53 protein-coding genes and 1 tRNA gene are annotated in these 43,823 nt (G+C 65.0%); 23 read left to right on the top strand and 31 right to left on the bottom strand.

What is annotated here, in order from left to right; genetic code table 11:
• Positions 1-26: 26 nt before the first annotated feature.
• The 3 genes from L338_RS11330 to L338_RS11340 all read right to left on the bottom strand — a co-directional run bounded on the left by L338_RS11330 (position 27) and on the right by L338_RS11340 (position 1,945).
• Entirely contained in the window at positions 27-974 is a 948-nt protein-coding gene (locus L338_RS11330; protein WP_022698503.1) for a sensor histidine kinase, read from the bottom strand.
• A complete protein-coding gene (locus L338_RS11335) occupies positions 971-1,531 on the bottom strand; it encodes a heme NO-binding domain-containing protein (RefSeq protein WP_022698504.1) in 561 nt (186 codons plus the stop codon). Before L338_RS11335 ends, L338_RS11330 begins: the two co-directional genes overlap by 4 nt.
• A gap of 96 nt (positions 1,532-1,627) precedes the next feature.
• A complete protein-coding gene (locus L338_RS11340) occupies positions 1,628-1,945 on the bottom strand; it encodes a TraR/DksA family transcriptional regulator (protein WP_033311217.1) in 318 nt (105 codons plus the stop codon).
• Between the two features lie 127 nt (positions 1,946-2,072).
• Between L338_RS11340 and L338_RS11345 the strand changes: the two genes are divergently transcribed.
• Positions 2,073-3,023, top strand: a complete 951-nt coding sequence (locus tag L338_RS11345) for an ABC transporter ATP-binding protein (RefSeq protein ID WP_022698506.1) — start codon at positions 2,073-2,075, stop codon at positions 3,021-3,023.
• Positions 3,020-4,465 carry an ABC transporter permease gene (locus tag L338_RS11350; RefSeq protein WP_022698507.1) on the top strand — a complete coding sequence of 482 codons (1,446 nt, stop codon included), beginning with the start codon at positions 3,020-3,022 and terminating at the stop codon, positions 4,463-4,465. Before L338_RS11345 ends, L338_RS11350 begins: the two co-directional genes overlap by 4 nt.
• 121 nt (positions 4,466-4,586) lie before the next feature.
• On the opposite strand, the gene rpsU is transcribed toward L338_RS11350, so the two are convergent.
• Entirely contained in the window at positions 4,587-4,808 is a 222-nt protein-coding gene (gene rpsU, locus L338_RS17415) for a 30S ribosomal protein S21 (RefSeq protein ID WP_027068482.1), read from the bottom strand.
• A gap of 174 nt (positions 4,809-4,982) precedes the next feature.
• Here rpsU and L338_RS11360 point away from each other — a divergent pair, with 174 nt between their 5' ends.
• Positions 4,983-5,651 carry a COQ9 family protein gene (locus tag L338_RS11360; RefSeq protein ID WP_022698509.1) on the top strand — a complete coding sequence of 223 codons (669 nt, stop codon included), beginning with the start codon at positions 4,983-4,985 and terminating at the stop codon, positions 5,649-5,651.
• 22 nt (positions 5,652-5,673) lie between these two features.
• Here L338_RS11360 and L338_RS11365 read toward each other — a convergent pair whose 3' ends face one another.
• On the bottom strand, positions 5,674-6,753 hold the full coding sequence (locus L338_RS11365; protein ID WP_022698510.1) for a 5-(carboxyamino)imidazole ribonucleotide synthase: 1,080 nt from the start codon (positions 6,751-6,753) through the stop codon (positions 5,674-5,676).
• On the bottom strand, positions 6,753-7,241 hold the full coding sequence (gene purE, locus L338_RS11370) for a 5-(carboxyamino)imidazole ribonucleotide mutase (RefSeq protein ID WP_022698511.1): 489 nt from the start codon (positions 7,239-7,241) through the stop codon (positions 6,753-6,755). The genes L338_RS11365 and purE overlap by 1 nt, the downstream gene beginning before the upstream one ends.
• 149 nt (positions 7,242-7,390) lie before the next feature.
• Here purE and L338_RS11375 point away from each other — a divergent pair, with 149 nt between their 5' ends.
• A complete protein-coding gene (locus tag L338_RS11375) occupies positions 7,391-8,071 on the top strand; it encodes a GGDEF domain-containing protein (protein ID WP_022698512.1) in 681 nt (226 codons plus the stop codon).
• A 22-nt stretch (positions 8,072-8,093) separates the two neighbouring features.
• On the opposite strand, the gene L338_RS11380 is transcribed toward L338_RS11375, so the two are convergent.
• Entirely contained in the window at positions 8,094-8,297 is a 204-nt protein-coding gene (locus L338_RS11380; RefSeq protein ID WP_022698513.1) for a YdcH family protein, read from the bottom strand.
• 166 nt (positions 8,298-8,463) lie between these two features.
• On the opposite strand from L338_RS11380, the gene L338_RS17090 reads away from it, so the two are divergent.
• Positions 8,464-8,637: a YdcH family protein gene (locus L338_RS17090; protein WP_022698514.1), complete on the top strand. Its 174-nt coding sequence runs from the start codon at positions 8,464-8,466 to the stop codon at positions 8,635-8,637.
• A 95-nt stretch (positions 8,638-8,732) separates the two neighbouring features.
• Positions 8,733-9,545 carry an SDR family NAD(P)-dependent oxidoreductase gene (locus L338_RS11385; protein ID WP_022698515.1) on the top strand — a complete coding sequence of 271 codons (813 nt, stop codon included), beginning with the start codon at positions 8,733-8,735 and terminating at the stop codon, positions 9,543-9,545.
• Here L338_RS11385 and L338_RS11390 read toward each other — a convergent pair.
• Complete coding sequence (locus L338_RS11390) at positions 9,512-9,979, bottom strand: MerR family transcriptional regulator (protein ID WP_022698516.1); 468 nt, start codon at positions 9,977-9,979, stop codon at positions 9,512-9,514. The two genes, L338_RS11385 and L338_RS11390, sit on opposite strands and share 34 nt — an antisense overlap.
• Before the next feature lie 83 nt (positions 9,980-10,062).
• Between L338_RS11390 and L338_RS16640 the strand changes: the two genes are divergently transcribed.
• The gene (locus tag L338_RS16640) at positions 10,063-10,632 is read left to right on the top strand and encodes a methyltransferase family protein (protein ID WP_022698517.1); all 570 of its coding nucleotides are present in this window, start codon (positions 10,063-10,065) and stop codon (positions 10,630-10,632) included.
• Positions 10,633-10,664: 32 nt separating this feature from the next.
• Here L338_RS16640 and L338_RS11400 read toward each other — a convergent pair whose 3' ends face one another.
• Both L338_RS11400 and L338_RS11405 read right to left on the bottom strand, forming a co-directional pair.
• Positions 10,665-11,351: a DUF1013 domain-containing protein gene (locus L338_RS11400; protein ID WP_022698518.1), complete on the bottom strand. Its 687-nt coding sequence runs from the start codon at positions 11,349-11,351 to the stop codon at positions 10,665-10,667.
• A 187-nt stretch (positions 11,352-11,538) separates the two neighbouring features.
• Positions 11,539-12,516, bottom strand: coding sequence for an NAD(P)H-quinone oxidoreductase (locus tag L338_RS11405; RefSeq protein WP_022698519.1), 978 nt, complete (start codon positions 12,514-12,516; stop codon positions 11,539-11,541).
• Between the two features lie 94 nt (positions 12,517-12,610).
• Here L338_RS11405 and L338_RS11410 point away from each other — a divergent pair, with 94 nt between their 5' ends.
• Both L338_RS11410 and rcdA read left to right on the top strand, forming a co-directional pair.
• Positions 12,611-12,796 (top strand): DUF1192 domain-containing protein, encoded by a 186-nt coding sequence (locus L338_RS11410; RefSeq protein WP_022698520.1) that lies wholly within the window; start codon positions 12,611-12,613, stop codon positions 12,794-12,796.
• A gap of 121 nt (positions 12,797-12,917) precedes the next feature.
• Positions 12,918-13,439, top strand: a complete 522-nt coding sequence (gene rcdA, locus L338_RS11415; protein WP_027068485.1) for a protease adaptor protein RcdA — start codon at positions 12,918-12,920, stop codon at positions 13,437-13,439.
• Positions 13,440-13,458: 19 nt separating this feature from the next.
• On the opposite strand, the gene rpmE is transcribed toward rcdA, so the two are convergent.
• Both rpmE and L338_RS11425 read right to left on the bottom strand, forming a co-directional pair.
• Positions 13,459-13,680, bottom strand: a complete 222-nt coding sequence (gene rpmE, locus L338_RS11420) for a 50S ribosomal protein L31 (RefSeq protein WP_022698522.1) — start codon at positions 13,678-13,680, stop codon at positions 13,459-13,461.
• A gap of 108 nt (positions 13,681-13,788) precedes the next feature.
• Positions 13,789-15,999: a PBP1A family penicillin-binding protein gene (locus L338_RS11425; RefSeq protein WP_022698523.1), complete on the bottom strand. Its 2,211-nt coding sequence runs from the start codon at positions 15,997-15,999 to the stop codon at positions 13,789-13,791.
• 15 nt (positions 16,000-16,014) lie between these two features.
• Here L338_RS11425 and L338_RS16645 point away from each other — a divergent pair, with 15 nt between their 5' ends.
• A complete protein-coding gene (locus tag L338_RS16645) occupies positions 16,015-16,395 on the top strand; it encodes a peptidoglycan-binding domain-containing protein (RefSeq protein ID WP_022698524.1) in 381 nt (126 codons plus the stop codon).
• Between the two features lie 109 nt (positions 16,396-16,504).
• A complete protein-coding gene (locus tag L338_RS11435) occupies positions 16,505-16,762 on the top strand; it encodes a hypothetical protein (RefSeq protein ID WP_152485883.1) in 258 nt (85 codons plus the stop codon).
• Between the two features lie 7 nt (positions 16,763-16,769).
• Here L338_RS11435 and L338_RS11440 read toward each other — a convergent pair whose 3' ends face one another.
• The 4 genes from L338_RS11440 to efp form a co-directional block, all read right to left on the bottom strand.
• Positions 16,770-17,759 (bottom strand): peptidoglycan -binding protein, encoded by a 990-nt coding sequence (locus L338_RS11440; protein WP_022698526.1) that lies wholly within the window; start codon positions 17,757-17,759, stop codon positions 16,770-16,772.
• Positions 17,756-18,832 (bottom strand): hypothetical protein, encoded by a 1,077-nt coding sequence (locus L338_RS11445; RefSeq protein ID WP_022698527.1) that lies wholly within the window; start codon positions 18,830-18,832, stop codon positions 17,756-17,758. The genes L338_RS11440 and L338_RS11445 overlap by 4 nt, the downstream gene beginning before the upstream one ends.
• Positions 18,833-18,926: 94 nt before the next feature.
• The gene (locus L338_RS11450; protein WP_022698528.1) at positions 18,927-19,721 is read right to left on the bottom strand and encodes an inositol monophosphatase family protein; all 795 of its coding nucleotides are present in this window, start codon (positions 19,719-19,721) and stop codon (positions 18,927-18,929) included.
• Positions 19,722-19,725: 4 nt separating this feature from the next.
• Positions 19,726-20,292 (bottom strand): elongation factor P, encoded by a 567-nt coding sequence (gene efp, locus L338_RS11455; protein ID WP_022698529.1) that lies wholly within the window; start codon positions 20,290-20,292, stop codon positions 19,726-19,728.
• Between the two features lie 131 nt (positions 20,293-20,423).
• Between efp and L338_RS11460 the strand changes: the two genes are divergently transcribed.
• Both L338_RS11460 and L338_RS11465 read left to right on the top strand, forming a co-directional pair.
• Positions 20,424-20,510 (top strand) — tRNA-Leu (locus L338_RS11460).
• A gap of 74 nt (positions 20,511-20,584) precedes the next feature.
• Positions 20,585-21,124 carry a GNAT family N-acetyltransferase gene (locus L338_RS11465; protein WP_027068486.1) on the top strand — a complete coding sequence of 180 codons (540 nt, stop codon included), beginning with the start codon at positions 20,585-20,587 and terminating at the stop codon, positions 21,122-21,124.
• On the opposite strand, the gene L338_RS11470 is transcribed toward L338_RS11465, so the two are convergent.
• From L338_RS11470 to L338_RS11500, 7 genes are all read right to left on the bottom strand, one after another.
• Positions 21,121-22,032, bottom strand: a complete 912-nt coding sequence (locus tag L338_RS11470; RefSeq protein ID WP_022698531.1) for a lysylphosphatidylglycerol synthase transmembrane domain-containing protein — start codon at positions 22,030-22,032, stop codon at positions 21,121-21,123. The genes L338_RS11465 and L338_RS11470 overlap by 4 nt on opposite strands.
• Entirely contained in the window at positions 22,029-22,856 is an 828-nt protein-coding gene (locus L338_RS16650) for a sulfotransferase family protein (protein WP_022698532.1), read from the bottom strand. The genes L338_RS11470 and L338_RS16650 overlap by 4 nt, the downstream gene beginning before the upstream one ends.
• Complete coding sequence (locus L338_RS11480) at positions 22,853-25,012, bottom strand: hypothetical protein (RefSeq protein ID WP_022698533.1); 2,160 nt, start codon at positions 25,010-25,012, stop codon at positions 22,853-22,855. The genes L338_RS16650 and L338_RS11480 overlap by 4 nt, the downstream gene beginning before the upstream one ends.
• A 54-nt stretch (positions 25,013-25,066) precedes the next feature.
• Positions 25,067-25,777, bottom strand: a complete 711-nt coding sequence (locus tag L338_RS11485; protein WP_022698534.1) for a class I SAM-dependent methyltransferase — start codon at positions 25,775-25,777, stop codon at positions 25,067-25,069.
• Positions 25,774-26,706: a glycosyltransferase family 2 protein gene (locus L338_RS11490; protein WP_022698535.1), complete on the bottom strand. Its 933-nt coding sequence runs from the start codon at positions 26,704-26,706 to the stop codon at positions 25,774-25,776. The genes L338_RS11485 and L338_RS11490 overlap by 4 nt, the downstream gene beginning before the upstream one ends.
• 103 nt (positions 26,707-26,809) lie before the next feature.
• Positions 26,810-27,469, bottom strand: a complete 660-nt coding sequence (locus tag L338_RS11495) for a tetratricopeptide repeat protein (protein ID WP_022698536.1) — start codon at positions 27,467-27,469, stop codon at positions 26,810-26,812.
• A gap of 46 nt (positions 27,470-27,515) precedes the next feature.
• Complete coding sequence (locus L338_RS11500) at positions 27,516-28,283, bottom strand: alpha/beta fold hydrolase (RefSeq protein WP_022698537.1); 768 nt, start codon at positions 28,281-28,283, stop codon at positions 27,516-27,518.
• A gap of 99 nt (positions 28,284-28,382) precedes the next feature.
• Here L338_RS11500 and L338_RS11505 point away from each other — a divergent pair, with 99 nt between their 5' ends.
• The 3 genes from L338_RS11505 to infC all read left to right on the top strand — a co-directional run bounded on the left by L338_RS11505 (position 28,383) and on the right by infC (position 31,137).
• On the top strand, positions 28,383-29,522 hold the full coding sequence (locus L338_RS11505) for a glycosyltransferase family 4 protein (protein ID WP_022698538.1): 1,140 nt from the start codon (positions 28,383-28,385) through the stop codon (positions 29,520-29,522).
• Positions 29,512-30,498: a glycosyltransferase family 9 protein gene (locus tag L338_RS11510; protein WP_022698539.1), complete on the top strand. Its 987-nt coding sequence runs from the start codon at positions 29,512-29,514 to the stop codon at positions 30,496-30,498. The genes L338_RS11505 and L338_RS11510 overlap by 11 nt, the downstream gene beginning before the upstream one ends.
• Before the next feature lie 99 nt (positions 30,499-30,597).
• Positions 30,598-31,137 (top strand): translation initiation factor IF-3, encoded by a 540-nt coding sequence (gene infC, locus L338_RS11515; RefSeq protein WP_027068488.1) that lies wholly within the window; start codon positions 30,598-30,600, stop codon positions 31,135-31,137.
• Positions 31,138-31,196: 59 nt separating this feature from the next.
• On the opposite strand, the gene L338_RS11520 is transcribed toward infC, so the two are convergent.
• The 8 genes from L338_RS11520 to L338_RS11555 form a co-directional block, all read right to left on the bottom strand.
• On the bottom strand, positions 31,197-31,676 hold the full coding sequence (locus L338_RS11520) for a DUF4396 domain-containing protein (protein ID WP_022698541.1): 480 nt from the start codon (positions 31,674-31,676) through the stop codon (positions 31,197-31,199).
• An 85-nt stretch (positions 31,677-31,761) separates the two neighbouring features.
• Positions 31,762-32,976: a permease gene (locus tag L338_RS11525; RefSeq protein ID WP_027068489.1), complete on the bottom strand. Its 1,215-nt coding sequence runs from the start codon at positions 32,974-32,976 to the stop codon at positions 31,762-31,764.
• Between the two features lie 8 nt (positions 32,977-32,984).
• A complete protein-coding gene (locus L338_RS11530) occupies positions 32,985-33,728 on the bottom strand; it encodes a PepSY domain-containing protein (protein WP_022698543.1) in 744 nt (247 codons plus the stop codon).
• Positions 33,685-34,185 (bottom strand): DUF411 domain-containing protein, encoded by a 501-nt coding sequence (locus L338_RS11535; RefSeq protein WP_022698544.1) that lies wholly within the window; start codon positions 34,183-34,185, stop codon positions 33,685-33,687. The genes L338_RS11530 and L338_RS11535 overlap by 44 nt, the downstream gene beginning before the upstream one ends.
• Positions 34,186-34,199: 14 nt before the next feature.
• Positions 34,200-34,943: a copper resistance protein B gene (locus L338_RS11540; RefSeq protein WP_022698545.1), complete on the bottom strand. Its 744-nt coding sequence runs from the start codon at positions 34,941-34,943 to the stop codon at positions 34,200-34,202.
• On the bottom strand, positions 34,943-36,823 hold the full coding sequence (locus L338_RS11545) for a copper resistance system multicopper oxidase (protein WP_022698546.1): 1,881 nt from the start codon (positions 36,821-36,823) through the stop codon (positions 34,943-34,945). The genes L338_RS11540 and L338_RS11545 overlap by 1 nt, the downstream gene beginning before the upstream one ends.
• An 81-nt stretch (positions 36,824-36,904) precedes the next feature.
• Complete coding sequence (locus L338_RS11550) at positions 36,905-37,276, bottom strand: hypothetical protein (RefSeq protein WP_022698547.1); 372 nt, start codon at positions 37,274-37,276, stop codon at positions 36,905-36,907.
• A complete protein-coding gene (locus tag L338_RS11555) occupies positions 37,276-37,557 on the bottom strand; it encodes a metal-sensitive transcriptional regulator (RefSeq protein WP_022698548.1) in 282 nt (93 codons plus the stop codon). Before L338_RS11555 ends, L338_RS11550 begins: the two co-directional genes overlap by 1 nt.
• 88 nt (positions 37,558-37,645) lie before the next feature.
• On the opposite strand from L338_RS11555, the gene L338_RS11560 reads away from it, so the two are divergent.
• The 7 genes from L338_RS11560 (at position 37,646) to pheT (ending at position 43,745) form a co-directional block, all read left to right on the top strand.
• Positions 37,646-38,722 carry an acyltransferase family protein gene (locus L338_RS11560; RefSeq protein WP_022698549.1) on the top strand — a complete coding sequence of 359 codons (1,077 nt, stop codon included), beginning with the start codon at positions 37,646-37,648 and terminating at the stop codon, positions 38,720-38,722.
• Positions 38,723-38,836: 114 nt separating this feature from the next.
• Complete coding sequence (rpmI, locus tag L338_RS11565; protein ID WP_022698550.1) at positions 38,837-39,037, top strand: 50S ribosomal protein L35; 201 nt, start codon at positions 38,837-38,839, stop codon at positions 39,035-39,037.
• 48 nt (positions 39,038-39,085) lie between these two features.
• Entirely contained in the window at positions 39,086-39,442 is a 357-nt protein-coding gene (rplT, locus tag L338_RS11570) for a 50S ribosomal protein L20 (protein ID WP_022698551.1), read from the top strand.
• A gap of 24 nt (positions 39,443-39,466) precedes the next feature.
• Positions 39,467-39,634, top strand: a complete 168-nt coding sequence (locus tag L338_RS18245; RefSeq protein ID WP_422110946.1) for a DUF1272 domain-containing protein — start codon at positions 39,467-39,469, stop codon at positions 39,632-39,634.
• 40 nt (positions 39,635-39,674) lie between these two features.
• On the top strand, positions 39,675-40,748 hold the full coding sequence (pheS, locus tag L338_RS11575) for a phenylalanine--tRNA ligase subunit alpha (RefSeq protein WP_027068490.1): 1,074 nt from the start codon (positions 39,675-39,677) through the stop codon (positions 40,746-40,748).
• A gap of 1 nt (position 40,749) precedes the next feature.
• The gene (locus L338_RS11580; protein WP_027068491.1) at positions 40,750-41,361 is read left to right on the top strand and encodes a hypothetical protein; all 612 of its coding nucleotides are present in this window, start codon (positions 40,750-40,752) and stop codon (positions 41,359-41,361) included.
• Positions 41,358-43,745, top strand: coding sequence for a phenylalanine--tRNA ligase subunit beta (gene pheT / locus L338_RS11585; protein WP_022698554.1), 2,388 nt, complete (start codon positions 41,358-41,360; stop codon positions 43,743-43,745). Before L338_RS11580 ends, pheT begins: the two co-directional genes overlap by 4 nt.
• Positions 43,746-43,823: the final 78 nt, after the last annotated feature.

Below are 43,823 nucleotides of genomic sequence, written 5' to 3' on the forward strand. Positions count from 1 at the left end.
CGGCGGCCGCGCGGCAAACCGGCCGGTCAGGCGACGGCGGCTGCCGCGTCTGCGGGCCGCGGGAAATGCAGGCGGACCGCCGTTCCCTCGCCAATACGGCTCTCGATCTCCAGCCGGCCGCCATGCAGCTCCGCGAAGCCGCGCGCCAGGGGCAGGCCCAGGCCCAGGCCATCATGGCTGCGTGTGGAGCTTTGCGAAGCGGTGGAAAAGGCGGTTGCGGCGCGCCGGGCCATTTCCTCATCCATGCCACAGCCGGAATCGATAATTTCCATGACCGCGCCGTCATCGCCGCTCCGGGCCGCCAATCGGATGGTTCCACCCTTGTCCGAGGCCAGAGCCGCGTTCTCGATCAGACCGGCCAGCGCCCGCGCCGCAATACGGTTATCCAGATCCAGAAGCAGCCCTTCTTCACACTGGATTTCCAGCGTCACCTCGCGCGTGGTCAGGGTGTCGGCGGCAAAGGCCGCCGCCTCCGACGCCAGAGGGCCGATATCGGTCGGGGCGGTGATGATTTCGGCCTGTCCCTGGGAGGCGACCTGTATGTAGAGGAACAGATCATCCACCATGTCCAGAAGCCGCCGTCCGCTCTGGTCGATGATGTCCGCCGCGGCCTTTGCCTCCGGGGACTTCACATTCCGCAGCAGGTGAACCCCGCCCAGCACGCCGTTCAGCGGCGTGCGGAATTCATGGCTGACGACGGACAGAAAACCGGTCTTGGCGCGGTCGGCGTCCTCGGCCCGTTCCTTGGCGGCCATCAATTCATGCTGTTGGGTTTCATAGGCGTCGATGGACCGGCGGACATTATCCAGCAGGAAATTGACCATAAGGGCCAGCTTCTGGACCGCCGGGGTGGGGTCCGTCACCGCAATGCGCACATTGAAGTCGCCGTCGACGGTCGAGCAGAGCTGGTCCGCGATCGTCTCGACCGATTGCAGCGGATCCGGCACGCCTTCATTTCCCGGCTTGCCGGTCACGCCGCCGCCTCGCCGGCGCCAGCCCAGCGTATGGCGACCCGGCAATCGGCGGAATCCGGATCGTCCAGGGCCTCAACCTCGGCGGTTTCCCCGTAATGATCCAAAAGCGCCCGCGCCAGCGACATATAGAGGCGGGCCAGCCGGTTTTCCGATTGATAATGCGTGATCAACCCGTCTTCGGTTTCCGTCACGCCAAACTTGTCGCCCAGACGGCTGTCGCCGCCCGTAACGCCGGAGCCCATGGAGTTGTGGATCGTGGGCTGACGTTTCAGGAAGTCGCGGGCCGTCGGCGCCATGGCGAAGAAGACCGGAAAGCGCGATTGCACGTCTTTCAGGAAATGAACCGCATAGGCGTCATAGGCCTGTTGCGGCGTCAGTTCCAGAACATCGCAGGCATGCCCGATAAGGGCTCTCGCCTCTTCATCGGGATAGTCCGTGTCGATGCGGAATTCGAAATCATCCGGCAAGCCGCCCCGGCGGCGGACCTCGGCCAGTTTGTCTTTTCCCCCGGCCTGCTCGACCAGGTCGAGAAGAACGAGCTGTATCAATCCAATCATGGCGGCGCTCACTATATCGCAATGTGCGAAATAACTAACACCGGGTTCGATAAAGAAAGCCTAAAATTCTAGCGCTTGTTTGCGTTAAAAATTTACCTAGGCGGCCCTTGCGCACTGTACGCAGACCGCCGTGGCCGGATCCAGGTCCAGCCGCTTTGGCGGAATTTCCTCGCCGCAAACGGTGCAAAATCCGTATTCGTCCGCCGCCATTCGCGCCAGCGCCGCATCGATCTTGCGGATTTCGGCGCGGCGCTTGACTTCGGTCGCCTGATCCATCGCCTGCGCCCGCATGGCGTCCATGCGCGACAGCCGCCCCTGCGTCTGCTGGTCCAGCTCCACGGGTTTGCGGCCCTCCGCGCTGCCGGCGGACAGGCCCTCCAGCTCCGCCTTCAGGGCCTCCAGGCGGCCTCGCATTTCTTTTATTCCGGCGCGTGTCGGGGCCATTAGCAGAAACTCGGCTCGTTACGGGCTGACGAGTATGAATCGAGCCTCTATCGTGACGCCAGATGCACAATCAGTTCAGCCGCGACGGGGACAATTCATGAATAACGGGCCGGACGCCCCGCCGCTTTCGCTTGAGGCGGTTTCCAAGAGCTTCAGCGGCAAGCCCGCCGTACGGGATCTCAGCTTCACGGTCCGTCAGGGCGAGATTTTCGGCTTTCTCGGTCCCAACGGGGCGGGCAAGACCACGTCCCTGCGCACGGCCCTTGGCATCATGACCCCCGATCAGGGCAACGTCATGCTGTTCGGCGCGCCGCCCAGCCAGAAAAACCTGCGCCGGGTCGGTTTCCTTCCCGAAGAACGCGGCCTCTACAAGAAAATGACGGCCGAGGCGGTGATCGTTTTCTTCGCCCGCCTGAAGGGCATGGGCCGCGGGGAGGCGCTGAAGAAGGCGCGCGCCTTGCTGGACCAGTACGGGCTTGGCGACGTGGCGCAGAAGAAGCTGAAAACCTTTTCCAAGGGCATGGCCCAGAAGGTCCAGATTCTGGCCGCCATCGCGCATGATCCAGAGCTGGTCATCCTGGACGAGCCGTTTTCCGGCCTCGACCCGGTGAACCAGCGCACGCTGGAATCGCTGGTCCGCGGCCTGGCCGACGGCGGCGCGACGGTGATCTTCTCCACTCATGTGATGGAGCACGCCGAACGGCTCTGTGACCGTATCCTGCTGCTCTCGAAGGGCCGCACGGTGTTTGAGGGCGCGGTCTCCGCCGCGCTGGACGCCGCGCCGCGCCGGGTCTTCGTGGAAACCGACGCGGACGTGGACGTGGCGGCGCTGACCGCCGCCATCCCCGGCGCCTCCGCGGCGCGCGAGGGCGAGGCGGAGACGGAAGGCGTGCGCTGGCGCGTCGATCTTCCCGAAGGCGCCTCCACACAGCCCGTGTTGCACGCTTTCGTGGACAAGGGCGCGCCCCTGCGGATGTTCGAACCGATGCGCACCCATCTCCATGACGCCTTTGTTGAACTGGTCGAGCGGGAGGACCGCCCCTCATGAATCGTCTCTTCCTGATCGCCCGCCGCGAATATCTCTCCTATGTCGCCACCTGGGGGTTCTGGATTTCGCTGGCCACCGTTCCGCTGTTCATGGCGGCCGGCTTCATCGTGCCCCAGCTGTTTGAACGCTCCACGCCGGAGCGCGCCTATGTCGTGATCGCCGATGATCCGGCGGTCGGGACGGCGATCGAGGATTATCTGGACGCCGAATACGCCGATGAGGTGGACGCCGTTCTGGGGGCCATGGTGTCCGCGCAGGGCGGCGATGCGGCAGGCGACGCCTATGACGCGGCGCGCGAAAACGGCGCCGCGCCTCTGGATGCGGCCATGGAGGCCGGCCTGGCGCCGGAAGCGGCGCAGGCCGCCGCCGACCAGACCCGCCGCAACTATGTGCGCGTAGAGGCCCCTGAGCGGACCGTGGAGGGCTTGCGGTCCTATCTGGCGGGCGCGCGCCAGCTGGACACGCCCGAAGGCCCGCGCGACCTCCACGCGGCCCTGTTCGTGGAAGGCGATGCGCAGGCCGGATATTCGCTGGATTACTGGAGCGCCAATCTGTCCAATCAGGACCTGATGGACGAGGCCCGCCGCGCGCTGGGCGCGGACATGGCGGACGCCTATCTGCGTGACGCCGGTGTGGACCCGGCGGTGGTGGCCGAAGCCGAGGACCGGCGCCCGGAAACCCGCGCGCTCAGCCCGGAAAAAACCGAAGGCGCGGAAGAGGTCACGTTCGAGGACCGACTGCCTTACCTGCTGGGCGTCGGAGCCGGATTCGTCCTGTGGTCGATCCTGTTCTCGGTCGCCAACATGCTGCTGACCTCCACCATCGAGGAAAAGGGCAACAAGATCCTCGACTCCCTGCTCGCCTCTGCCCGGCTGACGGAGATTCTGGCCGGCAAGCTTCTGGGCGTGGCGGGGGTCAGTTTCACCCTGCTGGCCGCATGGATCATCGCCGGCCTGGGCTTTGTCACGGTCGTGCAATTCGTGGTCGGCGGGGATGAGCCGCTGGCGCCGATCTTCGGCGCGGTTCTGGATCCGGGGCTCCTTCTGCCCTTCGCCTTCTATTTCGTGGTTGGCTATCTGATGTATGGCGCGGTGTTCATGGCCATCGGTTCGCTCTGCGAGACGATACAGGAGGCGCAGACCTTCATGAGCCCGCTGATCATCATTTTGATGATCCCGCTCGCCTTCCTGGTGTTCGCGGCGCAGAATCTGGATTCTTCGCTGCTGGCCATCGCCAGCTGGATCCCGCCCTTCACGCCCTTCCTGATGATCGCGCGCCTGCCCACCGATCCCCCGCTATGGGAGATCGTGGCGACCTCGGCGCTGATGCTAGGGACGATGCTGGCCATCCTGCTGGCGGCCTCCGCGGTCTTCCGCATGGGCGCGCTGGGCCAGGCCGGGATTGGCAATCTGCGGCGGCTGGTGCCGGGCATGAAAAGCTAGGGAAGCCGCAACTTCCGGCATTCCGGAAACACAAAGCGCCGCGCGGAGGTCAGCCTCCGCGCGGCGCTTTTTTATTCAGGTCGCTGTCGCGCGCTCCGGCAGGGCGCCGGAGCCGTCGCGCCTAGCGGCGCTTGGTGGTGAGACCTTCGCGCTGAGCCCGTTTACGCGCAAGCTTGCGCGCGCGGCGAACCGCTTCGGACTTCTGACGAGCGCGCTTTTCTGAAGGCTTTTCGTAGAAGGCGCGCCGCTTCATTTCGCGGAACGTCCCCTCGCGCTGCATTTTCTTCTTCAGCGCCTTCAGCGCTTGCTCGACATTGTTGTCGCGAACATAGATCTGAACGATGGCTCTCGCCCTCCTAAACGCATGTTTGTTGACGCGGCGGTCGATGCCGCTACCAGCGCCAAACACGAAACCCGTGGAAGGCGCGCGATATAGCGGAGCTAAAAGGGCCTGTCCAGATACAAGCCGCATCGCCGCATGGCTGTTTCTCACCAGATTAGATAGTGTCTTTTCGCGATGATTGAAGAGTTTCCCCATCTGGACGCCGCCCGCCGGGCCATTCTGGAGGCCGCGCTGCCCATCGCCGCCTTTGACGGCTGGACCCGCAAGACCCTGATCGAGGCGGCCCGCGACGCCGGCCTGCCTGACGGCGCGGACGAGCTTTACCTGCCCCGCGGCCCCGTCGATCTGATCGATTTCTGGGGCAGGGAGTGCGATCTGGCGATGGAAAACGCCTATGCGGCGGCCGATACGGCGGACATGAAGGTGCGCGACCGCGTCACCTTCGCCGTGATGGCGCGGCTGGAGCCGATGCGCGGCGACCGGGAAGCGGCGCGGCGCGCGGTGGCGCGGCTGTCCCTGCCGGACGCCGGCGGGACCGCGCCGCGCATTCTCTGGCGCGCGGCCGACAGCATCTGGCGGGCGATGGGCGACAAGTCCACGGACGGCAACTGGTATTCCAAACGCGCCACGCTTTCGGGCGTGATCGGCTCCACTTTCGCGGTGTTTCTGGAAGACCAGGACCCCGAAATGGCCGAAACGCGGGCGTTTCTGGATCGCCGGATCGGCAATGTGATGGAGTTCGAGAAGGCGAAAGCGAACTTCCGGCGCTTCAAATCAGCCCTGCCGGACCCGCTGAAGACGCTCTCCAAACTGCGCTATGGCGGCGTTAAACGTTACAATTAGGCCTCAAAACAGGCCCGTTTTCTTACGATTTCAGCGGCGAAACGCGCGTCACATGGCCCATTTTACGGCCCGGACGGATGTCGTTCTTGCCGTAAAGATGGATGTGCGCGCCTGATTCCCGCGCCAGATCCGGCCAGGTTTCCGCGTCTTCTCCGATCAGATTGACCATTTGCGCGCGGCCCAGCGGCGCCGGATCGCCCAGCGGCCAGCCCGCGACGGCGCGGATATGCTGTTCGAACTGGCTGGTTTGCGAGCCTTCGATGCTCCAGTGCCCGGAATTATGGACGCGCGGAGCGAATTCATTGACCAGCAGCGCGCCGTCTTCGCACTCGAAAAGCTCCACCCCGATCACGCCGACATAGTCCAGCGCCTCCAGAATGGCGCGCGCGATGCGGTTTGCCTCGTCATTGACGGCCGGTTTGGCCTCCGCCGGCGAGGTGCTGCGCCACAGAATGCCGTCGCGGTGTTCATTTTCCGCCAGCGGATAGGGCACGAAATCGCCGTCCAGAGACCGCGCGGCGATCACGGAGACCTCCCGCACGAAGCCGCACATCGCTTCCAGGATGCAGGGACGGCGGCCCAGCGAATCGAAAGCGCTTTCCAGTTCGGCCGCGGAGCCGACTTTCGCCTGCCCCTTGCCGTCATATCCGCCGTGGCGGGTCTTCAGGATGGCGGGAAAACCGACCGAATCCGCCGCGCCCGCAAAGTCATCGGGGGATGAAACAGCGGCAAACGCCACGGTCGCCGCGCCGGACTCATTGACGAAGGTCTTTTCCTTCAGGCGATCCTGCGCCACTTCCAGCGCCTGCGCGCCGGGCCGAAGCGGCACGCCGGCGCGCTCCACGGCGCGGGCGGTGTCGGCGGGGACGTTTTCAAACTCGTAAGTGACCACGTCGCAGCCGCGCGCGAACGCTTCCACCGCGTCCAGATCGTCATATCCGGCGACGGTAGCGCCAGCGGCGGTGCGTTCGGCGGGGGAATTGTCCTGCGGAACGAAGATTTTGACGTCAAAACCCAGCGGCGCGGCGGCCATGGCCAGCATGCGGCCCAGCTGACCGCCGCCCAGAATGCCGATCGTGGAGCCGGGAGGGAGCGCCGTCATCAGCCTTCGGGCGACTCCGGCACGGAATCACGTTGCCGGTCGCGCCACGCCTGCAGCTTCTCCGCGACAGCTTCATCCTGCAGGGCGATCACGGCGGCGGCCAGAAGCGCGGCGTTTTTGGCCCCGGCCTTGCCGATGGCCAGCGTGCCGACCGGAATCCCGGCGGGCATCTGGACGATGGAGAGGAGCGAATCCAGGCCCGAAAGCGCCTTGCTTTCAATGGGAACGCCGAAAACGGGCAGCGGCGTCATGGCGGCGGCCATGCCGGGCAGATGCGCCGCCCCGCCGGCGCCGGCGATCACGCACTGGAAGCCCTCGGCCTTCGCGCCCTTGGCGAAATCATACAGACGGTCAGGAGTCCGGTGGGCCGAAACCACGCGCGCATCATAGCTGACGCCGAGTTCGTCCAGAATCCCGGCGGCTTCGGAAAGGGTCGGCCAGTCCGAGGTCGATCCCATGATTATGGCGACCCGCGGCGCTTTGCTCATGTCGCTGCCCCAGTTGAAAGAAGCGCGGGAGAATAGGTGCGAAGTCTATCGCGTCAAGCGTGGCCGTCATTGACGCTTTCTTAACCGTGAAACGCGATTTTCTATTTTGATTAACCATGATCCGCTGCAAGAGGCCCGGACAAGCCGCAATGAAAATCGCGCCCGTTACCCGGAAAAGCCCCGAGCAATTCGAGCCGGATTCGACCCAGCGTCCGAATCTGACCATCGCCGCGGACAATGATCCAAAACCCGATGACCGGTTCAACCGCCTGCTTTCAGAAATCCGCCGCCTGCACGCCGAATCGGAACGGCTGCGCGGCCGGATACAGGAGCTGGAGGACCTGGCCGACACTGACGCTTTCCTGCCGATCTTCAACCGCCGCGCCTTCGAGCGCGAGCTGGAGCGGGAAATCGCGCTGGCCGACCGCCACCGCACGCCGCTGTCCGTGGTCTTTATCGATCTGAACGGGTTCAAGCAGATCAATGACCGCTTCAGCCACGCTGCGGGCGACGCGGTTCTGATGAATGTCGCCGATATCCTGCGCCACAGCGTCCGCGACACCGATGTCGTCGGCCGGCTGGGCGGGGATGAATTCGGGGTGATCCTGCACCGCTCTGCCTATGACGACGCCGCCGCCAAGGCGGAGCGTCTGGCGCATGCTATCGCGGGCCAGCCCATCGTGTTCGAGGGCAATCACTGTGAAGTGGGGGCCGCGGCCGGGGTCTGCGCCTGGCGCAAGGGGGAATCGGCCTCGGAAATCCTGGCCCGGGCGGACGCGGCGATGTACGCCAACAAGGCTGAAAGCAAGCGCGCCGAACCGGCGGCCTGAAATCGCGCTCTTCCGCCTGTGTCTAGGCGATGATGTCCGGCGTCAGCTGGTCTTCCAGAAAACCGATCCGGTCTTTCAGGGCCAGCTTGCGCTTCTTGAGGCGGGCAATCTTGAGCGGATCGGAATTGGCCGAACCCTGCATGGCCACCACCTCGTCATCCAGTGAGCGGTGCTCGCGCCGCAATTCGTCGAGAGCCTGAAGAATTTCCTCGTTTTCGCCCAGCACGGCCGCGCGCCTCCCGTGAGTTCCGCTGATCAGTGATTATACGTCATTCCCGCTGAGGGGGAAAATATCAAGCCCGCCATATGGGCGTGATTGTGATGTGACGACCGCCCCCGACTGTGTTCTTATGGAGTCATTGTCAATCATTCCACCGAGAGGAGATTGGGATATGGCGAGTGAAGTCCGTATGCAGGACCTTGATCAGAAACACCGTTCCGTCGACATGAAGCTTCAGGCGGAACTCAAACGACCAACCTGCGACGACCTTATGGTAGCTGAACTCAAGAAACAGAAACTCGCCCTAAAGGATCAGATGCGCGCCCTCAGACACGGCGGCCACTGAAACAAGCTCCCGCTGACATCAGCCTGGGAGCTTTTTTAATTCCGGAAAGAAAATAGGGTCCGCCGACAGGCAGCGGCGGATCACAGGGAGCCCTGATGGCTGAAGAACGCGTGGCAATCGTCACAGGCGCGGCGCGCGGCATCGGACTGGCGTGCGCGCGGCGCTTCGCCGCCGATGGCGCAAAGGTCGTGCTGGCGGATCGTGACGACAAGGCGGGCCGCGAGGCGGCCAAGGAACTGGGCGACGAGAAGACCGCCCTCTATGTGCATTGCGACGTCTCGTCACGGCTGGAGGTTCACAACCTCATCGCCGAGACGCTGTCGGCGTTCGGGCGGATTGACGTGCTGGTGAACAATGCCGGCATGATCTCGACCGGCACGATACTGGATCTGGAAGAGGACGCCTTCGACAAGGTGATGGGCGTCAATCTGAAAGGCGCGTTCCTGGTGGCTCAGGCGGTCGCCCGGCAGATGGTGAAACAGGTCGAGGATTCCGACGAGCGGGTGCGCGACCTTCGCCGCCGCCACGCCATCATCAACATGTCCTCGATCAACCAGACGGTCGCGATTCCCAACCAGCTGGCCTATTGCGTTTCCAAGGGCGGCATGGGGCAATTGACCAAGGCCATGGCGCTGGCGCTGGCGCCCTACAATATCCGGGTCAACGGCATCGGGCCGGGCAGCGTGCAGACCGACATGCTGGCCGCGGTGAACGAGGACAAGGCGGTGATGAAGAAGCTGCTGTCCCGCACGCCGATGTCGCGCATGGCGGACGCGGACGAGATTGCGGGCGTGGCGGCGTTCCTCGCCTCCCCGGATTCGTCCTACATCACCGGCCAGACCATCTATCCCGATGGCGGGCGGCTTGCGCTGAACTATACGGTCCCGGCGCCGGGGGAAGAGGAATAGCGTACGTTCCCGTGGTTCCGGACGCGGCAGTTTTCATGGTCCGAAAGTGATTCCATGACGGCGCAGGCGGCGATTTCTCCGCCCGCGCAAACCGCCGCCATGCGCTTCAATTCCTTCTCCAGCGCACGAAGTTGCCGCATCCGTTCACGCACGTCCGCAAGCTGGCGGCGCGCGATTTCGTCGACCGCCTCGCAGTCGTTTCCCGGCTGAGTCTGCAGATCGATCAATTCGCGGATCGCGGTGACGGGAAAGCCCAGTTCGCGGGCGTGGCGGATGAACGCAAGGCGCCGGACCGCCGCATCGTCATAGACGCGCTGACCGCTGACCGTCCGGTCTGGCGCGGGCATCAGGCCGATGGATTCGTAATAACGGATCGTCGTGATTTTTACGCCGGCGTCCTTCGACGCGCGCCCGATCGTTCGCGTGCGAGTCATCCCGGAATGCTCCTTGCCTCTACAGTGGCTGTAGACATTAGACGTCTTTGCGAAGTTTCAAAATTCGCAAGGAGACACCCGCCATGCTTCCCGAAACAGACTCGAAAACTGTCCTGGCCGCCGCGATGGCGGCGAACGCCTTCCTGACCGCGCTTCTGGCGTTGCTGATAAAGCGGGATTTCCGGCGTCTGGGCCGGGCCTCATGGGCGGCGGCCGTCTGGAGCGGGATCGCCATGCACGGCCACGCTTTGGCGACCTTCCTGATCGCGTGGCTGGACCGGGGCTCGCTCTATGCGCCCGCGGCGTGGAGCGCGGCGGCGGGCGGGGCGCTGGCCGGCACAGGGCTTTTCATTATCGTGCTGGGGCGCAGGGCCTATGCCTCGCGCGCCCGGGTCTACGGCCTGAGGGAGGACGAGTTGATAGAGCGGGGCGTCTATCGCAGGACGCGCAATCCGCAATATGCCGGTTATGGCGTCATGTTCGCGGGCGCCGCCATTGCGGCGGGCTCATCACTGGCGTTCGTCTTTGCAGGCGTGTTCGCTCTGCTGATCCATGTCTACATCACATGGGTGGAGGAGCCGCACCTCAAGCGCGCGTTCGGGGCCGAATATGACGCCTATTGCGCGCGCGTGGGGCGGTATTTCCGCCTCTAGCGCGGCTCCTCTGCAAGCTTTTGGCGAAGCCGTCAGTCCTTCTTGGGGGACTCGCCGAACAGTTCCTCGACCGTTTCGGGGGCCTTGCGGACCGGCTCGGGGTCGCGCATGGCGCCGCCGGTTTCGGTCGCGGGCTTCAGCGTATCGCCTTCGTCTTCCGGCTTGATGCCCTTGGCGGCGTCCTCGCGGCGCTTCTTCTCGGCCGCTTTCTGGACGATGGCGTCCAGTTCGGACTGCGCGCACAGGCCCAGCGCCACCGGGTCGACCGGCTTGATGTTCTGGGTGTTCCAGTGAGTGCGGTCGCGCACGGCGTTGATCGTGGTCTTGGTCGTGCCGATCAGCTTGGCGATCTGGGAATCGGGGATCTCCGGATGATTGCGGACCATCCAGGCGATGGCGTCCGGGCGGTCCTGACGGCGCGACAGCGGCGTATAGCGCGGCGCTTTCTTCTTGTTGTGGCTGAGCTTGTCGGCGTGTTCGTGCTCGACCGCGGTCAGCGCGTAATTCCCGTCATTCTCGGCGCGGCCGATTTCATCCCGCGTCAGCTGGCCGTTGGAAATCGGGTCCGCCCCGCGCACGCCGGCGGCGACGTCGCCATCGGCGATGCCCTTCACCTCAAGCGGGTGCAGGCCGCAGAAATCGGCAATCTGCTTGAAGCTGAGCGAGGTATTGTCGATCAGCCAGACAGCGGTGGCTTTCGGCATCAGGATTTCGGTCATCGAAGGGCTCCTTAAAGCAAGGCGTAAAAACAAAAACCCGGCGCTGCGGCGCCGGGCTTTGGAACTCAAAACGGTCGTCCGCCGCCCCGGCCGTGGAGCGAGCGCGTTGAAAACGGCTCAGCTGCAACGCGGACGGTGCGTCTTAACAGGCACCATATAGGCGAGCGCCGCGCGTTTGAAAACACCTTCACACTGTCAGCAGGATCTTTCCGGCGTGATCGGCGCTGTCGATGCGTTCATGGGCCTTTACGGCCTCTTCCAGCGGGAAGACGCTGTCGATTACCGGTTTAAGCTTGCCCCCCGCGATCAGCGGCCAGGCATGGTCGCGCACCTGCCCCGCGATGCGCGCCTTTTCCTCCGCCGGGCGGGCGCGCAGGGTGGAGCCGGTGAGGGTCAGCCGCTTGAGCATCAGACGCATCAGGTCGAGCTGGACTTGCGAGCCGTTCAGATAGGCGATCTGCACGCAGCGGCCGTCCATGTTCAGAAGGTCGAGATTTTTCTGAACATAGTCGCCGCCGACCATGTCCAGCACCACGTCCGCGCCGCCGGCCTCCTTGACGATCTCCGCGAAGTCTTCTTCGCGATAATTGATCCCGCGCTCGGCCCCCAGGGTTTCGCACAGCGCCGCCTTGTCCGGCGTGCCGGCGGTGGCGAACACGCGCGCCCCGCGCGCCGCGGCCATCTGGATGGCCGTCGTGCCGATCCCGCTCGCCCCGCCATGCACCAGCAGGGTTTCGCCCTCCTTCAGGGCGCCGCGCTCGAACACATTGGTCCAGACGGTGAAACAGGTTTCGGGAAGCCCCGCCGCCTCCTGCAGGGTCAGGCCGTCAGGGACGGGCAGGACGCTGCCGGCGTCGGCGAGGGCGTATTCGGCGTAGCCCCCGCCGCCCAGCAGGGCGACCACGGCGTCGTCCTCTGAGAAGCCCTCCACGCCTTCGCCGAGGGATGCGATACGGCCGGAGACTTCCAGGCCCAGAATATCGGTGGCGCCGGGCGGGGGCGGATAGAAGCCCATGCGCTGTATCACGTCGGGGCGGTTCACCCCGGCGGCGGCGACGCGGATCAGGACCTGTCCCGGTCCGGGGCGGGGGATTTCGCGGGATTCGAGAACCAGCGCCTCCGGCCCCCCGGGCTCCGGCGCTGTGACCGCGCGCATCGATTCCATAATCAAGACTCCGAAAAACCTGCCTGATCCGCTACAATGACGGTTTCGCGACGCGCCGGAAAGGCGCGCGGGTGAAGCTTGAGGAGGAGAGGCCATGTTCGACGATCTGGAGCCTGCGAAACCGGCTGGCGCGGTGCTGGGGGAAGACCTTTCCCGACTCTCCTGCGAGGAACTGGAAGAGCGGCTGGGCGCGCTGGACCAGGAAAAGGACCGCGTCAGCGCGGAGCTGAAGTCCAAGCGCGCGGGGCGCGACGCGGCGGATTCGATTTTCGCCCGATAGGGGTATGGCCCGGGCGTTGCTAGGGACGTTACAAGTTCGCCGCCTTCGGGGCGGAAATCTGTAACGCTCCGCATGAATGGGGGAGCGCGGCCTGATGAGGGCTGCGCGCAATCTTGTAAATATGACCGAACCGGCGATTGACCCGCTTGATGATTCCACGAATGCCCGCGCGCGCCGCGTGCGGGATTTTGCTTCCTCTGAAATGTTCTCCCGCGCCTTCGAGGAAGGCATGAACCTAGTCGAAGAGACCGCCGCCTATCTGGACGGGCCGGGCCGCGAGGAATCGCGCCAGCTGTCCCGCGCCGGGGCGGTGGCCTATGCCAGCGAGAGCATGCGCCTGACCACGCGCCTTATGCAGGTGGCCTCATGGCTGCTGGTGCAGCGGTCCGTGCGGGAAGGGGAGATGACGCCGGAAACCGCGGCGCAGGAGAAATTCCGCCTGGCGGAAGAGGCGAAAGGGCGGGCTGGCGCGGAGGATCATGAGATTCCGGCGCGGCTGAAAGATCTTCTGGCGCGGTCGCGCAAGATCTATGAGCGCTCACAGCGCATCGACCAGGGCCTCTACAAGACCCTGAAGTCAGCCAATCCGGTTGGAAAACAGGTCGACCGGCTGCGCGAGGCGTTTGAAGCGCGCCGGCCCTGACCAAAGCAAATGGCGTTGCTTAAACGCCGAAGCCCTTGAACTTGTCCTTGAAGCGGGAAACGCGGCCGCCGCGGTCCATCAGCTTCTGGTCGCCGCCGGTCCAGGCCGGGTGCGTCTTGGTGTCGATGTCCAGCTTCAGGACATCGCCCTCTTTGCCGTAGGTCGAGCGCGTCTGATAGGTCGATCCGTCCGTCATCTCGACGGTGATCATGTGGTAATCGGGATGAATATCCTTTTTCATCGCACGCGCTCTTTCAGCCAAGGTTGTGGAGCCCTTGCGGCCCCGTTCAATAGGAAGGCGGGCGATATATAGCCTATTCGTCCGGGCGTAAAGCCGCGGCGCTGCGCTTTACTCCCCCCAGACGCCGCGTCCGGCGCGCCTGGCCTTGCGTTCGGCGTCCTTCAAGAGGCCCGGCGCGTCGTCCGCCGCCTTGCCGCCGCCATTGAAGATCACCGCTTCGGAAAGGTCCACGCCGCCCGCCTCGCACCGCCAGGCTTCCAGCCGCGCGGGGCGGCAGACAACCTCGCCATTGCCGCGATTATCGATATAGGCGCCCATATTGGCGGCATAGGGATCGCCCAGACCGTCCACGCCTTCCAGCCGCACGATCTGGCCCTCCACGCGCAGCGTTCCGGTGTCCAGCACCTCCGCCGCGCCGGCCAGCGGCTGCGAGGAGCCGCGTTCGCGCACCACCGGCACGGCGCCGGAGCGGGCCCTGGTCATGAAGGCTTTCCAGGTGCGGGCTGGCAAGCCGCCGCCGGTCACTTTCGCCTCCATCGGCGAATTGTCGTCATTGCCCATCCAGACGCCGACCACCATGCCGTCGGCAAACCCGATGAACCACGCATCGCGGTAATCCGAAGTGGTGCCGGTTTTCCCATAGACGCGCGCGCCGGGAATCTGCGCGGCGCGCCCCGTGCCGCTGGCGACCACGGAGCCGAGCAGAGTCAGCGCTTGATTGCGCGGCCACGCCGCCTGATCGGCATCGCCCACGGGGGGCGAGAACACCGCGCCGCCGGGCGCGGCGGCCAGGCTGGCGGCGCCGGAGAAGCGCTGTTCCTGATTGGCGGCGATCACGGTGATCATGTGCGGCGAGACGCGCTCCCGGTCCGCGGCGACCGCGGCATAGGCCGATGTCAGCTCCAGCAGGGTCGCCTCGCGCGCGCCCAGCGCCAGGGAGGGTTCGGGCTGCAGCGGGCCCTGCAGGCCCAGACGGCGGGCGACGCGAATGACATTCTCCCGTCCCACCGCCTCCTGCACGCGCACGGCGGCTGCGTTGTAGGAATTGGCGAAGGCCTGACGGATCGTCACCCGGCCATGGAAGTCGCCGCCATAGTTTTGCGGTTCATAGCCTTCGATATTGATCGGGGCGTCGTCGATGGCCGATTCCGGCGTAAAGCCCTGTTGCAGGGCCGTCAGATAGACAAACAGCTTGAAGGTGGAGCCGGGCTGGCGTTCGGCCTGCGCCGCGCGGTTGAAGGCGCTGGCGGTGTAGTCGCGCCCGCCTGTCATGGCCAGGATCGCGCCGTCATAGCTCATCGCCACCAGCGCGGCCTGATCGGGGCCGCCTTCGCCGGCGTTTTCCAGCGCCTCGTCGATGGTCTGGTCGGCCAGGATTTGCAGGCGGGGGTCCAGCGTGGTCTCGACGCGGAAATCACCGCCCGTGCCGCCGATCAGCACCCGCGCCTCGGAGGCGGCATAGTCGGCGGCGTAGCCATAGACCGGCGCTTCGGCCGGCGGGCGGGCCAGATGCGCAGGCTCTCCGCGGGCGGCTTCCGCCTCTTCGGCGCTGATCGCGCCGGCATCGACCATGGCGCCCAGCGCGACGTCCGCGCGCTGCACGGCGGCGTCATAGGAATGCAGGGGCGAATTGCGGGACGGCGACTGTATCAGCCCGGCCAGCATGGCGGATTCGGACAGCGTCAGGTCGGCCGCGTTCTTGCCGAAATAGCGTTTGGACGCGGCCTGCACGCCATAGGCGCCGCCGCCCAGATAGACGTTGTTCAGATAGCGCTCCAGGATCTCGTCCTTGGACAGCCGGGCTTCCAGCCACAGCGTGATGACCGCTTCCTGCGACTTGCGGGCGAAAGTGCGGTCAGCGGAGAGATAGGAAATCTTGGCCAGTTGCTGGGTAATGGTGGAGCCGCCCTGTTCGACCCCGCCTTCCTGCACATTCACCCACAGCGCGCGCGTGATGCCGCGCGTATCGATGCCGCCATGGGCGTAGAAGCGGCGGTCCTCCATGGCCAGAACGGCGTCGAGGAGATGCTCGGGAAAAGCCTCCAGATCGATATAATCGCCGCGCGAGACGCCGCGCGTGGCGACGATCGCGCCATTATTGGCGGCGATGTCATAGGCGGCTTCGGAGGCCGGGCGGCCGTCGCCGGGCGGGGGCAGCGTCCACAGAACGGCCAGCGCGACAATGGCGAACGCCGCGATGGCGGTGAACGCCGCGCCCAGCGCAATCAGTCCGCGCCTTATTGCCGCCGTCCGCGAACGGTTCGATGATGGCGTCTGGTCATCGCGCCCGTTTGGGCGTTCAATCTGAGTGTCGTTCATCTGGAGGTTCGGTCCATGATCCGCGTTTCCCTAAGTCTGGCCCTGCCCGCCGCCCTGTTACTCGCCGCCTGCGAAACCTACGCCCCGCCCGCCCCCGGCGCCACGCCCTACGGGACGGTTTCCGGCGGCCAGCAGGGCGAAGGCCCCGCGGCTGAAAGCACGATCCTTGAAATTCAGCAACGCTTGAACAGCCAGGGCTATGACGCCGGCCCGGAAGACGGAATCATGGGGCCGCGCACGCGCACCGCCATTCAGGCCTACCAGGCCGATCACGCCCTTGTGCCGGACGGGGTCCCTGACGAAGACCTGATCCAGCGCCTGCGCGCCGGGGTTGGCGAACGCCGCTCGGGCGAGCCCGCGGCCGATGATGGCGGCTGGGTCGATCCCAGCGTCTGAAACAAAATGTGACGATCCGCCGCGCTTCCATTTTCCAGGCGCGCGCACCAAATACTCCGCACCCGCTGACGCCCGCAGAGGCGCGCAGGGGGAAATGGAGATTGCATCAATGAACGAGAAAGCCTCGCGCGCGCTTCTGGCCGCCCCGCTTCTGGGCGCGGTTATCGTCGCGCTTTTCATATATCCGGTGTCAGCGGCCCCCATGGAAATGATGGTCTGGGCCTTTGCCGGCATGCTGCACCTGCCCTTGCTGATTGAACGCACCGCAGAGGCGCTGGTTCTGGCCGTCGCGCTGATCCCCACCGCATGGCTGGCCATGCGGGCGTATCGCGCGGAAACCCGCATGGCGGCGGGCCTCGAACCGTAAAAGCGGCTCATCGGCTGGTCAGCTTCAGCTCTATCCGGCGATTGCGGGAATAGGCCGCTTCGCTGTCGCCGCGCGCGATGGGATGGTGTTCCCCGAACCCGGCCGCCACAAGGCGGTCGGCCGGAACGCCCTGATCGGTGAAATAATTCACCACGGAAATCGCCCGCGCCGCCGACAAGTGCCAGTTGGAGGGGAATTGCGCGGTATTGATCGCGCGTTCGTCCGTATGCCCGTCAACGCGGATGACCCAGTTGATGTCGTCGGGAATGTCGCCGGAGATTTCGTTGATGGCGTCGGCGATTTCCGCCAGTTGCTGCTGGCCTGCCGGTTTCAGTTCGTCAGAGGCTGAATCGAACAGCACGTCCGTCTCGAACACGAAGCGGTCGCCGACGACGCGGACATCGGTGCGGCCCTCCAGCGCCTGCATCAGCTTTTCAAAAAACTCGGAGCGATAGGCGGCCAGCCGGGCCACTTCAGAGGCCAGCGCCTGATTGAGGCGTTTGCCGAGATTGGCGATTTCCGCCTTCTGCTCGGCGTCGCGCTCCTCGGCGGCCTGTAGCGAGGCTTCCAGGCGGCGCAGCTGTTCATTCAGGGCTGCAATCTGCTGGTTCAGGATCGCCAGCTCGTTCGCCTGTTCCTCGGTCAGTTCCTCCGCATCCTCAAGATCGGCGGCCAGCCCCGCGCCGCGGGACAGGGCGGCGGTCAGCGCCTCTTCCTTCTCCTCCAGCGTCGCCTGCAATGTGGAAAGGCGCGCGGTCAGGTCCGCGTTTTCGTCTTCGGCCAGCGCCAGCTGGTCGGCCAGCTGGGCGATCTGGGAGGTCAGGCGGGAGACTTCCTCGTCCCGGTCGTTCAGGGCCTGGCTGAGCGCGAATTGCGCCAGCACGAACAGCGAAAGCAGGAAGATGATGACAAGCAGGAGCGTCGCCAGGGCGTCGACGAAGCCCGGCCAGTAATCGCCCGTATCCGCGCGGGCGCGGATGGAGCGGGGGCCGCTCACGCCTCGCGATCCTCGATGGCGTCGCGCGCGGCGCGTTTCACCGCCGCTTCGTCGCCGGATGCGGCGGCGGCCAGCACGCGGGCCACCATGCGCAATTCAGCCTTCAGTTCGCGCGTCGTCTGCTGGCGGCCGCGTTCGGCTTCGTCCGCGATGCGCTCAAGCGCGCGCTCCTGACGGCTCAGCCGGTCGTCCAGCGCCCGGATCAGGCCCGCGGTTTCGGTGGATCCGCCGCCTTGGGATTGCAGCGCGCGGCTCAGTTCCTCGACATTGTCGGACATGCGCTCGATCAACGCGCCCAGATAAGGGTTCGCGCCGCCATCGCCTTCGGATTCGATAGACGGGCCGCCGGAGCCCAGCCGCGTATAGGCGGCCAGCCATTCCTCGACCTCGTTATAGAAACGGTTCTGCGCCTGGCTGGCCTGCAGGTCCAGAAAGCCAAGGATCAGCGACCCGGCAAGGCCGAACAGGGAGGAGGCAAAGGCCGTGCCCATGCCTTGCACCGGTTCGCGCAAAGCCGCCATCATGGCGACGACATCGGCCTGTGACCCGGTCGTGGATTCCGAAAGCGCGGAGACGGCATCGCCCACGGCGCCGACCGTCTTAAGAAGGCCGTAGAACGTGCCGAGCAGGCCCAGAAAGATCAGCAGACGTCCGGCGTAACGGGTGATTTCGCCCGCTTCCGCTACGCGCGCCCCGACCGAATCCAGAATGGCGCGGGACGAGGCGGAAGACAGCGCCAGCCGTCCGCGCTGCTCCGACAGCAGGGCGTGCATGGGGGCGATCAGGGTGGGCGGACGGCCAATCCGCTCAGACCCGCCCTCCTTCTCGAACTTGCGAATCCAGTTGGCCGCCGGCTGCACCGAGAAGACCTGCTGGAAGACATAGACCACGCCGATCAGGAAGACCGCGACGATCAGGCCGTTAATGGCCGCATTGGCCATGAAGGCGTCGGCCAGGAAAGGGAAGAGCAGCGCCGCGCCGACCGCCACGATGCCCACGAACACGATCATGCGCGCGGCGTATCGGGCCGATCCGGTGAAATTGGGCGCGTAACGCCGGTCCATGGAAGCCATGCGCGTCTCCGTCTTGAAACATGCGGGGCGCGCATGGCGCGCGCCCTTCTAACGGGCTAGGCGCTCATTAAGACCATTTTTCGGCGCCCGGCGGCTAGCCCGCCGCTTGTAATCGCTTGGAAAGCAATTTCAGGACCGGCTCGTTCCCGACGATGATGTTGCCGGTATAAACCGGGTCCCCGCCCGTATCGAGATCGCGAACGAAACCGCCCGCTTCACGCACCAGCAACTGGCCCGCGGCGATGTCCCACGGTTTCAGCCCGCGCTCCCAGAACGCCTCGTAGCGGCCGGCGGCCACATAGGCCAGATCCAGCGCGGCGGAGCCAAAACGGCGCACGCCGGCGACATGCGGCGAGATCTCGAACAGCTCTTTCAGGAATTTCGCGTGGCCCGGCTTGCCGTGGAAGGGAATGCCGGTGGCGATGACGGATTCTTCCAGCGTCTTGCGGGAGGAAACCCGGATGCGGCGTTCGTTCAAAAACGCGCCCTTGCCCTTTTCGGCGGAGAAGAACTCGTCCTTGGCAACGTCATAGACCACGCCCGCCACGATCACGCCGTCGCGCTCCAGCGCGATGGAGACCGCGAAATGGGGCAGGGCGTGCATGAAGTTCAGCGTGCCGTCCAGCGGATCGACAATCCAGCGATGCGACTTGTCGCTGCCCGTCACCTCGCCGCGCTCTTCCATCAGGAAGCCATAGCCGGGACGCAGCTCGCTCAGCGCCTCGAAGATCTTCTCCTCGGCCTTGCGGTCGGCGGCGGTGACGAAATCGGCCGGTCCCTTTCTGGAAACCTGCAGGTTTTCCACCTCGCCGAAGTCGCGGGCCAGCCCGCGGCCCGCCTTGCGCGCCGCGTCGCCCATCATCTGGATCAGGTTTGAAACGCGCGCCATGGCTCTATTCGGCGCGCTTGACGTAGGACGCGTCTTCGGTCGCCACCACGATCTTTTCGCCAATGCCGACAAAAGGCGGCACCTGGGTGCGGATATCGTTCTCCAGCATGGCCGGTTTGAAGCTGTTGGCCGCCGTCTGGCCCTTCACCACCGGCTCGGTCTCCATGACTTCCATGGTGACGTGCTGGGGCAGGGCGAAGCCGATCGGCTTGTCCTCGTGAAACTCCACCATCACCTGCATGCCTTCCTGAAGGAAGCGGGCCTTGTCCTCGCCCACGAAATCCACTTGCAGCTCGATCTGCTCGTAGGATTCCAGGTTCATGAAGGTCAGCATCTCGCCGCTGGCGAACAGGAACTGGTGGTCGCGCTGTTCCAGACGCACGCGCTCGACCGACTCGGTGGCGCGGAAGCGCTCGTTCATCTTCGATCCGTTGAGAAGATTTTTCAGCTCGACCTGCGCGAACGCGCCGCCCTTTCCGGGCTTCACATGGTCGGTCTTCACCGCCACCCACAGCGAATCGGCGTGCTGGATGACGTTTCCGGGTTTGATTTCGTTGCCGTTGATCTTCATCGAAGTCGTGTTTCCTGCGTGAATTCTGTGCGCGGCCCTAGCCCAGACTGCGCATTCCTTCAATAGCGCCGCACCGCAGCGTTGACGCCGGGCTCAGCCTTCATTATGTCAGCCGCCTTCCGAGCACACCTGCCCAGGTGGCGGAATTGGTAGACGCGCTAGCTTCAGGTGCTAGTGACCGTATGGTCGTGGAGGTTCAAGTCCTCTCCTGGGCACCACTCTCATCGAAAACATATATTGCTCGCTCCCGTCAGGCTTTGCCAATCGGGGCGGAGACGATATGCGTCTGGGCATGACTGACCGCTCCATTCCCTTCGACATCCCCACAATCGAAACCGACCGCCTGATCCTGCGCGCGCATACGCTCGATGATTTCGAGGATTGCGCGGCGATGTGGGGGGACGAGACGGTGACGCGGCATATTGGCGGCCGGCCCTTTGCGCCCGGCGACGTGTGGGCGCGCCTGCTGCGCTATACCGGGCACTGGGCGCATCTGGGGTACGGCTTCTGGGCGATCGAGGACCGGGAGAGCGGCAAGTTCGCCGGGGAGTGCGGCTTTGCCGATTTCAAGCGCGATCTTGTTCCCTCGCTGGACGGGATGCCGGAGATCGGCTGGGCGCTGGCGGTGTGGGCGCAGGGCCGCGGCGTGGCGACCGAGGCGATCCGGGCCGCGGTGGAATGGGGCGATGCGCATTTCGATGCGGGCACGCGCACATCCTGCATGATCGACCCGGACAATCTGGCTTCGATCCGCGTGGCGGAGAAATGCGGCTATGAGGAATTTGCCCGCACCGAATATCGCGGGACGCCGACAATCCTCTATCGCCGCTAGGTTTCGGGTTCGCCGCCGCTTTTGTTCAGGCGGGTGAACAGGATCCACAGACCCCCGCAGGCGGCCATAAGCAGGCGCATCAGATAGATGCTGGCGGCGATGGCGAAGGCCTGGTCCACGGACGCGCCCGCGCCTTGGTAGAGCACCACGCCGGTCACCTCGGTCGGGGTTACGCCCAGCAGCGAAATCGGAATCATGGCGGTGACGGCGGAGGCGGCGAAGGCGAAGGCCACGCCCAGCGCGTCCGTTACGCCCTGAAGCTGTCCGGCCAGGATCGCGGTGATCACCAGGAAGCTGGACGAGGCGAAGGAAAAGCCCAGCATCCCCGCCACCTGTTTCGCCGTCAGTTCCGACAGCGCGCTCAGAAGCTGCGCCAGCCGGGCGCGCAGGGGGCGGGCGAAGATCAGCGCGAAGATCACGGTGATGACCGCCAGCGCGATGACAATGACCAGCCAGACCGGCACGGCGGGCAGATGCGGGCGGTCGGCGACGCCCAGAACCACCGCAATCGTGCCCACGCTGATCAGTCCGGCGAACCGGTCCAGGATGACGGAGGCGCTGACCCGGGCGACATTCAGTCCCGTCGCTGTGCGGATCGTGGCGGCGCGATAGACCTCCGCCCCGGCGCCCAGCGGCAGAAAGAAATAGAAAAACAGCGACTGGATATTGGCGCGCAGCGCGACGCCATAGCTGATATGGCCGCCCAGTCCCGCCAGCACATAGCGCCAGCGGGCCGCGCCCAGCGCCAGCGCGGTGAAAAAGGTCGGCGCCAGCAACAGGCTTTTCCAGTGCAGCACGTCGGACAGCAGGTCGCCGCGCGCCCAGGCCAGCAGGCCCAGCAGGCCGGCGGAGACGGCCAGGAAGATCAGCTCCGCCCAGAGCGGGATTTTTACGCCCTTTACGCTCACGGCTCGGCCCGCCAGCTTCGGGGCAGGGGGCGGCCGGTCAGCATCTCGATCGTGTCATATTCGCGGGAAAAGAATTCATGGGCGAAACGGCGGGCCTCCACGCTGCCCGGGTCGGATTCGGCCTTGCGGTAGATCAGGCGCGTGAAGGCGGGATGGGTGCTGACCCGGCCCACCAGTTCGGCCAGACCCGCCTGCCGCAGCGCCTGCCCGCCCGCGTAAAGTATGCGGGTGAGGGCGGGATTGCGGGCGGCGCGCGCGCCCCAGACTTCCTTGTCGATCACTTCTGGCGTGAAATGCGCCGCGCCGATGAAATCGCAGATCTTGTCCAGAAAGCCCTGCGGGTTCTGGCGCAGCTCCGCATGGAAGCTGACCTGGATTTGCTGGCGCGGGAAATGGTCGAAGATGCGCTTCAGCGCCGGGGCGTAGAGATGCGCCTCCAGCGTCGCCGCATCGGTCAGCCATTCATCGGCGGTGTCGACGTCCTCGCCCAGCGAAATGCGTTGCTGGCGCCATGACAGCAGACGTTTGACCGGCTCGCGCAGCGTGATGAGGATTTTTGTCGAGGGATCATAGGCCGCGATGCGGGCCGCGGCCTCCGGGTGGAAGAGATATTCCGGGCTGAGATCGCCCGTCACCGCGCCGTCGGGCGCGCCGGAAAACTGCTTCTCGTACCAGTCCTCGCCCAGCTTGTAGTGCTTGTCGAAGAATTGCAGCTCCTTGCCAGGGGGCAGGTAGATTCCGGGGTGTTCGGACAGCGCCGCGTGCAGCCAGGTGGACCCGGCCTTGGGCGCGCCGGCATGGATGAACGCGGGCGGCCGGTTCATCGCGCGCGGCCCGCGCGGTTTCGGCCATTCTCTTTCAGGCAGGCCTCGAAACCCTCCGTCAGGGGTTCGGCGTTGTTCTTGAGCCGGTAGATTGAGGTCATGCCGTAGGCCCGGTTGGGATAGCTTTCAATCAAGCGGTAGCGCGGATCGTTGCGAATGGCGAATTCGCGGTCCTCGCGCGCGTGCGCGATCACGAACAACACATCCTCGCCAAACACGACCTGGTCGTTGAAAGCGTGCATCAGGGTCGGGCGCAGGGACCGCCGGTAAAGTTCTGGCGTATTCTCGTAGACATGGTCGATGCAGAGGCGGGCGTCGACATATTTCCGGGTGACGATGACGTCATAGATGTCGCGGTCGAAATCCCAGTTGAACAGGACATTGGAATCGAGCGTGTTGTAGCCGCTCTTGTAAACCTTGCGGATGAAGGTCGGGTAGAAGAGCGGGTAGATGTGGCCGCGGGAGCCCAGCTCCAGCAGGCTTGCGCCCTGAAACTTGTTCAGATGATCCACCATGCCCGGCGTGATGCCGGGATTGATCCGCGCCGCCTGCGCCATGCGGTCCGGGAAATAGGGGATCAGGCGTTCCACGGTCTGCCATCCCCGGCTCTGGCCGCCCATGACGAACCAGCCGGTCATGCCGATGAACGCCACGGCCAGGCCCGTAAACAGCACCGCGCGTAGCCAGGCGCGGGCGGGCGTCAGAACCGCCGCCAGAGTGGCCAGCAGGGCCGGCCAGACCAGCTGGTAGCGCGCCAGCGAGGAAAAGTCCGGCGTTGCCTTGTTGAGAAGCTGCACGCCCCACTGGGAGGCCAGGACGTAATTCACGATCAGCGCCGCGCCGAACAGCGACGCCCAGAGACGCAGGCCCGGAACCCCGGCGCCGCTGCGGCGCCAGCGCCACGCGGCGGCGGCCAGCAGGACCAGGGCCACGGCCAGAAGGACCGGCGACATATAGCCCAGACCGGAGCTGTTCGCCCCGCCGATATCGGCCAGCGGCGGCAGAGCCAGCAACATGGCGGGAAGCAGCATAATGACGCGGAACAGCGCGGTCAGCGGAGACGCGCCGCCCTCGATGACCGCTTTTCTGTAGAAATCCTCAGGGGGCCGCTGACCGGCCTGCAGATCGATGGGGAAATCATACGGGTAGAGCGGGTTTCCGAACTCGAGGAAATTATACCCGTAGACCCACCCGCCAATCAGCAGCGCAATCAGGCCCGCCCCCACAGCGCGCGCGAAGACGGGCCAGAGCGGCGCGGCGTCCTTCCGCGCCCGCCACAGCGCAAGGCCGAACCAGAGCGCCAGCGCCAGCGGGGCGGAAACAATGCCGAAGGACTTTGCCCCCAGCGCCAGCCCGGCGGCGAGGCCGATGGCCAGCCAGACGCGGCCGAACCCCTCGCGTCCGGTGAAGGCCAGATAGAAGGTCAGCAGGCTGGCCGACCAGAACAGGACGTCCACGGCCTCGTTCATGCCCTGAATGAAGACCGGCGCGACGGCGGCCGAGCAAAGCGCCAGAACAATGCCCGCATCCCGCCGCGCCCCGCAGGCCGCGGCGATCAGATAGACCGTGGCGGGCCAGAGCAGGAAAACGGTCAGAACTGGAAACAGGCCGCTATAGAAATCGGTGCGGGTCAGAACCAGCGGCCAGCCCCAAAGAAGACTCATCACGTGAGGGAAGTGGTTCACCCGGTAGTCGGCGCCGGTGATCTGGGTGATGCGCCCTTCGGCGTGCCAGTGCGCGACCGCGGCCAGATGGTAGCGCAGCGCGTCCGGCACGTCCGGCGGGGCCAGGACATGGGCGGTAAATATCCAGACCGCCAGCGCGGCCCAGACCGCCAGAAACGCCCAGACGATCGGCTTTGTCGCCCAGGAATCGGACAGCGCCGGCGGAATGGGGCGCGAAAAGCAGCGGCGCGCGGCAAAACAGGCAGCCAGGCCCAGCGCAGCGGCGAGAAATGTTCCAAGGGTCAGGGATAGCGGCGTGTAGGCGACCCGCCCGGCAATCTCCGACATCACGACGATTACCGCAGCCGCGGACATCACGCCGCCCGCGATCCAGGCAGAGGCGCGTCGCGGCCGGGTCAGGGCGGTCAGACCGCCTGCCGCGATCAGCGCCAGAACGATATTCAGCGCCAGTAGCTGCGGGGAATGGCTCATAGGGCCGCTTCCGTCATCCTAAGCCCCTTTTTCCGCTTCGGGCCGTGTCATGGGTCAGGCCGGTTTCCGCGCCCGGACCCATACATTCTTGCCAAACCATCGCTTGGTCACGCGGTGCAAGGCGCGGCTGACCGGAAAGGCGAGCGTGTCGAACAAAGCCACGCTGCGGTCGGAGATTTCGCCGGAATCCGATCCGATGAATTTGTGAGCCAGCGCGGCGAAGAACCCGACCGGGTCGGCATAGCCGCTGTCCTGAATGGCGAACCCGGCCGCTTCAACGCGCTTGCTCAGCACGGAAAGCGTATAGCGGCGGTGATGGCCGACAAGCCGGTCCATGGAGCCATAGAGCATCTGATAGGCGGGCACATAGATGAACAGGGTGCCGCCCGGGGCGACGCGCTCGAACAGATCGCGCAGCGCGGCCACGTCATCCTCGATATGTTCCAGCACGTTCAGCGTATAGATATACGGGCGGGAGGCCGGGCCGATTCCGGAAAGGTCCGGGGCGGTCTCGAACCCCTCGCGTTTCAGACGCTCCCGCAGGGCGGTGTCAGGCTCCACGCAGGTCACTGTCAGTCCGTGCGAGGCCGTGCGGCGGGCAAACTCGCCGCCGCCGGCGCCGAAATCCAGCGCGGTTTCCGCACCGCCGGATGCGTTGATCACCATGTTTTCGAGGAAGGCGTTATAGCGTTTGGCGACCGCCATCACTTCCAGATTGGACGCGCCGACATAGCCTTCGTCATCGCTCGGGCTGGGTTCGCTCATTGGTCGTCTCCGGGGGCGGCGTGGCGCAGATAGGCCAGGCGCTTCATCTCCCGCCGGCCTTGCGTGACTGTGGAAAGGATCAGGCCGGTCGCCAGCGAAATCACCCCGACCATAACCAGCCCGGTGGCCAGCACCGCGGTGCCGACAAACGGGAACAGGCCGGTATTGAGAAATTCGATCAGGCGCGGCGTGGCGATGACCAGCGCCAGCAGGACCAGCCCCAGCGCCACCAGCGAAAAGAAGGGCAGCGGGCGCTCGTCCTTCACAAGGGTCAGGATCTTCGCGCCGATGCGGGCCCCGTCACGGAAGGTGGAAAGCTTGGATTCGGTGCCTTCGGCGCGCTCGCTATAGGCCGTGTCATGGTCGGCCATGGGCAGTTGAAGCTCCAGCGCGTGCACGGTCAGCTCGGTCTCGATCTCAAAGCCGCGGGACAGCGCCGGGAAGGATTTGACGAAGCGGCGCGACATGACGCGATAGCCCGAAAGCATGTCCTTGGCGCGGTCGCCGAAAATCATCCGCACCATGCCGGTCAGCATCCGGTTCCCGAAGCGGTGACCGGGGCGGTAGGCCTCTTTCTGGTCGGAAATCCGCACGCCGGTAATCAGGTCCAGATTCTCGTTCTGCAGGCGGGCGGCCATGGCCGGGGCGGCAGCGGCCTCATAGGTGTCATCGGCGTCGCAAAGAATGAAAATATCGGCGTCGATATCGGCGAACATGCGCCGCACGACATGGCCCTTGCCCTGTTGCGGCTCTGTCCGGACGATGGCGCCGGCGGCGCGCGCCGCCTCTATCGTGCCGTCCCTGGAATTATTGTCATAGACATAGATGGCCGCGTCCGGCAGCGCCGCGCGGAAATCGCCGACCACCTTGGCGATTGCGCCTTCTTCATCATAGGCCGGCAGCAAGACCGCCACGCGTTCGCGCCCCATCGCGTTCCATCCCCTTGAAAGCTAGCGACCGTAATCGAAAAATTGCTCGCGGTGTCTTAGCGGCCCTGCGCGCGGCGCGAAAGCCGCCGCCGCACGGCGCGACCTACCAGTCCGGAATTTCGCCCGTGCGCCGCGTCTCGCGAATATTGCCCAGCACAAGACGCGCATCGATGTTTTCCGGGTCGGCGTCTATGGCGGCCATCGCGTCCGCTTCCGCGGCGTTGATCTCGCCCTGATAAAGCCGGGCCTCGGCCCGCAGCGTCAGGGCCAGCGCGTCGCCGTCGCGCGCATCCAGCGCCGCGCTTAGATCGCTTTCAGCCTCGGCATATTCATCCAGCATGGCCAGCGCGCGGGCGCGGTCGATCAGCAGGTCCGGATTGCCCGGCTGGAACTTCAGCGCGCCATCCAGCGCGCGGCGCGCCTCCGACGGGGCTTCGGCCAGCAGATAAGCGTTGCCCGCCTGGCTGAGCATTTCCGCCTTGGCGACTTCCGGCGCGGGGGTCGAGGAATGGCCGATGGCCTCCAGCCGCTCCGCCGCCTCGCGCGTTTCGCCCAGCGCCAGCAGCGATACGGCCACGCAATGGCGGGCCGGCAGGCCGCCGCCCTCCATGCGCCAGGCCAGCGCGTCCTCATAGGCGTTGTCTGGATCGTCCTGCGCCTTTTTCAGGCAGGATTCGTAGCGCGTCTGGCGCGCCTCGTCGCCGGCGCTCTGGGCAAAGGCCGCGCCTGACAAAAGGCAAAGTGGAAGTAGAAACCGGATCATTGCTTGTCCCCTGCCGCGCCTGACGCGCCCGTTGCCAGAAGCCATATCATTCCGCGCGTTCAGCGGCGAGAGCGCGCACTGTCTGTTTTAAACGGTGCAGATCGGCCTCGCGGGACAGGCGGTGGTCGCCGTCCTTGATCAGCGAAAACACCACGTCGCCGCTTTCCAGCTCCTCGACCAGCCGGAAGGCGTGACGCCAGGGGACGTCCGGGTCCTGCATGCCCTGCAGGATGCGGACAGGCGCGGTGACGCCGATGCCGCCCTTGCCCAGCAGGCAGTGCTGCGCGCCGTCCTCCAGAAGGGTTTTCGTGATCGGGCTGGGATCGTAGCCATAATCTGAAGGCTGCATCCAGACGCCTTTTTCCGCGATCTCCGCCAGCGCCTCCTCCGGCAATTCCGGCTTCATCAACGCCTCCGTGAAATCGGGCGCGGGCGCGATGAGAACCAGACCCGCGACGCGGTCCGGGCGCGCCAGCGCGGTCAGCAGGGCGGTCCAGCCGCCCATGGACGATCCGACAAGGATCTGCGGACCTTGGGTGAGATGATCGAGAACGGCGATGGAATCGGCGGCCCAGTCGCCGATCTTCCCGTCCGCGAATTCTCCGGATGATGCGCCATGTCCGGAATAATCAAACCGGATGAAGGCGCGGCGGTCCTCAATCGCCATGTCGTGCAGCGTGGTCGCCTTGCCGCCCTCCATGTCGGAGCGGAACCCGCCCAGCCAGACAAGACCGGGACCTGAACCCGGGCTGCGGCGAAAGGCCAGGCGCGGTCCGTGCGGCGCGTCGAAATATTCGGGTCGGGTTTCAGTCATCGTCAGCAGCTTAAATCAGGGTGAAACAGCGTCCCCGCCGTGATAGGCGTCTGGCCGCGCGCTTGTCGAGGCGCGGCGAGAAGGATCACCCGGCGAACCATGCGCGTATTGCAGGTCATACCAGAGCTTGAGGCCGGCGGCGCGGAACGCACGACCATCGAGATTGCAGAGGCGCTGACCGCCGCCGGCGGCGCCGCGCCGGTGGCCAGCCGCGGCGGGCGCATGGTGGCGGAGCTGGAGGCGGCCGGGGGGAGCTGGATCGAGATGCCGGTCCATTCCAAGAACCCGTTTGTCGCCTACGCCAATGTGAAGCGGCTGACAGACGCGATGGCAGCGCACGAGGCGCAGATCATCCATGCGCGCTCCCGCGCCCCGGCCTGGAGCGCCCTGCTGGCGGCGCGGCGGGCAAAAAAGCTTTTCATCACGACCTATCACGGGACCTACAAGGCGCGTTCCGCGCTGAAGCGTTTCTATAATTCGGTGATGGCGCGCGGCGATATCGTCATCGCCAATTCCGGTTTCATCCGCGATTACATTCTCAGCCAGCATGAGGTTGCGCCGGAGCGCGTGCGCGTCGTGCCGCGCGGCGTCGATATAAGCCGGTATGACGCCGCGAATGTGGAGCCGGGACGGATCAGCGCGTTCCGCGAAGCCTGCGGGCTACCGCCCTATGACCGCCGGCCGCTGATTCTGCTGCCCGCGCGTCTGACCCGCTGGAAGGGACAGGTGGAAGCGATCCGCGCGCTGGCCGCGCTGGACAGTCAGGCGGTGCTGGCGCTGGCCGGCGACGCGCAGGGGCGGGAGGCCTATGTAGGCGAGCTGAAGACGCTGGCGGCGGAGACGGGCGTGGCCGGGCGCGTTGTATTTGCCGGACATGTCCATGACATGCCTGCCGCCTATGGCGCGGCCGATCTGGTCATCACCCCGTCCGTTGAACCTGAAGCCTTTGGCCGAACCGCGGCGGAGGCGCAGGCGATGGGGCGGCGTGTGATTGCGGCCGACCATGGCGGCGCGCGCGAGGTGGTGATTCCGGGCGAGACGGGGTGGCTGTCGCCGCCGGGCGATATAGATGCGCTTGCAAAGACAATGGAAGCCGCGCTTTCCCTGCCTGAATCGCGCGCCTTCGCTATGGGCGAGGCCGCGTCGGCGCGCATCCGCGCGGAATATTCGACACAGGCGCTGCAACGCGCGACATTGAACCTCTATCAGGAACTCTTAAAGTCCGACCATGACCGCTAAGCCCGCCCCGGAGAAAATACTGATCTGCCTTCCCGGCAGTCTCGACGCGCTGGTCAGCGCGATGGCGCCGGCGGCGGCCATCCGCCGCCATCATCCGCGCGCGCGGATCGAGGCGTTTGCCCCCGAAGCGCATGTGAAGCTTCTTGAACCGTCTTCGGATTTCGACACGGTGGAGGCGGAGCCGGAAATCGACGGGCTGAAACAGATTCCCGCCTACGTGCAGCGCATCCGGCGCGGCAATTACAATATCGTCTATGACCTGCGCACCTCGCCCAAGGCGGCGCGCTATGTCAGCGCCGCGCGCGCCTTCGCCGGGCGCTGGGTCGGCCCGATCGGGCTGGAGAAATCCTCTGCCCCGGACGGGCATCTGGTCACCCATTACGGCATGGCGCTGCGCGAGGCGGGCCTGAACGTGAACCCGTCCGCCTTGGTGCCGGACATGCGCTGGATCCTGAAACTGCGCCGCACGACGCGCACGCTTGAGCCGGCCTATTTCGGGCTGGGCGAGAATTACGTGCTGATGATTCCGGGGCTGCGGCCGGGCGCGGCCAATCCCTGGGAGGTCTCCAACTGGTCCGCGCTGGCGCGGGAGCTTCTGGCCAATGGCGTGGGCGTCACGGTCGCCGGCTCCAAGGCGGATGCGGCGCTGGCCAACGAGATTTGCCGCAACGCCGATGGCGCGCGCAGCCTGGCCGGGCGGACCGACCTGCTGCGTATCGCGGCGCTGGCCGCGCAGTCCCGCGCGGTGTTCACGCCCCTGAATGCGCTATCCTATCTGGCGGCGGGCGCCGGCGGGCCGACTGTCGTGCTGTTCGGCCGCAAGGACCCGCCCAGCAAGGCCGCCGCGCCGCGCGGTCCGGGCGGGGTTATTTCCCTCAATCCGACCACCACCAGCTTGGTGACTCTGGAGGATGCGCTGCAGGCGGCGCGCGTTCTCGACGCCTTTGGCGGCGCCAAGACCCGTGAGTCCGCTTGATTGCAAGGCTTTCCATCGCCATAACACTGTGCTGCGCGCGGAACGCGTTTCGCGCGGCGATGTTTTTATGACTGACAGAAATCATTACGGAGAAGACGCATAGCCCGCCGACCCGCACCCCAGACCCCTCCCAAGAAGGATGGGCCCCGCATCAATGACGATATTCGCGCCGCACGCGTCCTGCTGATTGACGCCGAAGGCGAAAAGCAGGGCGAAATGCCCGTAGACGCGGCCTTGGACGCCGCCCGGGAGGCCGGGCTGGACCTGGTCGAGGTTTCGCCGAACGCCGAAGTTCCGGTCGTGAAAATCCTCGATTACGGCAAGCTGAAATACCAGGAACAGAAAAAAAAGGCCGAGGCGCGCAAGAAGCAGAAGACGCAGGACGTCAAGGAAATCAAGATGCGCCCCAACATCGACACCCATGATTATGAGGTGAAGACGCGGGCGATGACGCGCTTCTTCGAGGAAGGCGACAAGGTGAAGGTCACCGTGCGCTTCCGCGGCCGTGAAATGGCGCACCAGGATCGCGGCATGGTTCTGATGAAACGGGTTCAGGACCAGTTCAACGAGGTCGCGAAGGTGGAATTCCACCCGAAACTGGAAGGCCGCCAGATGATCATGATCATGGCGCCGCGCTAGGGCGCGTTTGCCTGATAAGAATGAGAAAAGCCGGGGCGGTCCGCCCCGGCTTTTTCATGTCAGTGGCATTTCTTCAGGCCGCGATTGAGCAGCCAGTAATTGATCGGCCAGGCCGCCAGGAAACCGGCGGGAACGGCCACGGCGACGCCCAGCCAGAACTGCCAGTGGAAAACCGATCCGGCCTGCATGCCGCCCACCGCATAATCCGCGGCGTTCATCGCGATTTCCATCACGCCGATGGATATGACCTCCCCCACCCAGATCAGCTGCAGGGCGCGCCAGAACGTGACGCCCTCCCGGCGCATGACGGGGACAAGGCCCAGCGTAAACCCGGAAAGATAGGCCAGCGCGGTCGCCAGCCCGATCGTCGCCCAGACGCCAAGCCCGATGCTGACCCCGATCATCAGGCCGGCGACTTCCCCAATCACGCACCCTGTCAGGCAGTGCAGCGTCGCTTGCGCGGCCGTGACAATTTTCGAGCCGCCATGCGGGCCATGTCCGCCCGTGGTCTCGCATCCGGAATGATCTGCCGCCGTCATCGGGAAAGTCCTTTGCCCTGTCTCAATCTATATACCCCATTGGGGTATATATGAGGAGCCCTCCAGGCCGGTTCAAGCGGCCCGGTCAGCCGATCAGCGGCGGAACCAGCAGGCCCAGCCCCAGCCAGCCAAAAGCGGCGAGGGCGAGGACGAACAGGATCCGCTCCGACCACTGGCCGCCGGTCAGCGCGCCAAACCCGGCCGTGCGCCATTTCCAGAGCAGGAAGACCGCGCTCACCGCCGCGAAGGCGATATTGAGGAACATCGTGTAATCGACGGAAAAGAAGTCCCTGTCCGTCACGCTCTGCGCAGAGGCGGAGTCCGGCAACAGCCCGAGCGCGGCAAAGCCGTAATGCAGGACCAGCGCGGTCGCGATGAGGATAGCCAGGAATACGCCCAGTATGTAGAGCGCCATTCTCCATCCGTAATATTTCGCCTGTATCCGCAGCACCGGGAAAACCACCAGGTCACTGAAAATGAACGCCATGATCCCGGCGAAGCTCACTCCATTGCCAAACAGGACCGCGGCCAGCGGAATATTCCCCATCGACCCGATGAAGGTGAAAAACGCGGCGACAGGGCCGATCAGCGTATGGACAAGAATCTGCCAGAAGGCGGGATCCTGTCCCTGCCCGGAGCCGACGAACAGCGCCTGGAAGAAGCTTTTGGGCACGAAGGCTGCGATGATTCCGGCGACGGTGAAGCCCACCGTCACGTCCTTCCACACCATGCCCCATTCCATGACATAGCGGTTGGCGACCTTGCGCCAGCCCTCGGCGCTCCGGATCAGCGTCTTCCAGTCGGGAATATCGGAGTCGTCTTCGCCGCTTTCCTGTTCGCGGGCGGTTTCCCGCGCCTTTTCGACCAGTTTTTTCGGGAAGGTCAGACGGACCAGAAGCCACATCAGCAGGATCAGCAGCACGCCGCCGGCATATTCGCCCACCACGAATTGCCAGCCAAGAAACACCGCGATGACGATGCCCAGCTCCACCACCAGATTGGTGGAGGCCAGCAGGAAGGCGAGCGAGGGGATCAGCCCGGCGCCCTTCGTGAACAGAGCCCGCGTGGTGGAGAGCGCCGCGAAAGAACAGGAGCTGGAGATGAAGCCGAAAAACGCGCCCAGCCCGACGCTCTTCGCCCCGGTCTCGCCCATGCTCTGTTTCATTCGCTCCCGGGTCACGAAGACCTGGATCATGGACGAGATCAGATAGCCCAGCCCGAACGCCCAGAACGCCATCCAGAACAGGCCCGCCGTGGTGACGGCGGACTGATGCCAGGTTTCGAGGAATCCATTGGTCATAAAGCCTCTCAGCCCTGGCTGGCGGCGGACATCGCCCGCCGTCTCCGGCGGCGGACCCATTCGGGCTTCAGGATGCGGTAAAAGATCAGGACAAGCCCGCTGATCGAAACGGCCAGCCCAAGGCCGGAGGCCAGCTTGACCAGCCAGTTATTGAAATTGTCCCGCCCCTGATAATCCATGATGTGGAGCATCCAGGCGACGTCATAGATGCGCCAGAGCCGGGTGCGCACGGTCTCCACATCCCCCGTAACCGGGTTCATGTAGAGCCGGGTGGCGGCGCTGTCGTCGAACTCCACCTGCCAGACGGGGGTATAGTTTCGCCACTCGATGGGCGCTTCGGTCAGAAGGCGCGCGGACGCCACCGCCGCGTCCCCGCGATAAGCCCCGCGCGCAAGGTCACGGATCGCGGCCTCGTCCAGCGGCGCCGCTTCAGCCCCGGTGCGGGCGTCGATCAGCCTCGCGCTCGTGGCGCCTTCGACGCGGTAGAGCATCCGGCCGGCGGACGGGCGCAGGGTTATCGATCTGGCTTCCCCCTGATAGGCGGCAAGGATCTCGCCGGGCGGGATGATTCCTTGCGTGCTGATAGCGCCAGAATAGCCCCGCTCGGCGCGGTCCTCGCCCCGCACGGTCTCGATATCATAGAGCACCATCACCAGGCCGCTGGCGACCCAGAGCGTGACCTGTATGCCGATCGCCAGTCCGATCCATTTATGGATCCAGGTGAAGAATTTCTGACGCTTGATGGCGCTCATGCGTTTCCCCTCTTTCGTACCGGCCCGGTTTCTCGATTTCGGCGAACACGCCGCCATCGCCGCCGATTGTCATGATCTTGAACGGGGCGGCCTTGATCCCGCCCATGCCGGGGGAGCCCAGCGGCATGCCCGGCAGGGAGACGCCGATGATGTCGGGTTCTTCGGCCAGCAATTTCTCGATGGCCTCGACCGGAACGTGACCCTCGACCACATAGCCTTTCACCAGAAGCGTGTGGCAGCCCTGAAGGGCGGGCGGAATCTGATGCTTCTCCTTGATCGCGGCCAGTTTCTCCGGCGGCGTTTCGACGACGGTCACGTCAAAGCCGTTCTCTCGCAGATATTCCGCGTGGCCCGTGCAGCAGCCGCAGAACGGATCCTTGTACATGGTCGCCGACTGCGCGACGGCGGTCAGGGGAAGCAGCAACGCCGCGGCAAGCAGAATAATGAAGCGTTTCATTGTCATATCCTTGTCTAGTACCAGAGCCGCACGCCGATAACGGCGGAAACGGCGTCTTCCTTCTCGCCCAGCCCCCGCGCAATGGAGGCCGTCTCGCCCAGCGTCCGCGACCACGAAACGCCGATATAAGGCGCGATTTCGCGCTTGATCTCATAACGCAGGCGAACCCCGGTCTCGAGTTCCGTGAAGCCCGCGCCCAGATCGCGGTCCGCGACATCCTGAAAGGCGAAGCCCGTCTCTATCCGGGGTTGCAGGATCAGGCGCTGGGTCAGAAGAAGGTCGTATTCCCCCTCGAAGGATGCGGTGAAATCGCCTTCCTCGCTGAGATAGCCTTCCAGATCGACCTCGAACCAGTAGGGCGCGAGGCCCTGAAGCCCGATCTGCGCATAGGTGCGGGAATCAGGCTCGATGTCCTGCCGTATGCCGGCCTGAACATCGAAATAGGGGCTGATGGCGCGGCCATAGAGAAGCTCGATCTCCGCGGCCTCCGTCTCTCCGTCGATCAGGGTCTCGCCCTCCGTTTCGACCCAGACGCGATTATAATCGCCGCCATACCAGGCCGATCCGTCCCAGACGAAAACCTCATCGCCATTGCCGGACTGCCATTCCAGCCGGTCGGCCAGGATCATGTATTGCGGCTCTCCGCCCATTTCGTGCCGGACATCGCCGCGGCTTTCGCTGTGACCGCCGCCGCTCTGGGCGAACGCCGTCAGGGGCGCGAGGGCGCAGGCGAGCGCCAGTTGCATGGTCCGCGTCATTACAGAACCTCCCCGTGATCGCCATGTTTCGAATGAGAACCGGGATGGCCGGGCGCCACATCTTCAGCCACCCGGACCACGCGCATCATGCCCGCCTCCATGTGGTAGAGAAGATGGCAGTGGAAGGCCCAGTCGCCGGGCTCGTCGGCGGTGATCAACATGGATCGTTTCGTACCCGGTTCGACGTTTACGACATGCTTCAGCGGCCGCCGGGCCGCCCCGGTCTCCAGCTCCACGAACATGCCGTGCAAATGGATCGGGTGCGCCATCATGGTGTCGTTCACCAGCGTCAGGCGAAGCCGCTCGCCATAGCGGAACAGGATGGGGCCATCGACTTCGTTGAACTTCACGCCGTCGAACGACCACATATAGCGTTCCATATTGCTGGTCAGGTGCAGCTCAACCTCCCGCGCCGGCGGGCGGGGATCCTTGTTGGGGCCAAGATTTTCAAGCTGTGAATAGGTCAGCACCCGCCAGCCGTCATTGCCCAGCCCGTTGCCCGGATCGTCCAGCCGCTCCTGCGGGTTCATCGCCTCCATGGCGACGGCGGGACCCCCGGGGTGGTTATGGGCGGCGTCCATCATGTCCATGCCGCTCATATCGTCCATGGCCATGCCGCCTCCGGCGCCGGCTGCGCCCTCCTGCATCTTCATGCCGCCCATATCGTGGCCGGAATGATCCATGCCGGACATGTCATGACCGGAATGGTCCATGCCGGATTTCATCTTTTCGCCGGGTTTCGCGGCGGCCATGCCGCCCATCGCGCCGTGGCTCATGCCGCCCATACCCATGTCCTGCATGGTCAGCAGGAAGGGCTCGCGCAGGGCCGGAACTTCCGCGCGCATACCGGCGCGCGGGGCCAGCGTGCCGCGGGCATAGCCTGAGCGATCCATGGATTCGGCGAAGATCGTATAGGCCCGGTCCTCGCGCGGCTCGACCATCACGTCATAGGTTTCGGCGACCGAGATACGGAATTCATCGGTCTCGACAGGGCTGACATTCTGGCCGTCCGTGCCCACGACCGTCATGGGAAGGCCGGGGATGCGCACGTCGAAATAGCTCATGGCCGAGCCGTTGATGAAGCGCAGCCGCACCCGCTCTCCAGGATTGAACAGTCCGGTCCAGTTCGCATCCGGCCCCGTCCCGTTCATCAGATAAGTGTAGGTGGCGCCGGTCACGTCTGCGATGTCGGTGCGCATCATGCGCATCTCCGCCCACATCTTGCGGTCGGAAATCGCCTGCCCCAGCCCCTTGTCGCGCACGTCGTTCAGAAAGTCGCCGACCGTGCGCTTGTTGTAATTGTAGTAGTCGGAGTGCTTCTTCAGCTTTGCGAAGATCCGCTCCGGATCCTCGAAGCTCCAGTCCGACAGCATGACGATATATTCCCGGTCATAGGCGACCGGGTCCGGCTCCGCCGGGTCGATGATGATCGGCCCGTAAACGCCGGTCTGTTCCTGAAACCGGGAATGGGAGTGGTACCAGTAGGTGCCGCTCTGACGCACCGGATAGCGGTAGGTGAAGGTCTCGCCCGGCGCGATCCCGTCAAACGTCACGCCGGGCACGCCGTCCTGGTCATTGGGCAGCAGCAGGCCATGCCAGTGGAGGGACGAAGTATCGGCAAGCCGGTTGGTGACGCGCAGCGTCACGTCCTTGCCCTCCTGAAACCGCAATAACGGGCCAGGAATGCCGCCATTGATGGTGGTGGCGACGGCGCGCCGCCCGCCCAGCTCGAACGGCGTCTCGGCGATGGTAAGGTCGAAGGCCTGTTGCGCGCCCGATTGAAGGGATGCGGCGCGCGCCCAGGCCGGGACCAGTTGCGATGCGCCAAGGGCGGCCGCGCCGCCTGCGGCGCTTTGCAGGAATTGTCGTCTGGAAAACATGTCTGATCACTCCTTCACGGGCGAAAACGCCCGAAACGATCCGGTCAACGCCGCGCGCAGGACGTACGCGGCTGCGAAAAGTCAGGAGTGATGTTTGGGCGGCGAGTCCGGCGGACCGCCGGGGCGTAGAGGCACGGTGTCGGCCGCCATGCGGCGTAAATGCCGGGCGGCGGGGGAGGTTATAGGCGGAGAGGCGAGCACAAGACCCGATAGCGCGCTGAAACAGGCGGCGCAGACGCATCCGTCGCAATCCTCGCCGCAGCAATCCTGCATATCCGTATCCACGGGCGTCTCCGCATCATGGCAGGCTTCCGCGTCCGGCGCGGACATCATGGCGGAGGCCATCTCCATCGGCGCGTCGTGCGCGGCCATCGCCGGCGCGGCGGGCAGCGCCAGACTGGCCGCCAGAACCAGCATCGCGGCAAGCCGGGCCAGAGCGCGGCCTCCGGTCATCAGGCCGCGCCTTTCGTGCGCGGCAGGATGCGGATCAACTCGTCCACCTTGGCGCGGCGCTCCTCCAGATCGTCGGAGGCCAGCGCCGTCTGGACACAGGTTTCCACGTGATCGGCCAGCACCAGCGACTCGACCTTGTCCAGCGCCGCGCGCGCGGCCTGGATCTGGGTAACGATATCGATGCAATAGCGCCCTTCCTCGACCATGGAGGACACGCCCCGGACCTGCCCCTCGATACGGGACAGGCGCTTGCGGATCGCGGCGGTATTATCGGCGCTCATGCACATACCCTAGCGGGGTATGGGCGCGGCGGTCAATTGCGTCCTAGCACGCCGCTTGCAGCGCGGCTTGCGAAAGGACTCTTTCGTTATGAACGCCAGAACCGACAACCCTTTGAATGGACGGGATAATTATCTCACTCCGATCCGCCTGACGCTGGCGGCGGTTGTCGCGGTCTGGCACGCTTTTGCGGTCACTGGCGCCGAAAGGTTCCACGAACCGGCCATTGCGGGCCTGTCGCCCAGCTATATGGCTGTGAACGGGTTTTTCATCCTTTCGGGCTTCCTGATCGCTTCCAGCCTTGAGCGGCGGCGCGCGCTGATCCCGTTCGGGGTTTCGCGCCTGCTGCGCCTTTATCCGGCCCTGATCGCGCTGGTTGTCACGGGCGCGATTCTGACGCTGTTCATTGGCGGGGACGGGGCGACCGGCAGCTGGCTCTATCCGCTGAAATCCCTGGTCTTCATGGATTCCTCGGGCAGCTATCCGGGGCTTTTCTCCGATCATCCGCGCATCGCCTGGTCCATCCCGCTCTGGACGCTGCGATATGAAGTGATCGCCTATCTGATCGCGCCGGCGCTCTTCTTCCTCGGCTTGCGGGGCATTCGCGGCGCGGCGCTGATCTTCGCCTTCTTCACGGTCGGGTTCATCGTGGTGCAGCTGTGCAATTGCAGTCCGCACGCGGCAATCGTGCAGATGTTCCGCCTTGTCGCGGCCTTCTCTCTGGGCGGGCTGATCTTCGCTTTGCGAGACCATATCGGGTTCTCGTTCACCCGGCTGGCGGGGGCGCTGGTGCTCTGCGCGCTGGCCTGGAACACGCCCGCCTTTGAGGCCGCGGCCAATCTGGTGCTGGCCTGGCTGCTGTTCCGGCTGGGCTATGCGCAGGGCGGGCCGCAGGCGCTCAAGAAAATTCCGGACTGGTCCTATGGCCTCTATATCTGGCACTGGCCGGTCTTCCAGCTGGTCTGGATGGCGCAGCCCGGAATCGCGCCGCTGGCCATTCTGGCGCTCGGCATGCCGGTGTCGCTGGTCATTTCGGCGCTGAGCTGGCGTTATATAGAGCGCCCGGCGCTGAATCATAAAAAGACCGTCTCCGACTGGCTCACGGCCCGCGTCTCGCCTGTGTTTAACGGCGCCCGCGCCTTGATATTCGCCCGTTCAGGCGTATAAGTCCGGTCCTTTCGAGAAGACCAGTCGTCCGTCCGGGCCAATTAACGGCATTGCCCGGCGACGCGAAACTCTAGCGGGACAGCGTATCGGAGGTCCCCGAACAAGGAGACAAAAATGCCGAAGATGAAGACGAAGTCGGGCGCCAAAAAGCGCTTCAAATTCACCGCGAATGGCAAGGTCAAGGCCGCGCAGGCGGGCAAACGCCACGGCATGATCAAGCGCACGCCCAAGCAGATCCGCGACAAGCGGGGCACGGACGTGCTGGCTCCGGCCGACGCCAAGATCGTCAAGAAGTTCATGCCCTACCAGCGCTAGGCGCTTTCGGTAGACGGCAGATCATTTCGAATTTGAAGGAGCAATAGAATGGCTCGAGTGAGTTCCGGCCCGGCGTCGCACGCCCGCCACAAGAAAGTTATCGCCAAGGCGAAAGGCTATTACGGCCGCCGCAAGAACACCTTCCGCGTCGCCAAGCAGGCCGTGGAAAAGGCCGCCCAGTACAGCTATCGCGACCGGCGCGTCCGCAAGCGTCAGTTCCGCCGCCTCTGGATCACCCGCATCAACGCCGCCGCGCGTCTGAGCGGCATCACGTACGGCCAGTTTATGCACGGCCTCAAAGAGGCCGGCATCGAGCTGGACCGCAAGGTCCTGGCCGATATCGCGGTGCGGGAGCCGGAGGCTTTCGCGGCGCTGGCTGACCAGGCGAAAGCGGCCCTCAAGTAGGGCCGCCCCGCCATGCCGCTTGAGATGAAACCCGCCTGTCAGACATGCCAGGCGGGTCTCGAGCGGAACGGACCAGCCTTTATCTGCAGCTATGAGTGCACGTTCTGCGCCGATTGCGCGGAACAGAAGCACGGCAAGGTTTGCCCCAATTGCGGCGGCGAACTGGTCCCGCGGCCACGGCGCAAGCCTTGAAGACTCGCTTCGTCCGCGGAAAAACACGGGGATGCGGGTCATGGACGATCTGGACAAGCTTGAAAGCGATCTGCGCGGCGAGATAGACGCCGCGCAGGATCTTCGCGCGCTCGACGATGCGCGGATTGCCGCGCTCGGCAAGAAGGGCCGCGTTTCCCTGATGATGCGCGAACTGGGCCAGATGGACCCGGAACAGCGCAAACAGGCCGGGCAGGCGCTGAACGCGCTGCGCCAGAGGCTGGAAGACGCCGTCACGGCCCGCCGTCAGGCGCTTGAGGAAGCGCATCTGAACGAGCGTCTGGCGACCGAGCGCGCGGATGTCTCCCTGCCGGTCCGCCCCCGTGCGCAAGGCGGCGTTCACCCGGTCAGCCAGGTGATGGAGGAGATCGCGGTGATCTTCTCCGAAATGGGTTTCGTCGTCCGTGAAGGCCCGGATATCGAGGACGATTTCCACAATTTCACGGCGCTGAATTTCCCGCCCGATCATCCGGCGCGCGAAACGCACGATACCTTCTTCCTGGAAGAGACGGACAAGGACGGCAATCCGCTGGTCCTGCGCACCCACACGTCCCCCGTGCAGGTCCGCACGATGCTGAACCAGAAGCCGCCTATCCGCATTATCGCGCAGGGCCGGACCTATCGCTGCGACTCCGATCAGACGCACACGCCGATGTTCCACCAGACCGAAGGGCTGGTGATCGACAAGGCCACCAATATGGGCCACCTCAAGGGGTGCCTGATGGAGTTCATCAGCGCCTATTTCGAACGCGACGTGGAGGTGCGCTTCCGCCCCCACCACTTCCCCTTCACTGAGCCCAGCGCGGAGATGGACGTTCGCTATGAGCGCGCGGGCGATGAAATCCGCATCGGTCAGGGCGAGGACTGGATGGAGATTGTCGGCTGCGGGATGGTGCACCCGAACGTGATCGCCAATTGCGGCCTCGACCCGAAGGAATATCAGGGCTTCGCTTTCGGTTTCGGCGTGGACCGCCTCGCCATGCTGAAATACGGCATGCCCGATTTGCGCGATTTCTTCGCCGCCGATTCCCGCTGGCTGAAACACTATAATTTCCCGGCCCTGATCCAGCCGAACCTCGCCACGGGGCTGAGCTGAGATGAGCCCGCGCGGTTCGTCCCGCCACTGGCGCATGCGGTTCGAGACGGTGGGGTCGATCAGCGCCATCGTCGTGGGTCTGGCCGCGCTGGTGATTGCGTGGGACCAGGGCCGCGTGATGCGCGCCCAGCAGCACGGCGAGGTTTATCCCGCCCTGCAGGTGGACGCCTTCACCTCCACCCAGACCGATACGTTCAGTCTCGGGCTGCGTGTCTCGAATAATGGCGTCGGCCCGGCCTTCATCGAGAATTCGAGCATTCTCCTTGATGGCGAACCGCAGGCGCTCGACGCTCTGATCAGCATATTGCCGGAAAATCTCGAGGACCGTTCATGGATGGCCATGGAGGGCCGGAGCGTCGCGCCGGGCCAGACCGTCGAGGCTTTCTCGGTGAGCTGGAACCGGGACGCGGTGGACGACGCCGTTCTCGCCAAACTGCTGTCCCAGTGGGACCGCTGGGACGTTGAAATCTGTTACTGCTCGGTCTTTGACCGCTGCTGGACCGCCACCGCCAATGATATGCGGCGCGATCCCGTCGACGCATGCCCCGTGATCGAGGGCGATGTGTTCGAGGAATTTGGCCGCGCCGCCTACCAAATGGAAAACCTGCAATGAAATTCACCCTGAGCTGGCTGAAAGAGCATCTGGAAACCGAGGCCACGCTCGACGAAATCGTCGAAGCGATGACCATGGCCGGTCTGGAGGTCGAGGATGTCGAGGATCCCGCCGCGCGCCTCGCCGCCTTCTCCACGGCCAAGGTGATCTCCGCCGAAAAGCATCCGGACGCCGACAAGCTGAAAATCTGCACGGTCGAGACCGTGGACGGGATGAAGCAGATCGTCTGCGGCGCGCCGAACGCCCGCGCCGGCATGATCGGCATCTATGCGCCGCTGGGGGCGTATATTCCGGGTCTGGATTTCTCGCTGGACAAGAAGCCGCGCAAGATCCGCGGGATCGAAAGCTACGGCATGCTCTGCTCCACCAAGGAGCTGGAAGCGGGTGAAGACCATGACGGCATTGCGGACCTGAAGGACGAATGGCCCGTCGGCACGCCCGCCGCAGAGGCGCTGGGCATGGCCGACCCGGTGATCGATTTCGAAGTGACGCCCAACCGCCCGGACTGGCTGGGGATTGAGGGCATCGCCCGCGATCTGGCCGCCGCCGGGCTGGGCAAGCTGAAGGACCGCGCGCCGCGCACGGTCAGCGGCGCCTTCCCGTGCCCGGTCAAGGTCGCGATCCGCGACACTGATTTCTGCCCGGCTTTCGGCCTGCGGCTGGTGCGCGGCGTGAAGAACGGTCCGTCGCCGGACTGGCTGCAGGCGCGCCTGAAGGCGATTGGCCTGCGTCCGATCAATGCGCTGGTCGATATCACCAATTTCATCACCTATGACCGTGGACGCCCGCTGCATGTTTTCGATGCGGCCAAGGTGAAAGGCGATCTGGTCATCCGCCGCGCGCTGGAGGGAGAGACCCTCAAGGCGCTGGACGAGCGGGAATACGCGCTGGACGAGGAAGTCGGGGTGATTGCCGACGATGCGGGCGTGGAATCGCTGGCCGGCGTCATGGGCGGCGAGGAAACCGGTTGCACGGACGAGACCACGGACGTTCTGATCGAATCCGCGCTGTGGGACCCCATCGCCATAGCGAAGATCGGCCGCAAGCTGGGCATCATGTCGGACGCGCAATACCGCTTCGCGCGCGGCGTCGACACGCATTTCATGAAGGCCGGACTGGAACTGGCCACTGAAATGGTCATGGAGCTGTGCGGCGGCGAACCGTCCGAGGTCGAAATCGCGGGCGAGATTCCCGCCCCGCCGGAAGCGATCCGCTTCAATTTGTCGGAGCCGGGCCGCCTTACCGGTCTGACGCTGGGCGAAAAGCGCGAAATGGAGATCCTGACCGATCTCGGCTGCACGATTGACGGCATGGGCGAAGAGACGATCGTCCAGCCGCCGACCTGGCGCCGCGACCTGACGCAGGACGCCGACCTGGTCGAGGAAATCGCCCGCATTCACGGCTATGACAAGCTGGACGCCACGCCGCTGCCGCGGCTGGAAGGCAATCGTGAGCCGGTGCTGAGCGAAGGCGCGGAGCGCGCCCGCCGCGCCCGCCGCGCGCTGGCCGCCGATGGCTGGTCGGAGGCGGTTACGTGGTCCTTCTGCCGCGCCGATCAGGCCGCGCTGTTCGATGGCGAAGACGCCCCGCGCGTCGCCAACCCGATCTCCTCCGAACTGGACACGATGCGGCCGACACCGCTGGTGCACCTGATCCTTGGCCTGCAGAAGAACGCGGACCGGGGGCAGGGCGGCGTCTGGCTGGCCGAAATCGGCCCGGCCTGGAAAGGCGCCAAACCGGAAGACCAGATGAGCATCGCCGCCGGCGCTCTGCGCGCGGACGCGGCGCGCCACTGGGAAGGCGCGCAGACGCCGGACATCTTCACAGTGAAGGCTGCGGCCCTGACCGCGCTACAGGCCGCCGGCGCGCCGGTGGACAACCTGCAGACCGACCGGGATGTCGCCGGCTGGTGGCATCCGGGCCGTTCGGGCGCGATGAAGCTGGGCAACCGCACGCTGGCCGTATTCGGGGAAATTCACCCGCATGTCCTCAATACGCTGGATATCGAGGGCCGGGTGCTGGCCTTCGAATGCTATCTGGATCAGCTGCCGCCGGTGAAGAAGAAGGACTCCAAGTCCAAGGGCGCGCTGAACAAATCGGACCTCAATCCGCTGACGCGCGATTTCGCCTTCCTGGTCGACGCCGAAACGCCGGCCGAGCAGGTGGCGCGGGCGGCCAAGGGCGCGGACAAGAAGCTGATTTCCGATGCGCGAATCTTTGACCTCTATGAAGGCAAGGGCGTGCCGGAGGGGCAGAAATCACTGGCCATCGAAGTGACGATCCAGCCGCGCGACGCGACCTTGTCCGACAAGGAGATCGACAAGGTTTCGGACGCCGTCGTCGCCGCGGTCAAAAAGGCCACGGGCGCGGAACTCCGCGGCTGATCAGTATAAATCCCTCGCCCCCTTAGAGGGGGAGAGGGTTTTGAGCGCCCAATCTCTGATTGGCTTTGCGCGAAAGGG

It is taken from the genome of Euryhalocaulis caribicus, from assembly GCF_000412185.1.
GTDB classification, from domain to species: domain Bacteria; phylum Pseudomonadota; class Alphaproteobacteria; order Caulobacterales; family Maricaulaceae; genus Euryhalocaulis; species Euryhalocaulis caribicus.

What these genes read in the sequence shown, in the direction of transcription:
- L338_RS11335 (WP_022698504.1), bottom strand. Translation starts at nt 1,531, where the DNA reads ATGATTGGATTGATACAGCTCGTTCTTCTCGACCTGGTCGAGCAGGCC.
- L338_RS11340 (WP_033311217.1), bottom strand. Translation starts at nt 1,945, where the DNA reads ATGCGAGGCCGCCTGGAGGCCCTGAAGGCGGAGCTGGAGGGCCTGTCC.
- L338_RS11345 (WP_022698506.1), top strand. Translation starts at nt 2,073, where the DNA reads ATGAATAACGGGCCGGACGCCCCGCCGCTTTCGCTTGAGGCGGTTTCC.
- L338_RS11350 (WP_022698507.1), top strand. Translation starts at nt 3,020, where the DNA reads ATGAATCGTCTCTTCCTGATCGCCCGCCGCGAATATCTCTCCTATGTC.
- L338_RS11360 (WP_022698509.1), top strand. Translation starts at nt 4,983, where the DNA reads ATGATTGAAGAGTTTCCCCATCTGGACGCCGCCCGCCGGGCCATTCTG.
- L338_RS11365 (WP_022698510.1), bottom strand. Translation starts at nt 6,753, where the DNA reads ATGACGGCGCTCCCTCCCGGCTCCACGATCGGCATTCTGGGCGGCGGT.
- purE (WP_022698511.1), bottom strand. Translation starts at nt 7,241, where the DNA reads ATGAGCAAAGCGCCGCGGGTCGCCATAATCATGGGATCGACCTCGGAC.
- L338_RS11375 (WP_022698512.1), top strand. Translation starts at nt 7,391, where the DNA reads ATGAAAATCGCGCCCGTTACCCGGAAAAGCCCCGAGCAATTCGAGCCG.
- L338_RS17090 (WP_022698514.1), top strand. Translation starts at nt 8,464, where the DNA reads ATGGCGAGTGAAGTCCGTATGCAGGACCTTGATCAGAAACACCGTTCC.
- L338_RS11385 (WP_022698515.1), top strand. Translation starts at nt 8,733, where the DNA reads ATGGCTGAAGAACGCGTGGCAATCGTCACAGGCGCGGCGCGCGGCATC.
- L338_RS11390 (WP_022698516.1), bottom strand. Translation starts at nt 9,979, where the DNA reads ATGACTCGCACGCGAACGATCGGGCGCGCGTCGAAGGACGCCGGCGTA.
- L338_RS16640 (WP_022698517.1), top strand. Translation starts at nt 10,063, where the DNA reads ATGCTTCCCGAAACAGACTCGAAAACTGTCCTGGCCGCCGCGATGGCG.
- L338_RS11400 (WP_022698518.1), bottom strand. Translation starts at nt 11,351, where the DNA reads ATGACCGAAATCCTGATGCCGAAAGCCACCGCTGTCTGGCTGATCGAC.
- L338_RS11405 (WP_022698519.1), bottom strand. Translation starts at nt 12,516, where the DNA reads ATGGAATCGATGCGCGCGGTCACAGCGCCGGAGCCCGGGGGGCCGGAG.
- L338_RS11410 (WP_022698520.1), top strand. Translation starts at nt 12,611, where the DNA reads ATGTTCGACGATCTGGAGCCTGCGAAACCGGCTGGCGCGGTGCTGGGG.
- rcdA (WP_027068485.1), top strand. Translation starts at nt 12,918, where the DNA reads ATGACCGAACCGGCGATTGACCCGCTTGATGATTCCACGAATGCCCGC.
- rpmE (WP_022698522.1), bottom strand. Translation starts at nt 13,680, where the DNA reads ATGAAAAAGGATATTCATCCCGATTACCACATGATCACCGTCGAGATG.
- L338_RS11425 (WP_022698523.1), bottom strand. Translation starts at nt 15,999, where the DNA reads ATGAACGACACTCAGATTGAACGCCCAAACGGGCGCGATGACCAGACG.
- L338_RS16645 (WP_022698524.1), top strand. Translation starts at nt 16,015, where the DNA reads ATGATCCGCGTTTCCCTAAGTCTGGCCCTGCCCGCCGCCCTGTTACTC.
- L338_RS11435 (WP_152485883.1), top strand. Translation starts at nt 16,505, where the DNA reads ATGAACGAGAAAGCCTCGCGCGCGCTTCTGGCCGCCCCGCTTCTGGGC.
- L338_RS11445 (WP_022698527.1), bottom strand. Translation starts at nt 18,832, where the DNA reads ATGGCTTCCATGGACCGGCGTTACGCGCCCAATTTCACCGGATCGGCC.
- L338_RS11450 (WP_022698528.1), bottom strand. Translation starts at nt 19,721, where the DNA reads ATGGCGCGCGTTTCAAACCTGATCCAGATGATGGGCGACGCGGCGCGC.
- efp (WP_022698529.1), bottom strand. Translation starts at nt 20,292, where the DNA reads ATGAAGATCAACGGCAACGAAATCAAACCCGGAAACGTCATCCAGCAC.
- L338_RS11465 (WP_027068486.1), top strand. Translation starts at nt 20,585, where the DNA reads ATGACTGACCGCTCCATTCCCTTCGACATCCCCACAATCGAAACCGAC.
- L338_RS16650 (WP_022698532.1), bottom strand. Translation starts at nt 22,856, where the DNA reads ATGAACCGGCCGCCCGCGTTCATCCATGCCGGCGCGCCCAAGGCCGGG.
- L338_RS11480 (WP_022698533.1), bottom strand. Translation starts at nt 25,012, where the DNA reads ATGAGCCATTCCCCGCAGCTACTGGCGCTGAATATCGTTCTGGCGCTG.
- L338_RS11485 (WP_022698534.1), bottom strand. Translation starts at nt 25,777, where the DNA reads ATGAGCGAACCCAGCCCGAGCGATGACGAAGGCTATGTCGGCGCGTCC.
- L338_RS11490 (WP_022698535.1), bottom strand. Translation starts at nt 26,706, where the DNA reads ATGGGGCGCGAACGCGTGGCGGTCTTGCTGCCGGCCTATGATGAAGAA.
- L338_RS11495 (WP_022698536.1), bottom strand. Translation starts at nt 27,469, where the DNA reads ATGATCCGGTTTCTACTTCCACTTTGCCTTTTGTCAGGCGCGGCCTTT.
- L338_RS11500 (WP_022698537.1), bottom strand. Translation starts at nt 28,283, where the DNA reads ATGACTGAAACCCGACCCGAATATTTCGACGCGCCGCACGGACCGCGC.
- L338_RS11505 (WP_022698538.1), top strand. Translation starts at nt 28,383, where the DNA reads ATGCGCGTATTGCAGGTCATACCAGAGCTTGAGGCCGGCGGCGCGGAA.
- L338_RS11510 (WP_022698539.1), top strand. Translation starts at nt 29,512, where the DNA reads ATGACCGCTAAGCCCGCCCCGGAGAAAATACTGATCTGCCTTCCCGGC.
- L338_RS11520 (WP_022698541.1), bottom strand. Translation starts at nt 31,676, where the DNA reads ATGACGGCGGCAGATCATTCCGGATGCGAGACCACGGGCGGACATGGC.
- L338_RS11525 (WP_027068489.1), bottom strand. Translation starts at nt 32,976, where the DNA reads ATGACCAATGGATTCCTCGAAACCTGGCATCAGTCCGCCGTCACCACG.
- L338_RS11530 (WP_022698543.1), bottom strand. Translation starts at nt 33,728, where the DNA reads ATGAGCGCCATCAAGCGTCAGAAATTCTTCACCTGGATCCATAAATGG.
- L338_RS11535 (WP_022698544.1), bottom strand. Translation starts at nt 34,185, where the DNA reads ATGAAACGCTTCATTATTCTGCTTGCCGCGGCGTTGCTGCTTCCCCTG.
- L338_RS11540 (WP_022698545.1), bottom strand. Translation starts at nt 34,943, where the DNA reads ATGACGCGGACCATGCAACTGGCGCTCGCCTGCGCCCTCGCGCCCCTG.
- L338_RS11545 (WP_022698546.1), bottom strand. Translation starts at nt 36,823, where the DNA reads ATGTTTTCCAGACGACAATTCCTGCAAAGCGCCGCAGGCGGCGCGGCC.
- L338_RS11550 (WP_022698547.1), bottom strand. Translation starts at nt 37,276, where the DNA reads ATGACCGGAGGCCGCGCTCTGGCCCGGCTTGCCGCGATGCTGGTTCTG.
- L338_RS11555 (WP_022698548.1), bottom strand. Translation starts at nt 37,557, where the DNA reads ATGAGCGCCGATAATACCGCCGCGATCCGCAAGCGCCTGTCCCGTATC.
- L338_RS11560 (WP_022698549.1), top strand. Translation starts at nt 37,646, where the DNA reads ATGAACGCCAGAACCGACAACCCTTTGAATGGACGGGATAATTATCTC.
- rpmI (WP_022698550.1), top strand. Translation starts at nt 38,837, where the DNA reads ATGCCGAAGATGAAGACGAAGTCGGGCGCCAAAAAGCGCTTCAAATTC.
- rplT (WP_022698551.1), top strand. Translation starts at nt 39,086, where the DNA reads ATGGCTCGAGTGAGTTCCGGCCCGGCGTCGCACGCCCGCCACAAGAAA.
- L338_RS18245 (WP_422110946.1), top strand. Translation starts at nt 39,467, where the DNA reads ATGAAACCCGCCTGTCAGACATGCCAGGCGGGTCTCGAGCGGAACGGA.
- pheS (WP_027068490.1), top strand. Translation starts at nt 39,675, where the DNA reads ATGGACGATCTGGACAAGCTTGAAAGCGATCTGCGCGGCGAGATAGAC.
- L338_RS11580 (WP_027068491.1), top strand. Translation starts at nt 40,750, where the DNA reads ATGAGCCCGCGCGGTTCGTCCCGCCACTGGCGCATGCGGTTCGAGACG.
- pheT (WP_022698554.1), top strand. Translation starts at nt 41,358, where the DNA reads ATGAAATTCACCCTGAGCTGGCTGAAAGAGCATCTGGAAACCGAGGCC.